Origin of the sequence: Paramesorhizobium leguminum (assembly GCF_003217235.1) — a bacterium.
Lineage (GTDB): Bacteria > Pseudomonadota > Alphaproteobacteria > Rhizobiales > Rhizobiaceae > Paramesorhizobium > Paramesorhizobium leguminum.
The window spans coordinates 1-55,243 of the sequence record NZ_QJTF01000011.1; the positions used below are offsets into that span (position 1 = coordinate 1).

At 60.2% G+C, this 55,243-nt stretch carries 65 protein-coding genes (1 of these 65 cut by a window edge); 20 read left to right on the forward strand and 45 right to left on the reverse strand.

Annotation, left to right across the window (positions count from 1 at the left end; genetic code table 11):
- Positions 1-267 precede the first annotated feature (267 nt).
- The 6 genes from C7477_RS10370 to C7477_RS10395 form a co-directional block, all read right to left on the reverse strand.
- Positions 268-1,269 (reverse strand): ABC transporter ATP-binding protein, encoded by a 1,002-nt coding sequence (locus tag C7477_RS10370; RefSeq protein WP_110751803.1) that lies wholly within the window; start codon positions 1,267-1,269, stop codon positions 268-270.
- Between the two features lie 15 nt (positions 1,270-1,284).
- Positions 1,285-2,352, reverse strand: a complete 1,068-nt coding sequence (locus tag C7477_RS10375) for a Gfo/Idh/MocA family protein (RefSeq protein WP_110751805.1) — start codon at positions 2,350-2,352, stop codon at positions 1,285-1,287.
- Positions 2,349-3,188, reverse strand: a complete 840-nt coding sequence (locus C7477_RS10380) for a carbohydrate ABC transporter permease (protein WP_110751807.1) — start codon at positions 3,186-3,188, stop codon at positions 2,349-2,351. The genes C7477_RS10375 and C7477_RS10380 overlap by 4 nt, the downstream gene beginning before the upstream one ends.
- A gap of 289 nt (positions 3,189-3,477) precedes the next feature.
- Complete coding sequence (locus C7477_RS10385) at positions 3,478-4,407, reverse strand: carbohydrate ABC transporter permease (protein WP_110751809.1); 930 nt, start codon at positions 4,405-4,407, stop codon at positions 3,478-3,480.
- Positions 4,408-4,634: 227 nt separating this feature from the next.
- Entirely contained in the window at positions 4,635-5,891 is a 1,257-nt protein-coding gene (locus C7477_RS10390) for an ABC transporter substrate-binding protein (protein ID WP_425373557.1), read from the reverse strand.
- 85 nt (positions 5,892-5,976) lie between these two features.
- The gene (locus C7477_RS10395) at positions 5,977-6,888 is read right to left on the reverse strand and encodes an N-acetylmuramic acid 6-phosphate etherase (RefSeq protein ID WP_110751813.1); all 912 of its coding nucleotides are present in this window, start codon (positions 6,886-6,888) and stop codon (positions 5,977-5,979) included.
- A 200-nt stretch (positions 6,889-7,088) separates the two neighbouring features.
- On the opposite strand from C7477_RS10395, the gene C7477_RS10400 reads away from it, so the two are divergent.
- From C7477_RS10400 to C7477_RS10420, 5 genes are all read left to right on the forward strand, one after another.
- Complete coding sequence (locus C7477_RS10400; RefSeq protein WP_110751815.1) at positions 7,089-7,970, forward strand: glucosamine kinase nucleotide-binding domain-containing protein; 882 nt, start codon at positions 7,089-7,091, stop codon at positions 7,968-7,970.
- On the forward strand, positions 7,963-8,763 hold the full coding sequence (locus C7477_RS10405; RefSeq protein ID WP_110751817.1) for a GntR family transcriptional regulator: 801 nt from the start codon (positions 7,963-7,965) through the stop codon (positions 8,761-8,763). Before C7477_RS10400 ends, C7477_RS10405 begins: the two co-directional genes overlap by 8 nt.
- Positions 8,760-9,791 carry an SIS domain-containing protein gene (locus C7477_RS10410; protein WP_245411803.1) on the forward strand — a complete coding sequence of 344 codons (1,032 nt, stop codon included), beginning with the start codon at positions 8,760-8,762 and terminating at the stop codon, positions 9,789-9,791. Before C7477_RS10405 ends, C7477_RS10410 begins: the two co-directional genes overlap by 4 nt.
- The gene (nagA, locus tag C7477_RS10415) at positions 9,788-10,957 is read left to right on the forward strand and encodes an N-acetylglucosamine-6-phosphate deacetylase (RefSeq protein WP_110751821.1); all 1,170 of its coding nucleotides are present in this window, start codon (positions 9,788-9,790) and stop codon (positions 10,955-10,957) included. The genes C7477_RS10410 and nagA overlap by 4 nt, the downstream gene beginning before the upstream one ends.
- A gap of 61 nt (positions 10,958-11,018) precedes the next feature.
- Positions 11,019-11,450, forward strand: a complete 432-nt coding sequence (locus tag C7477_RS10420) for an RrF2 family transcriptional regulator (RefSeq protein ID WP_110751823.1) — start codon at positions 11,019-11,021, stop codon at positions 11,448-11,450.
- A gap of 249 nt (positions 11,451-11,699) precedes the next feature.
- On the opposite strand, the gene znuA is transcribed toward C7477_RS10420, so the two are convergent.
- Positions 11,700-12,668: a zinc ABC transporter substrate-binding protein ZnuA gene (gene znuA / locus C7477_RS10430; RefSeq protein ID WP_110751827.1), complete on the reverse strand. Its 969-nt coding sequence runs from the start codon at positions 12,666-12,668 to the stop codon at positions 11,700-11,702.
- Between the two features lie 117 nt (positions 12,669-12,785).
- Between znuA and C7477_RS10435 the strand changes: the two genes are divergently transcribed.
- The 5 genes from C7477_RS10435 (at position 12,786) to C7477_RS10460 (ending at position 16,414) form a co-directional block, all read left to right on the forward strand.
- Entirely contained in the window at positions 12,786-13,724 is a 939-nt protein-coding gene (locus C7477_RS10435; RefSeq protein ID WP_245411804.1) for an ATP-binding cassette domain-containing protein, read from the forward strand.
- Positions 13,724-14,545, forward strand: a complete 822-nt coding sequence (znuB, locus tag C7477_RS10440) for a zinc ABC transporter permease subunit ZnuB (protein WP_110751829.1) — start codon at positions 13,724-13,726, stop codon at positions 14,543-14,545. Before C7477_RS10435 ends, znuB begins: the two co-directional genes overlap by 1 nt.
- Positions 14,542-14,955 (forward strand): Fur family transcriptional regulator, encoded by a 414-nt coding sequence (locus C7477_RS10445; protein ID WP_110751831.1) that lies wholly within the window; start codon positions 14,542-14,544, stop codon positions 14,953-14,955. Before znuB ends, C7477_RS10445 begins: the two co-directional genes overlap by 4 nt.
- A gap of 280 nt (positions 14,956-15,235) precedes the next feature.
- Positions 15,236-15,838: an acyl-homoserine-lactone synthase gene (locus C7477_RS10450; protein WP_110751833.1), complete on the forward strand. Its 603-nt coding sequence runs from the start codon at positions 15,236-15,238 to the stop codon at positions 15,836-15,838.
- 231 nt (positions 15,839-16,069) lie between these two features.
- A complete protein-coding gene (locus C7477_RS10460; protein WP_110752015.1) occupies positions 16,070-16,414 on the forward strand; it encodes a PilZ domain-containing protein in 345 nt (114 codons plus the stop codon).
- 75 nt (positions 16,415-16,489) lie between these two features.
- Here the strand turns inward: C7477_RS10460 and C7477_RS10465 are convergent, their stop codons facing one another.
- The 6 genes from C7477_RS10465 to flhA all read right to left on the reverse strand — a co-directional run bounded on the left by C7477_RS10465 (position 16,490) and on the right by flhA (position 21,545).
- Positions 16,490-16,981: a hypothetical protein gene (locus tag C7477_RS10465; RefSeq protein ID WP_110751835.1), complete on the reverse strand. Its 492-nt coding sequence runs from the start codon at positions 16,979-16,981 to the stop codon at positions 16,490-16,492.
- Positions 16,978-17,391, reverse strand: coding sequence for a flagellar protein FlgN (locus tag C7477_RS10470; RefSeq protein ID WP_342633275.1), 414 nt, complete (start codon positions 17,389-17,391; stop codon positions 16,978-16,980). The genes C7477_RS10465 and C7477_RS10470 overlap by 4 nt, the downstream gene beginning before the upstream one ends.
- 4 nt (positions 17,392-17,395) lie before the next feature.
- A complete protein-coding gene (locus C7477_RS10475) occupies positions 17,396-17,914 on the reverse strand; it encodes a rod-binding protein (RefSeq protein WP_110751838.1) in 519 nt (172 codons plus the stop codon).
- Positions 17,915-17,991: 77 nt separating this feature from the next.
- A complete protein-coding gene (locus C7477_RS10480) occupies positions 17,992-18,450 on the reverse strand; it encodes a hypothetical protein (protein WP_110751840.1) in 459 nt (152 codons plus the stop codon).
- Between the two features lie 12 nt (positions 18,451-18,462).
- Positions 18,463-19,239, reverse strand: a complete 777-nt coding sequence (gene fliR / locus C7477_RS10485) for a flagellar biosynthetic protein FliR (protein ID WP_110751842.1) — start codon at positions 19,237-19,239, stop codon at positions 18,463-18,465.
- A gap of 215 nt (positions 19,240-19,454) precedes the next feature.
- The gene (flhA, locus tag C7477_RS10495; RefSeq protein WP_110752017.1) at positions 19,455-21,545 is read right to left on the reverse strand and encodes a flagellar biosynthesis protein FlhA; all 2,091 of its coding nucleotides are present in this window, start codon (positions 21,543-21,545) and stop codon (positions 19,455-19,457) included.
- A gap of 119 nt (positions 21,546-21,664) precedes the next feature.
- Between flhA and C7477_RS10500 the strand changes: the two genes are divergently transcribed.
- Positions 21,665-22,561: a retropepsin-like aspartic protease gene (locus C7477_RS10500; RefSeq protein WP_181418393.1), complete on the forward strand. Its 897-nt coding sequence runs from the start codon at positions 21,665-21,667 to the stop codon at positions 22,559-22,561.
- A 16-nt stretch (positions 22,562-22,577) separates the two neighbouring features.
- Here C7477_RS10500 and fliQ read toward each other — a convergent pair whose 3' ends face one another.
- From fliQ to fliF, 14 genes are all read right to left on the reverse strand, one after another.
- Entirely contained in the window at positions 22,578-22,844 is a 267-nt protein-coding gene (gene fliQ / locus C7477_RS10505; RefSeq protein WP_110751848.1) for a flagellar biosynthesis protein FliQ, read from the reverse strand.
- A gap of 116 nt (positions 22,845-22,960) precedes the next feature.
- A complete protein-coding gene (flgD, locus tag C7477_RS10510) occupies positions 22,961-23,380 on the reverse strand; it encodes a flagellar hook assembly protein FlgD (protein WP_110751850.1) in 420 nt (139 codons plus the stop codon).
- Positions 23,377-23,829 (reverse strand): flagellar biosynthesis repressor FlbT, encoded by a 453-nt coding sequence (gene flbT, locus C7477_RS10515; RefSeq protein ID WP_110751852.1) that lies wholly within the window; start codon positions 23,827-23,829, stop codon positions 23,377-23,379. Before flbT ends, flgD begins: the two co-directional genes overlap by 4 nt.
- On the reverse strand, positions 23,830-24,174 hold the full coding sequence (gene flaF / locus C7477_RS10520) for a flagellar biosynthesis regulator FlaF (RefSeq protein WP_110751854.1): 345 nt from the start codon (positions 24,172-24,174) through the stop codon (positions 23,830-23,832).
- A 118-nt stretch (positions 24,175-24,292) separates the two neighbouring features.
- A complete protein-coding gene (locus C7477_RS10525) occupies positions 24,293-25,342 on the reverse strand; it encodes a flagellar hook-associated family protein (protein WP_110751856.1) in 1,050 nt (349 codons plus the stop codon).
- 2 nt (positions 25,343-25,344) lie between these two features.
- On the reverse strand, positions 25,345-26,802 hold the full coding sequence (gene flgK / locus C7477_RS10530) for a flagellar hook-associated protein FlgK (protein WP_110751858.1): 1,458 nt from the start codon (positions 26,800-26,802) through the stop codon (positions 25,345-25,347).
- A 74-nt stretch (positions 26,803-26,876) separates the two neighbouring features.
- Positions 26,877-28,184 (reverse strand): flagellar hook protein FlgE, encoded by a 1,308-nt coding sequence (locus C7477_RS10535; RefSeq protein WP_110751860.1) that lies wholly within the window; start codon positions 28,182-28,184, stop codon positions 26,877-26,879.
- A 141-nt stretch (positions 28,185-28,325) separates the two neighbouring features.
- Entirely contained in the window at positions 28,326-29,009 is a 684-nt protein-coding gene (ftcR, locus tag C7477_RS10540) for a flagellar transcriptional regulator FtcR (protein WP_110751862.1), read from the reverse strand.
- Positions 29,010-29,244: 235 nt separating this feature from the next.
- Positions 29,245-29,715 (reverse strand): transglycosylase SLT domain-containing protein, encoded by a 471-nt coding sequence (locus tag C7477_RS10545; RefSeq protein WP_245411805.1) that lies wholly within the window; start codon positions 29,713-29,715, stop codon positions 29,245-29,247.
- 46 nt (positions 29,716-29,761) lie between these two features.
- Positions 29,762-31,144 carry a flagellar hook-length control protein FliK gene (gene fliK / locus C7477_RS10550; RefSeq protein WP_110751866.1) on the reverse strand — a complete coding sequence of 461 codons (1,383 nt, stop codon included), beginning with the start codon at positions 31,142-31,144 and terminating at the stop codon, positions 29,762-29,764.
- Positions 31,141-32,397 (reverse strand): chemotaxis protein MotC, encoded by a 1,257-nt coding sequence (locus C7477_RS10555; protein WP_110751868.1) that lies wholly within the window; start codon positions 32,395-32,397, stop codon positions 31,141-31,143. The genes fliK and C7477_RS10555 overlap by 4 nt, the downstream gene beginning before the upstream one ends.
- 195 nt (positions 32,398-32,592) lie before the next feature.
- Entirely contained in the window at positions 32,593-33,732 is a 1,140-nt protein-coding gene (locus C7477_RS10565; protein ID WP_110751870.1) for a flagellar motor protein MotB, read from the reverse strand.
- Complete coding sequence (locus C7477_RS10570; RefSeq protein WP_110751872.1) at positions 33,729-34,376, reverse strand: hypothetical protein; 648 nt, start codon at positions 34,374-34,376, stop codon at positions 33,729-33,731. Before C7477_RS10570 ends, C7477_RS10565 begins: the two co-directional genes overlap by 4 nt.
- A 2-nt stretch (positions 34,377-34,378) precedes the next feature.
- A complete protein-coding gene (gene fliF / locus C7477_RS10575) occupies positions 34,379-36,079 on the reverse strand; it encodes a flagellar basal-body MS-ring/collar protein FliF (protein ID WP_110752019.1) in 1,701 nt (566 codons plus the stop codon).
- Positions 36,080-36,218: 139 nt separating this feature from the next.
- Between fliF and C7477_RS10580 the strand changes: the two genes are divergently transcribed.
- Both C7477_RS10580 and C7477_RS10585 read left to right on the forward strand, forming a co-directional pair.
- Positions 36,219-36,584, forward strand: coding sequence for a type II toxin-antitoxin system RelE/ParE family toxin (locus tag C7477_RS10580; protein WP_110751874.1), 366 nt, complete (start codon positions 36,219-36,221; stop codon positions 36,582-36,584).
- Complete coding sequence (locus tag C7477_RS10585; protein WP_110751876.1) at positions 36,577-36,894, forward strand: helix-turn-helix domain-containing protein; 318 nt, start codon at positions 36,577-36,579, stop codon at positions 36,892-36,894. Before C7477_RS10580 ends, C7477_RS10585 begins: the two co-directional genes overlap by 8 nt.
- 113 nt (positions 36,895-37,007) lie before the next feature.
- Here C7477_RS10585 and C7477_RS10590 read toward each other — a convergent pair whose 3' ends face one another.
- The 17 genes from C7477_RS10590 to C7477_RS10675 form a co-directional block, all read right to left on the reverse strand.
- Positions 37,008-37,991 carry a flagellin N-terminal helical domain-containing protein gene (locus C7477_RS10590; protein WP_110751878.1) on the reverse strand — a complete coding sequence of 328 codons (984 nt, stop codon included), beginning with the start codon at positions 37,989-37,991 and terminating at the stop codon, positions 37,008-37,010.
- Positions 37,992-38,214: 223 nt separating this feature from the next.
- A complete protein-coding gene (fliP, locus tag C7477_RS10595; protein ID WP_110752021.1) occupies positions 38,215-38,922 on the reverse strand; it encodes a flagellar type III secretion system pore protein FliP in 708 nt (235 codons plus the stop codon).
- 371 nt (positions 38,923-39,293) lie between these two features.
- Positions 39,294-39,782 carry a flagellar basal body-associated FliL family protein gene (locus tag C7477_RS10600; protein ID WP_110751880.1) on the reverse strand — a complete coding sequence of 163 codons (489 nt, stop codon included), beginning with the start codon at positions 39,780-39,782 and terminating at the stop codon, positions 39,294-39,296.
- A gap of 10 nt (positions 39,783-39,792) precedes the next feature.
- A complete protein-coding gene (gene flgH, locus C7477_RS10605; protein WP_110751882.1) occupies positions 39,793-40,503 on the reverse strand; it encodes a flagellar basal body L-ring protein FlgH in 711 nt (236 codons plus the stop codon).
- Positions 40,500-41,030: a MotE family protein gene (locus C7477_RS10610; protein ID WP_342633273.1), complete on the reverse strand. Its 531-nt coding sequence runs from the start codon at positions 41,028-41,030 to the stop codon at positions 40,500-40,502. The genes flgH and C7477_RS10610 overlap by 4 nt, the downstream gene beginning before the upstream one ends.
- Before the next feature lie 191 nt (positions 41,031-41,221).
- Positions 41,222-42,409, reverse strand: a complete 1,188-nt coding sequence (locus C7477_RS10620) for a flagellar basal body P-ring protein FlgI (protein WP_110752023.1) — start codon at positions 42,407-42,409, stop codon at positions 41,222-41,224.
- Positions 42,410-42,438: 29 nt separating this feature from the next.
- Complete coding sequence (gene flgA, locus C7477_RS10625) at positions 42,439-42,903, reverse strand: flagellar basal body P-ring formation chaperone FlgA (protein WP_425373553.1); 465 nt, start codon at positions 42,901-42,903, stop codon at positions 42,439-42,441.
- 187 nt (positions 42,904-43,090) lie between these two features.
- Entirely contained in the window at positions 43,091-43,879 is a 789-nt protein-coding gene (flgG, locus tag C7477_RS10630; protein ID WP_110751884.1) for a flagellar basal-body rod protein FlgG, read from the reverse strand.
- Between the two features lie 235 nt (positions 43,880-44,114).
- On the reverse strand, positions 44,115-44,438 hold the full coding sequence (gene fliE / locus C7477_RS10635) for a flagellar hook-basal body complex protein FliE (protein ID WP_110751886.1): 324 nt from the start codon (positions 44,436-44,438) through the stop codon (positions 44,115-44,117).
- A complete protein-coding gene (flgC, locus tag C7477_RS10640; protein WP_425373554.1) occupies positions 44,438-44,857 on the reverse strand; it encodes a flagellar basal body rod protein FlgC in 420 nt (139 codons plus the stop codon). Before flgC ends, fliE begins: the two co-directional genes overlap by 1 nt.
- Positions 44,858-44,860: 3 nt before the next feature.
- Complete coding sequence (flgB, locus tag C7477_RS10645; RefSeq protein WP_110751890.1) at positions 44,861-45,241, reverse strand: flagellar basal body rod protein FlgB; 381 nt, start codon at positions 45,239-45,241, stop codon at positions 44,861-44,863.
- A 75-nt stretch (positions 45,242-45,316) separates the two neighbouring features.
- Entirely contained in the window at positions 45,317-45,613 is a 297-nt protein-coding gene (locus C7477_RS10650) for a type II toxin-antitoxin system RelE/ParE family toxin (protein ID WP_110751892.1), read from the reverse strand.
- The gene (locus C7477_RS10655) at positions 45,610-45,858 is read right to left on the reverse strand and encodes a CopG family ribbon-helix-helix protein (RefSeq protein WP_110751894.1); all 249 of its coding nucleotides are present in this window, start codon (positions 45,856-45,858) and stop codon (positions 45,610-45,612) included. The genes C7477_RS10650 and C7477_RS10655 overlap by 4 nt, the downstream gene beginning before the upstream one ends.
- Before the next feature lie 68 nt (positions 45,859-45,926).
- A complete protein-coding gene (locus C7477_RS10660) occupies positions 45,927-46,481 on the reverse strand; it encodes a hypothetical protein (protein WP_110751896.1) in 555 nt (184 codons plus the stop codon).
- Between the two features lie 8 nt (positions 46,482-46,489).
- Positions 46,490-47,830, reverse strand: coding sequence for a flagellar protein export ATPase FliI (gene fliI, locus C7477_RS10665; protein ID WP_110751898.1), 1,341 nt, complete (start codon positions 47,828-47,830; stop codon positions 46,490-46,492).
- Positions 47,830-48,555: a flagellar basal-body rod protein FlgF gene (flgF, locus tag C7477_RS10670; protein ID WP_110751900.1), complete on the reverse strand. Its 726-nt coding sequence runs from the start codon at positions 48,553-48,555 to the stop codon at positions 47,830-47,832. Before flgF ends, fliI begins: the two co-directional genes overlap by 1 nt.
- Before the next feature lie 4 nt (positions 48,556-48,559).
- Positions 48,560-49,345, reverse strand: coding sequence for a DUF1217 domain-containing protein (locus tag C7477_RS10675; protein ID WP_110751902.1), 786 nt, complete (start codon positions 49,343-49,345; stop codon positions 48,560-48,562).
- Between the two features lie 157 nt (positions 49,346-49,502).
- Between C7477_RS10675 and motA the strand changes: the two genes are divergently transcribed.
- The 7 genes from motA (at position 49,503) to C7477_RS10715 (ending at position 54,911) form a co-directional block, all read left to right on the forward strand.
- Entirely contained in the window at positions 49,503-50,378 is an 876-nt protein-coding gene (motA, locus tag C7477_RS10680) for a flagellar motor stator protein MotA (RefSeq protein WP_110751904.1), read from the forward strand.
- 1 nt (position 50,379) lies between these two features.
- On the forward strand, positions 50,380-51,324 hold the full coding sequence (locus C7477_RS10685) for a FliM/FliN family flagellar motor switch protein (RefSeq protein ID WP_110751906.1): 945 nt from the start codon (positions 50,380-50,382) through the stop codon (positions 51,322-51,324).
- Complete coding sequence (locus C7477_RS10690) at positions 51,305-51,763, forward strand: BAB2_0123 family type IV secretion system effector (protein WP_110751908.1); 459 nt, start codon at positions 51,305-51,307, stop codon at positions 51,761-51,763. Before C7477_RS10685 ends, C7477_RS10690 begins: the two co-directional genes overlap by 20 nt.
- 30 nt (positions 51,764-51,793) lie before the next feature.
- A complete protein-coding gene (gene fliN, locus C7477_RS10695) occupies positions 51,794-52,126 on the forward strand; it encodes a flagellar motor switch protein FliN (protein WP_110751910.1) in 333 nt (110 codons plus the stop codon).
- A 3-nt stretch (positions 52,127-52,129) separates the two neighbouring features.
- Positions 52,130-53,170 (forward strand): flagellar motor switch protein FliG, encoded by a 1,041-nt coding sequence (locus C7477_RS10700; RefSeq protein WP_110751912.1) that lies wholly within the window; start codon positions 52,130-52,132, stop codon positions 53,168-53,170.
- A gap of 236 nt (positions 53,171-53,406) precedes the next feature.
- A complete protein-coding gene (locus C7477_RS10710; protein ID WP_110751914.1) occupies positions 53,407-54,489 on the forward strand; it encodes an EscU/YscU/HrcU family type III secretion system export apparatus switch protein in 1,083 nt (360 codons plus the stop codon).
- The gene (locus C7477_RS10715) at positions 54,486-54,911 is read left to right on the forward strand and encodes a hypothetical protein (RefSeq protein ID WP_110751916.1); all 426 of its coding nucleotides are present in this window, start codon (positions 54,486-54,488) and stop codon (positions 54,909-54,911) included. The genes C7477_RS10710 and C7477_RS10715 overlap by 4 nt, the downstream gene beginning before the upstream one ends.
- 7 nt (positions 54,912-54,918) lie before the next feature.
- Here the strand turns inward: C7477_RS10715 and C7477_RS10720 are convergent, their stop codons facing one another.
- Positions 54,919-55,243, reverse strand: partial view of a hypothetical protein gene (locus C7477_RS10720; protein ID WP_181418395.1) — the 3' portion only. It continues 221 nt past the right edge of the window; the window shows 325 of its 546 coding nt (coding positions 222-546); its start codon lies off the right edge, out of view — the gene reads right to left on this strand; it ends in the stop codon at positions 54,919-54,921.

The window sequence follows — 55,243 nt, forward strand, 5'->3', positions numbered from 1 at the left end:
GTCACGAGGGCGAACTCTTCGTCCGCCAGCGGCGCCGCCGCCTTCGTTGTGGCGCTTTATAGGCCCCACCCAACGAAACTGTCAACACGCAAAATCACGATTTTCGAATTTTCTTGAGTGACGGAAGGGAAGCTTTGTGACAGCCATATGAAGCATATCCGGGATTGCCTGCCTATAAACGAAAACGGACGGGCGCTGCCGCCCGTCCGTTTCTCTCGCCCTTCCCTCGCAGCCCGCCGCCCCCGCGCCGAGCCGCTCGAATTCCGGTCAGGCGATAACTTGTCCCGCTGCGTCGAAACGATAGGTCCGGGCCGGATCGGGCGTTGCGTAAAGCGCGGCGCCCGGCTCCACCCTGTATTCACCGAAAAGCCTGATAGTGATGAGCCCAGCCTCCTTGCTGTCGAGATAGAGATTGGTATCAGGCCCTAGATGCTCGACATGCATGACGCTGCCGGCCCAGGTGCCGGATGTCGGATCAACCGTGATATGTTCTGGCCTGACGCCGATTGTCTTCACCCCCTCGTGCCCAAGCCGCGCCGCATCGATGAAATTCATCTTCGGCGAACCGATGAAGCCGGCGACAAACAGATTGGCTGGCGAATTATAAAGCTCCATCGGCGCGCCGATCTGCTCGATCCGGCCATTGTTGAGCACGACGATCTTGTCGGCGAGCGTCATCGCCTCCACCTGGTCGTGCGTCACATAGATCATCGTCGCCGACAATTCCCGGTGCAGCCGGGCGATTTCGAGCCGCGTGTTGACGCGGAGCGCCGCATCGAGATTGGAAAGCGGTTCATCGAACAGGAACAGCTTCGGCTCGCGCACCAGCGCCCGGCCGATGGCGACGCGCTGGCGCTGTCCGCCTGAAAGTTCCGCCGGCCGGCGCGCCAGATAATCATCAAGCGAAAGCATGGCCGAGGCTTTTCCGACACGGCCGGCGATTTCCGCCGCCGGTGTTCCCGCCTGCTTGAGGCCGAGCCCCATATTGTCGCGCACCGTCAGATGCGGATAGAGCGCATAGGTCTGGAACACCATGGCAATGCCGCGCTTCGCCGGTGGGATGTGGCCGGCGGCAGCACCGTCGATGAGCACGTCGCCCGATGTCGCATCCTCGAGCCCCGCGATGATCCGCAAAAGTGTCGACTTCCCGCAGCCGGACGGCCCGACGAAGACCACCAGCTCGCCGTCCTTCACATCGAGGTCGATACCCTTGAGCACATCGACCGAACCGAAGGACTTGCGGATATTTTCCAGTTTCAGCGTACCCAAATCGTTATTCCTGTCCTAGAGCCTGACGGCCTTGCCTGTGCGCACGCTTTCATCCGCGGCAAGGCAGATGGCCAGCGATTGCACCGCGTCTTCCATATGGCGGGTGAGATCGATATTCTCGCGGATCGCCTTCAGCATGTAAGCTTGTTCGAGATCGCAAAGCCCCTGATGGCCCGGCTCGCCTTCCATCGAGAGGTGCTGGTCGGGTTCCGCCAGCTTACCGTCCTCATCGAGCTTCGCTGAATGAACGCGGATGACGGATGTTTTCGTATGCGTATCGATATCGGCGGATTTGGCGCCCTCGTTCATGACGATGGAAACTGAGCCATTGGGCGAGATGACATCCTTCACGAAGAAGGCCGTCTCCGACATCATCGGCCCCCAGCCGGCCTCGTACCAGCCGACCGAACCGTCATCGAACAGCACCTGCAGATGGCCGTAATTATACATCGCCTCATCGATTTCAGGTGAAAGCCTGAGGCCCATGCCGCGCACTTCGACCGGCCTGGCGTCGGTGATCTGGCACATGACGTCGAGATAATGCACGCCGCAATCGACAATCGGCGAAGTCGTCTCCATCAGCTTCTTGTGCGTTTCCCAATGGTCACCGCTCGATTGCTGGTTCAAGTTCATGCGGAAGACATAAGGTCCGCCAAGCGCCCTCGCCTCCGCAATGAGCCGCATCCATGACGGATGGTAGCGCAGGATGTAGCCTACCACCAGCTTGCGGCCCCTCGCCTTCGCCATTTCGACGACGCGCCGAGCGTCAGCGACATTGGTCGCCAGCGGCTTTTCGACGAAAACGTCCGCGCCGGTTTCCATTGCCTTGATCGCGTAATCGGCATGACTATCGGAATAGGTGGCGATGCAGGCAAGATCTGGTTTCAGCGCTTCCAATGCCTCATCGAAGGAATGGAAAAACGGATAGTTTGTGAGCTGCTCAGGTAACTCTACCGACGAGCGGTTGACGAGGCCGACAATCTCGAAGCCCGGATTCTCGTGATAGGCGAGCGCATGGCTCAAGCCCATATGGCCAAGTCCGGCAACCATGACCCGCACGGGCTGCGAATTCTCCGCATTCATTTGACCGCTCCTGCCGTGATCCCGCGGATGAGCTGGCGGGAGAAGAAGAAATAGAGGACGAGCACGGGCAGGATCGCCAGCGACAGCGCCGCGAGAACGGCATTCCAGTTGGTGACGTACTGGCCGATGAACATCTGCGCACCGAGGGTCACGGTCTTCGTCGCCTCGGATGGAGCGAGGATCAGCGGAAACCACAGATCGTTCCAGATCGGGATCATGGTAAAGACGGCGACCGTCGCCATCGCCGGCCTGACCAGAGGCAGCACGAGGCGGAAGAAGATGCGGTATTCGCTAAGACCATCGATGCGCCCGGCATTCTTCAGATCGTCGGAAACCTGCTTCATGAATTCCGACAGGATGAAGACCGCCAGCGGCAAGCCCTGCGCGGTATAGACCAGGATCAGCGCCGTCAGCGTATCGACCAGTCCGCTCGCAACCATCAGTTCGAGGATGGAAACCGTACCGAGCCGGATCGGGATCATGATCCCCAGCGCCAGATATAGCCCCATCAGCGTATTGCCGCGGAAGCGGTATTCGGAAAGCGCGAAGGCAGCCATGGCGCCGAAGACCAGCACCAGCGCGATGGACACCACCGTCACGATCAGGCTGTTCTGGAAATAGATAAAGAAATTACCCTGTTCGATAACCGTCTTGTAGCCGATCAGGCTGAACGTCTCCTGCGTCGGTATTTGCAGGGGTGCCCGGAAGATCGCATTGCGCGACTTGAACGAGTTGATGACGATGACGACGACCGGGAATAGCGCGATCACCGTATAGGCAATGAGGATCGCATGGGCGGCGATGCTGCGGGAGAGTGATGATGTGGCGCGGCTCATTGGGCGTCCTCTGGCCAAGTAATATGTCCATCTGTCCGGCTAGACGCAGCCCTCTCTCCCCTCGTCATCCTCGGGCTTGACCCGAGGATCCACGGCAAGGGAGCACTGATATGCCCGCCGCATTGACGCATTCCAGTAGGCATAAGCTGCCCGATATCTCGGATGACGTTTTTACTATCCCGCAGCGGATGATAATTCCGTTTTTGCCCCTTTGCCGTGGATCCTCGGGTCAAGCCCAAGGATGACGACTGGAGGCGGGAGCTGAAAATCGAACTCATGCCGCTCTCCCTCAGAACTGATAGCGGCGCAGGCGCCGCTGGATGCCGAAAAGATAGAGGCAGACGCCGGCGAGGATGATGAAGAACATCACCGAGGCAACCGTCGCGCCCATATTGCGGTCGCCGACCTGAAGCTGGAACCCGAAGAAGGTCCTGAACATGAAGGTGCCCAGAATATCTGTCGAGTAGTTCGGCCCCGCGAGCGCGCCTTGCGTCGTGTAAATCAAATCGAACGCGTTGAAATTGCCGACGAAGGTGAGAATCGAAATGATGCCGATGGAAGGCAGGATCAGCGGCAGCTTGATTTTCCAGAACTGCGCAACGCCGGTAATGCCATCGCACTCCGCCGCCTCGATGATCTCATCAGGGATGGACAGGAGCGCGGCATAGATCAGCATCATCGGGATGCCGATAAATTGCCAGACGGAGATGAGGCTAAGCGTCGTCAGCGCATATTGCTCCTGGCCGAGCCACGGCGCGAAAAGGCTTTTCAACCCGACCGCGTCGAGCATGTTTGGAGCGATGCCCCAGAGCGGGCTCAGGATCAGCTTCCAGGCGAAACCGACGATCACGAAGGACAGGATCGTCGGGATGAAGATCGCCGTCCGATAGAAGGTGCTGAACCGTAATTTCGGATGGCTCAGAAGCGCCGCCAGCACAACCCCGATCGGATTCTGCACCACCATGTGGACGATGAAGAACCAGACATTATTCCTGAGCGCATTCCAGAAGTTCACCGACCAGTTCGGATCGCCGAAAAGTGTGCGGAAGTTATCAAGACCGACGAAAGTCGACAGATTGTTTTCCACGCGGAAGAGCGACAATTGCATCGTGCCGAAGAGCGGCAGGATCATCACCGCCGTATAGATCAGGACCGCCGGCATGAGGAAAACAGCGATATGCCATCGCACGGGCCTGCTCTTTGCGGGGGTATTGGTCATGCGGTCTGTCAGCCTTCTGACTGTATTTCGTTTTAACGCTGGCGAGGACAGCCTCGCAGAATAGGCTCGCGCCCTTCCCTCCCCCTTGCGGGGAGGGTGGCCCGAAGGGTCGGGTGGGGGTGGTGACGGCTGTACTCCAACAGGCAATCGCAGCGCGCTGCCTTAACCACCCCCATCCGCCCGCTAACGCGGGCACCTTCCCCGCAAGGGGGAAGGAGGGCAGCTTATCACTTCGCCGGCTTGTACCAGCTATCCAGACCCTTCTGAAGCTTCTCGCCAGCCTGCTCCGGCGTATCGGTGCCATTGATCACGTTGGCGGATTCGACCCAGGTCTCGTTTTCGAGATTGGGCGTCCCACGCGACAGGATCTGGTAGGTCGAGCGAATGGTCGACTTGCACTTGTCGCGCCAGGAGACGAATTCCTGGGCTAGCGGATCGGTCATCTTCACCGGCGTTGAATTCAGGCTGAAGAAGCCCGGCAGCGCGTTGGCGTAGATTTCAGCGAATTCAGGCGAGGCCACCCATTCGAGGAATGCCTTGGCTTCTTTCGGATGCGCTGACTTGGCGTTCATGCCGATGCCGAGATCGGTATGGTCCGAGATGTAGCAGGTGTCGCCGGCCTTCTTGACCGGAGGCGGGAACGCGCCCATCTTGAACTGGGCCTGCGTGTTGAAGCCGGAGATTTCCCACGAACCCGCAGGATAGATCGCGGCGCGACCGAGCGTGAACATGTTCTGGCTGTCGGGATAAGACTGCGCCTCGAAGCCATCGCCGAGATAATCCTTCCAGCGAGCAAGCGTCTTGAACGGATCGACCCACTCAGGATCGGTCAGCTTTTCCTTGCCGGCGATCAGTGCCTTCCGGCCTTCCTCGCCCTTCCAATAGTTCGGGCCGATATTCTGGTAGCCCATGGTCGCGGCTTCCCAGAGATCCTTGGTGCCCATCGCCATTGGAATATAGGTGCCGTCCTTCTTGATCGCATCGAGCACGGCGAAGAACTCGTCCTCCGTCTGCGGCACCTTAAGGCCGAGCTTGTCGAACGCTTCCTTGTTATAGATGAAGCCGTGAATGACGGACGCCACCGGCACACAGAAGGTGGTTTTGCCGTCATCCGTCTCCCAGGCCGACTTCGCAACCGGGCTGAACTTGTCGATACCAGGCAGATCGTTGAGCGAGGCGAGCTGCCCCTTCTGGAAAAGCGCCAGCGACTTGTCGAACGGGCGGCAGGTTATGATGTCGCCAGCCGAATTGGCGTCGAGCTTGGCGCCTAGCGCGGCGTCATATTCCGTGGGCGCGGAAGGATTGAACTTGAGCTTGATGCCCGGATGCGACTTCTCGAAGGCGGGGATCAGCTTCTCGTTCCAGATCGGCAGATCGTCGTTGCGCCAGCTCTCGATATTCAGCGTCACGTCTTCCGCGTAAGCCGCCCCGGCCGAGCCGAGTACGCTTGACGCGAGCAACACTGCAATCATTGTCTTGCTCATCATGATAACTCTCCCATTTTGACGCCCTCAGGCGTGTTGCTCCTGCATAATCCCACATCTTCTGGATGAAATTATGCAGCCGTCTCTAATGGGAACCAAGGTTCCCTTCCAATTCGACCAGCGCCGGACGCAGTTTCTGTCCGTTACCGTCGAGAAGTTTTTGCGCGGCATCGATATCCGCCGCGCCTGCCGCCAGCAGAACCGCCGGCTTGACCGAACCGCCGGCCTGCTCAAGACAGGCATGCGCTCGTTTCTCGCCGCAATTCGTGATGGCACTTACGATATGCGCTGCCCGCGCCCTAAGCTTGGCATTGTCAGCGTGAAGATTGACCATGTAACCGTCATGGACATGCCCCAGCCGGATCGCCGCCAGCGTCGACAACAGGTTCAGCGCTATTTTCTGAGCGGTCCCTGCGCCCATGCGGGTTGATCCCGCTATTATTTCCGGCGGCGTTTCCAGGAGGATGCCGATATCGGCCTCTTCCAGAATAGGCGCTCCCGGATTATTGGCTATCGCGATTGTCTTCAGTCCGCGCTCTTTGGCGGCGCCGAGCGCGCTGACCGCATAGGGCGTCGAGCCGCTCGCCGAAATGGCGACGAGACAATCGCCGAACTCAAGCTTTGCGGCAACGACATCCCGAACGCCGTGCTCCGCAACGTCCTCCGGCGCGCCCGTCAGGTTGGTCAGGCTTTCGACCCCGCCGGCAAAAAGGACAACGATCTGCTCGCGCGGGATGCCGAATGTGCCGGGCAACTCCAGCGCATCGGACAGCGCCATCAGGCCGGAACTGCCGGCGGCGGCATAGGCGAGACGCCCGCCGCGCTCCAGGGCGTCGGCTACGAGATCGGCGGCATCGGCAATATTCCCGGAAGATGGGGCGACAACGGTTGCGGCCTCCTCCTGCGCCTTGGCGAGAAGGGCTGCTATACGATGCGGCGGCTGGAGATCGAGGCCCCTCGCCTCGTCATTCAGCTGTTCGGTCCGGTTTACGGCCATTATCGTGTTCTCCCACTTATCTGATAATGCCAAAAAAATACCACTTGTCCAGAGACCTTAACGGTTTCTTGTCATCAAAGTTTCGCTTGATAAAAATTTCGTGTCTTTTCAGTGCGTTGTGAATTTAGCCAGCCCAACGGGATTTAGCTCTTGGCTATTGGTACTTTATTGGTATCATGAATTAGCAGGAGGACGAGCGCGTGGAACTTCTTCTCGGAATTGACGGGGGCGGCACGGGATGCCGCGCGGCGCTTGCCGATAGCGCAGGCCGGATTATTGGCCGTGGCAAGAGCGGCGCGGCCAATATCATGACGGATATAGAAGGCGCGCGGATCAATATATTGGCTGCCACACGGCAGGCCTTGCAGGAAGCCGGCCTCGGTCCAGAGGCTGAAACCTCGGTTTCCGCCGTTCTCGGTCTTGCCGGCGCCAATGTGAACAACAATGGCGCGCGCCTTGAGAAGCTCCTGCCTTTCGCCCGCGCTCATGTGAAATCCGATGCCACCATCGCGCTCCATGGCGCCATCGGCGATGGCGACGGAACGGTCGTCATCCTCGGCACCGGCTCGGTCTTTATCACCCGCCAAAAAGGCCAAATCCGCACGATCGGCGGCTGGGGTTTCAAGGTGAGCGATCTTGGCGGCGGCGCGCGCCTTGGCCGCGACCTGCTCGAAGAGGTGCTGCTCGCCCATGACGGCGTGCATCCTGCCTCGCCCCTGACGGAAAAGACAATGGCGCTCTTCGAAAACGATCCCGATCGGATCGTCACTTTCGCGCGTGACGCCAAGCCGAACGATTTCGGCGCTTATGCACCGCTGGTTTTCGAATATGCCGACAAGGGCGACCCACTTGGGAGCCTGCTCATCGAGCGGTCGGTCAAAACCATCGAGGAAGCGCTCGATGCGATCATGCCGCCGGAACAGGATCGTCTCTGCCTGATCGGCGGGCTTGGTTCGCTTTATGCGCCAAGGCTTTCCCCGAAATACCGCGCCCGCATTCATCCGCCCCTGGGCGATGCGTTGAGCGGCGCGGTCCAACTTGCCGCCAAGCTCTTTGCGCACGAGGAAGCGGCTCATGGCTGATACCATTGCGGCCATCTTTGCCGACATGACAGCGCAATCGCTGGGCGGTGGGCCGCTCTATGTCAAGCTCAAGCGGATCATCGAACGCGCAGTGGAGCGTGGGCTCATCAAGTCAGGCGACGCCCTGCCGCCGGAACGCGAAATCGCCAGCATGGCTGATGTGTCCCGCGTCACCGTCCGCAAGGCCGTCCAGGAGCTGGTGAAGGAAGGGCTGCTCATCCAGCGCCACGGTTCGGGCACTTTCGTCGCCTCGCGGGTGAAGCCGGTAGAGCAATATCTGACGCAGCTCACCTCGTTCACCGAGGATATGGCGCGGCGCGGCATGATCGTGCGTTCGGCATGGCTCGACCGTGGTCTCTATGCCCCCTCGCCCGAGGAGATGGTGACACTCGGTCTGACCTCAGGCGAAATGGTCGCCCGCATCAGCCGCCTGCGCGTCGCGAACGAGACGCCTATGGCCATCGAACGGGCGGCTCTCGCGCCAAGCGTTCTTCCCCGTCCCGAAGATGTAACCACATCGCTCTATGCGGTGCTGACGGCCAACGGCAACCGCCCGGTGCGCGCCATTCAGCGCATTTCAGCCGCCATTTTGAAGGAAAATGATGCGCGCCTTCTTGACGTGCAGCCGGGTTCGGCCAGCCTCAACATCGAGCGCATTTCCTATCTCGAATCCGGCAAGGTGATCGAGTTCACCCGCTCGATCTACCGCGCCGACGCCTATGAATTCATCGCCGAACTGCGCCTGAGCGACCCATCGGGCCAGACGGCGGAAGCAGCGGGAGCCGTTCTTTGACCACTGAAACCAGCCTCATGCGCGCGGAAATCGCCTCCATTCCGGATGTGGTGGCGCGTCTTCTCGACGGATCGAACGATATTCTGCGCAAGGCGGGCAGCCAGTTGCGCGAAAAGGATCCGGCTTTCCTCGTATCGATTGCGCGCGGCTCGTCCGACCATGTGGCGACCTATCTCAAATACGCGACCGAACTGACCGCGGGCATCCCCGTCGCCTCGCTCGGCCCCTCCATCGCCTCGATCTACGGCGCCCGGCTCAAACTGGCGAACGCCGCCGCAATCGCCATTTCCCAATCCGGGAAAAGCCCCGACATCGTGACAATGGCGAAGGTGGCACGGACAAGCGGCGCCCTGACCTATGCCATCAGCAACACCTCAGATTCGCCCTTGGCGCAGACCTGCGATGTTGCCATCGATATCCTCGCCGGCCCAGAAAAAAGCGTCGCCGCGACGAAAACATTCGTGGCTTCCGCCGTGGCTGGCCTCGCCCTGATCGCACATTGGACCGGCGACACCGCGCTTCTCGATGCCCTCAGGCAATTGCCGCGTGCTTTGAACGATGCGCTCACCTGTGATTGGTCGCCCCTTGGCGAAGCTCTGGAAGGCCATGACTCGCTCTTTGTGCTCGGACGCGGCCCATCTTCGGCAATCGCCAATGAGGCGGCGCTCAAGTTCAAGGAAACCAGTTCCATGCACGCCGAAGCCTATAGCGCGGCGGAAGTCTTGCATGGCCCCGTCGCCATCGTCGGCAAGAATTTTCCCGTACTGGCGCTGACCGCCCGCGACGCGGCGGAACAGTCGATCATCGAGACCTGCGACCGCATCGCCGGTCAAGGCGCTGCCGTCTTCGTCACCTCGACGAGCAAGACCGCCGCGACACCCCTTCCTTTCGTCGCGACATCGCATCCCCTGACCGACCCGCTGGCGCTTCTCGTTTCCTTCTATATCTTCGTTGAAGGACTCTCCCGCCATCGCGGCTTCAATCCCGATACCCCTCCCCACCTTCGCAAAGTGACCGAAACCATATGAGCCAACGATTTGCCCTGACCGCGCCGCGCATTTTCGATGGCGAGAACTGGCTGCACTATGCGGCGCTCATTCTGGACGGCGAGCGGATCGAAGCCGTCGTTGCGCGAGAGGCCGTCCCCTCCGGCATTAGGACAATTGCCCTAGATGAAGGAATGATCGTCCCCGGCTTCATCGACCTGCAAGTCAATGGCGGTGGCGGGGTTCTCCTGAACGAACATCCCGATGTGGAGGCCATCCGCACGATCTGCGCCGCCCACGCCAAATTCGGCACCACCGGGCTGCTGCCGACGCTGATTACCGACACGCGCGAAGTAACCGCCGCCGCCATAGCCGCCGGAGAGGAGGCCACGCGCGACAACGTGCCGGGCTTCCTCGGCCTGCATCTCGAAGGGCCGCATCTGTCGGTCGCGCGCAAGGGTACGCATCATCCCGCCCTCATCCGGCCGATGGAAGACACCGATCTTGCCCGGCTGATCGAAGCGCAAAAACACCTTCCCGTGCTGCTCACGACGGTCGCGCCGGAAAACACCACCAACGAACAGATCAGGGCGCTTGCGGAAGCGGGCATCATCGTCAGCCTGGGCCACTCCGATTGCTCCTACGCCGTGGCGCGTGAAGCCGCGGCATCGGGCGCGTCCATGATGACCCACCTCTTCAATGCCATGAGCCCGCTCGGCCACCGCGAGCCGGGCATGGTCGGCGCGGCGCTCGATTTAGGCAGTCTCCATGTCGGCCTGATCGCCGATGGCCTCCATGTCGATCCCGCATCCATCCGCATCGCGCTCAAGGCAAAGACCGGCCCCGGCCACATCTTCCTCGTCACCGACGCCATGTCGACCATCGGCACGGATCTGACCAGCTTCACGCTCAACGGGCGCACGATCCACCGTGCCAACGGCCGCCTGACGCTCGATGACGGAACACTGGCGGGCGCCGATCTCGACATGATCTCCGCCGTCCGCTTCATGCACCAGACCATCGGTCTCCCGCTCGATGAAGCTCTGCGCATGGCGTCGCTCTACCCAGCCCGCAGCATCGGGCTTGCCGACCGGTTGGGAAGCCTGCGCCCCGGAATGCGTACCAGCCTCCTGCATCTCGATGACAAGCTTGACGTAAAAAGAACGGTCATCGACGGAAAAGTCGTTTTCGGCGATCCTTTGGGGTAGAAGGCCTTGCGGCCAGTCAGGTGAGTTCCTACGGTCGAGAGAAACGCTGTCGGGAAATATCATGCTGACCAAGAAGGGAAAATACGGCCTCAAGGCGATGGTGCACCTCGCCGGGATCGCCGAAGGCGAGCTTGCAGCCGTCCATGAGATCGCCGCCCAGCGCCGCATTCCCCGCAAGTTTCTCGACAATATCCTGACCGACCTGCGCAATGCGGGGCTGGTGACCAGCCGCAAGGGTAAAGGCGGCGGCTTCCGCCTCGCCAAACCCGCCGGCGAAATCCACATCGGCAATATCATCCGCATTCTTGACGGCCCGCTGGCGCCGATCTCCTGCGCCAGCAAGACGGACTATCGCTCCTGCGAGGATTGCAACGAGGCCGATTGCGAAGTCCGCCGGCTGATGCTGGACGTGCGCGAGGCCATCGCCAATGTGCTTGACCACCGCACGCTCGCCGACAGCAAGGCGCTGGATATCGCCCTGCTGCCGGAGTGAGCTTGGAGGTTAGAGTGGTTCATGATTTAATGGAATCGTGAGGCACCCCCCCCTCTGGCTTGCCAGCCATCTCCCCCTCAAGGGGGGAGATTACGCTGTAATTGCCGCTTCCGCCAATCATCAACATTCCCAGAATAAGTGCCGTCATCGATACAGGCCAATCTCCCCCCTTGAGGGGGAGATGGCTGGCAAGCCAGAGGAGGGTGTAGTGCCCCGCCAGCGTTTCCATCTAAAAATGAAATGCTCCGCCTATTTCGACAGGCAGCCCTTCAGAGAATCCGCCAGATTACGGATAAGCTGCGGATAGAGGTCGGGACCATCCTTCAGCGAGGCGCCAAGCGGATCGAGAACGCCGGATTTGGCATCCGTGCCTTCGGTAACCGTCTTGACCAGACGCGGCTCGAACTGCGGCTCCGCGAAGACGCATGTCGCGCCGAGCTGTTTTACCTTGTCGTGGATTTCCGAGACACGCTGAGCGCCCGGCATGCTTTCCGGGCTGACGGTAAGAGACCCCACCGTGTTGAGGCCGAACCTCTTATCGAAATACTGGTAGGCGTCGTGGAAGACGATGAACGGCTTGTCCTTGACCGGCGCGAGTTCCGCCGCGACCTCTTTCGTCAAGGCGTCGAGCTTGGCCGAATAGGCTTGTGCATTGCTCTCGTAGCGCCCCGCGTTGGCGGGGTCGGCTTCCGACAACGTCCTGGCGATATCCTGAACGAAAATCTTCGCATTTTCCGGGTCCAGCCAGATATGCATGTCGTATTCGCCATGCGCGTGATCATGATGCTCATGACCTTCACCTTGCGCGTGATCGTGCCCCTCGCCCGCCTCATCGCCATGTTCATGCGCCTCGAACGGCCCACCCTCACGGAACTTGAGCTTCGTCAGGCCGGGCGCATCTGCCAGCGCCACGATCTTCGCTCCGGCGCCCAGCGTTTCCAGCGGCTTGTTGAGGAAGTTTTCCAATCCCGGACCAACCCAGAAGATGATCTTCGCGTGTTCTATAGCCTCCGCATCCGAAGGCTTGAGGCTGTAAGCATGGGGCGAGCCGGCGCCCTGAACAATAAGTGTGGGCTTTCCCACGCCTTCCATGACCGCCGCGACCAATGAATCGATCGGCTTGATCGAGGCGACCACGCCTTCCCTGCCGGCGGCGAAAGTGGAACTCGCGGACGCAAAAAACGCGGAAGCGAGCAAAAGGGAGCGAAGTATTCTCATGGCCTATCTCCTTGAATATGGGCGCCAGGGAACTGATATGTTATTAAGTTACATCAGTTGCGTAACGCTATAACGTCTGCCATAAGGCATGGCAAGACCTTAACGGAAATTTAAGTCATGCTGAAATCAGCCCCCCTCATCGAGATCAGGAATGCCGGCGTCTTTCGCAGCGGCAAATGGCTTGTCCGCGATATCAGCCTTCAGGTGATGCGTGGCGAGATCGTCACCCTGATCGGCCCCAACGGAGCCGGTAAAAGCACGACCGCCAAGTTGGCGCTCAAGGTGCTGAAACCGGACGCGGGTGAGGTGATCGACGCGCCGGGCTTGAAGGTCGGCTATGTGCCGCAGAAACTGGCGATCGACTGGACAATGCCGCTCTCCGTTGAACGGCTGATCACGCTGACATCTTCGCACACAAAGCAGGAAATAGCGCAGGCGCTCGAAGCCGTCGGCATCCCCCACCTTGCGAAGGCGGAGTTGCGCCATCTTTCGGGCGGCGAGTTTCAGCGCGCTCTGCTGGCGAGAGCCATTGCGCGCAAGCCGGATGTTCTCGTCCTCGACGAACCGGTGCAAGGCGTGGATTTCACCGGGGAAGCGGCGCTTTACGAGCTGATCGAGAAGTTGCGCGATACCACCCATTGCGGCGTTCTGCTGGTCTCGCATGATCTGCATCTGGTGATGGCCGCGACCGACCGTGTCATCTGCCTCAATGGGCATGTATGCTGCAGCGGCACGCCGAAGGATGTCGCGGCGAGCACGGAATATGCAAAACTCTTCGGTCCTCGCGCCGCCCGGCCATTTGCAGTCTATGAGCATCATCACGATCATACCCATCTCCCCGATGGGCGCGTCCGCCATGCCGACGGCAGCACTACCGATCATTGCTATGAACATGATGGGCACCATCACGGCAGCCCCTCATCCGACCCTTCGGGCCACCTTCTCCCCGTAAAAAACGGGGAGAAGGAAGAGGCGGCAACGTCGATGCCCCCCTCTCCCCGTTCTTTACGGGGAGAGGGCAAGGGTGAGGGGCAAATTGCGGAAAGAAAGCACTGATGCTTAATGATTTCTTCATCCGCGCGCTCGTCGCCGGCGTCGGCCTCGCGCTCACCACCGGGCCGCTGGGCTGTTTCATCGTCTGGCGGCGGATGGCCTATTTCGGCGATACCATGGCACACTCCGCCCTCTTAGGCGTTGCGCTCGCCTTCTTCTTTGATATCAACATCATGCTCGGCGTTTTCGCCGTCGCGGTGCTGATCTCCCTGCTCCTCCTGTTTCTGCAACGTCGCGATTCACTCTCCACCGATTCGCTTCTCGGCATCCTGTCCCATTCCACGCTGGCGCTGGGGCTGGTCATGGTTGCCTACATGACGTGGATACGGGTCGATCTCCTGGGCTTCCTGTTCGGCGATATCCTCGCCGTCTCGAAAAGCGACATCGCCTTCATCTATGGCGGCGGCGCTGCCGTCCTTCTGGTCATTGCATGGCTGTGGCGCCCCCTCCTCGCTGCTACCGTCAATGAGGACATCGCCAAGGCGGAAGGCCTTCATCCCGATTATTCACGCATCGTCTTCATGCTGCTGATGGCTCTCGTGATCGCCATCGCGATGAAAATCGTCGGCATCCTCCTCATCACCGCGCTCCTCATTATTCCAGCGGCGACGGCGCGGCGCTTTTCGCGAACGCCGGAACAGATGGCCGCTTCAGCATCCCTCCTGGGCGCGGTTGCTGTCATATCAGGTCTTTTCGGCTCATTGCATTTCGACACGCCGTCCGGCCCCTCCATCGTGGTGGCCGCATTGGGGATTTTCATACTCAGCCTGTTGCCGCTACAAATCCTTGTGCCATTCACCCGCCAGCGGAGCCCACGCCCATGACAAACAGAGAAACGACAACCAGAGAAACGCTCACCCGCAATCAGACCCTGGTCTTCGACGCGCTTGCCAAAGCCGCCGGGCCTCTAAGCGCATACACCATTCTCGACAAACTGCGCGATGATGGCTTCCGCGCCCCGCTGCAGGTCTATCGCGCGCTCGATAAGCTTGTTGATTTCGGCATGGTGCATCGGCTCGAAAGCCTCAACGCCTTCGTCGCCTGCGCCCACCCCCATTGCGGCCAGCATGGCCTGATCGCCTTCGCCATCTGCGAAAAATGCGGCCATGTCTCGGAATTTTCCAACGATGTCATCGAGGATCAGGTGCGGGGTTGGGCTGCCGCCAATGGCTTCAAGCCCTCCAAGACCACGGTTGAAATCCGCGGCAACTGCGCGAAGTGCTTGAACAGCTAGGCCCATCGCCTCCCAATATATTGCGATCAGTCACTCCCAATAAATTGCGAACTACTTATAGTATAAATCCATTCATGAAAACAAATTAACCGAATGCGCGTGAAATTTATTTCAAAATTTTAGCCTGAATAGTTATAACCGGAAAGACATACTTAAGCTTCTCTTCACAAATGCGTTGCAACTATCCGCCCCGGGCGGATGGACTGATTTCCTGCCGGGTTTCACTGAGCAGACTCGTCGATTTCGCCTCAATCAAGCTTATGGCGAACGAGGAGCAATCATGCTGCATTATGTCCACCCCCATCAAAGGCCCCAATACCGTTCGATGCTTGACGATTATTTCCGTCTGCGCAAAACGGTCTTTCACGATAGGCTCGGCTGGAGCGTGAACGTTACGGAAGATATGGAAAAAGACGTCTACGACACGATGGATTGTCTCTATATCCTCTCGACTAACGCCGAAGGGAAACTGCTTGGCGGACTTCGCCAGATGGTAACGACGGGGCCGACGCTGACCTGGGAAGTGTTCTCCGATCTGGTCCCGGACCGCACCAGCATCATGTCGCCGCGTGTATGGGAGACGACCCGTTTCTGCGTTTCACCGGATGCCTCGCATCTGAAATTTGCCAATGGCATGAACCGCGTATCGATCGAACTCTCGCTCGGCGCGCTTGAATATGGCATCCAGCAAGGCGTCACCCGCCACATCGCCGTCTGCGAGCGCACCGTGTTCGAATTGTCCCGCTCGCTCCGGGTGCCTTCAGAAATTCTCGGTTCCCGCATCGAGCCTAACGGTTCGGAAATCCTTTGCGTGGCATGGGAAGTGAATGAGGAATCCGCGGCGAGGCTGAAATGGACGGGATCGATGGTGCAGGTGGCGTAACCAAGCGGCATTGCCGCGATGGAAGAGCGCTTCCTCAGAGTATCTTGTTTTAATGGAATCGCTTGCTCTCACCCCCCTCTGCCCTGCCGGGCATCTCCCCCTCAAGGGGGGAGATTATGCCTTCATCAACAGCGGAACCAATCGCATATCTAGGGAGATAATGGTTGCGGGCCATGTCAGCCAATCTCCTCCCTTGAGGGGGAGATGCCCGGCAGGGCAGAGGGGGGTGTGATGACGCAGTACGACGTGAAACGCTCTAACTCAGAAAAACGCCATTCCGAGCGTCGCCGTACAAGGCTACGCTCGGGCAAGCTTGTGGATATCGAAGGCCGGTTCCTGATCGAATGCCAGTTGTACGATATCACCGGTAGCGGCGCCCGGATCCGCGTTGCCAACTCGCTTAGGGTGCCCGAACGCTTCTGGCTTTTCGACGACCGTTATACCCACGCGCTCCTTGCGCAAATCGTCTGGCGTGACGGCCTGGACCTCGGCGTCAGTTTCCGCGACGATCCGGCCACTCCGCCGCTCAGCGAAACGCGCCTGGCGGAACTGGCGGCCAAATATTATTCGCTCTGAGCATGGTCCCGAAAAGTTGTAGACTTTTCGGATAAGATCATGCGCTAAACGAAAGAATTAGAGCGGCATACCGCTCTAATGTTCGCTTAGTCTCTTCCCTATCGACTTCATGTTCATCTCGCGAATTTCAGACGACGGCATAAAGGTAAACTGCTCGACCAGGAGGTCGCGAACCACCGGTTCGGGGAAATGCCGGTTGATACCGTCGATCGCCGATTTCCGGACCCTCTCGAAATCGACCTTCTCCACCTGCTTCGTGTCGGAATAGCTCCCATAGAACTGCCGGAATATCTCATCCTTGACGAAATATTCCAGCGGAACCGTAATCCGCGCCTTCATCTTGATGTCGACGGTGTAGATAAGCTGCGCGATGATATAGCCCGCGACCGACCCATCGGTCATGATCGGCACGCTGAAAACATCGGTCGTGGCGTAGTCAATCCCGCCAAGATAACTGGCCTTTTCGCCTGCATCCCCCGAAGCGGGCATATGGCTCTTGACCGTGAAGAAAAGTGTGCCCAGCGCGACGGCGCAAATCCACAATCCGATCAGCACGATGCGGATCATAGGGCTTGACCGGCCCTTGCGTTTTGCAGGGTGTAGGTGCCGTCCGCTTCCTGCGTCTCGATTGCCGTACGGATGATATCGGAGAGTTCGCCCACGGCGCGTAAGTGCAATTGCAGCGCCTCGCAATTGCGCTCCAGCTTCTGCCTCAGCCGGTCGAGCAGCGGCTGTAGGGCTTTCATGGCAGAAGCTTCCGCCCGCGCGGATGCCTTGTTCATCGCCCGGGTGAAATCGTAAAGCCCCCTGCTCTTGCGGGCGTTGATTTCGACAAGATCGGGATGTTCGCCTTCAAGCAGCATCCGCGTCTCCGTCTCGACAACGGTTTCCAGACGCTCGATGGCAATCACGACTGGCCGTAGCACCGCGTCCGTTTCCTCGGTAGCCGTAACCGTGAGTACCGGTAGGGCAAGCATGTTCTCAGGATTGGGTGCCATCAGACGGTTCCTTCGTATCCGCGCCAGAATTCGTTTTGTTATTCAATTGTTGCTGTATGAGCTGCCGCTCGGCCTGGTGAAGCAAGACCTGGCTCCCGGCATCGGCTGATTGCTTGCCTTGCGCTTCCAGCATCCGGGCAATACCGATCCCGCCCGCATCCGCCATTTTCGAGGCGATCGCTTCCGCCATCATCGATTTCCAATATTCCCCGGCGATGCCCTTCCCGAAGACCGCATTCGCCTCATCGGGGAACATCGACTGGACGAAGGATTGCAGCATGAACGCTTCGAACTTCGTGTAAGGGGAATTGGGCTCGGCGCCTTTCGGCGTGGGCAGGACATAAGAAGCGGAGTCCACCGCGAACGCCTGCCCCGCCGGTTGCCCCGCCACCATCCGCGAAGCGGCGAGTGTGCGCAGCCGCTCAACGGAAGCCCGGTATTTATCAGGATCGGCCGCATTCGCCACATCGAGCACCAGGTCTGACGGCGGACTTATCGCCATGTCGGTTCGCATCCTTTTTTGTATTTCTTCACACCCTAAACCTTCAAACTTACGGCAGGCTTGTGTCTAGCTCTACGTCATCCTCGGGCTTGTCCCGAGGATCTACGACCTGGCGGATTGACGCAGAGGTCGGCAGATCCTCGGGACAAGCCCGAGGATGACGATGGGCGGGAGGCACCAAATTCCTCAATGACCTCCGCCTGCATTTTGCGTTCCATCGCTTGGCCGAGATCGACCATCCGCCCTTCGAGCAGTTCCGTGCGGCGCGAAGTCTGGAGAAGCGCCTGCCGCTGGTTCGCCAACTCCTGCTCCAGCAGCTCCTTGCGGCGCATGTTGGCGTTGATGCGCGTGAGGATAGCCGCCGGATCCACGAACGCCGCTTGTCCCTCGTAGCGGCGATCCAGCATTGCCAGGAGTTCGCCGTTCTCCGCCTCGATGCCCGCCAATGCGTTTGCAAGGCCCGATATCGCCATCTCCAGCCGCGCCTTCATCAGTGATTGCACTGCAATCATTTTTCCAAGGCTCTTGCGGTCCATGATCCCCACCCCTCAAAAGCTGCGCAAAAACTGGCCGATTTCCGAAAGGAAAAAGGCCAAAAGTTCGGGCAGCAGGAAGTAGGTGAGGGCCAGCCCCCCGGCGAGCACGAACGGCATGGAGATGAAGTAGACGGGGATCGTGGGGGTCAGCTTGTTGATGAGGCCGATGGCGATATTGACCAGAACCGCGAACACGATGAACGGCGCGGCGATGCGCAAGGTGCCCGTGAAGGCGCTGGAGAAAGCGTCTGTTATATCCACCAGCGCCGCACTGGGCTTGAGACCGCTATCGATGGGAATGACGGAATACGAGGCCAACAGCGCGCGCAACACTTCCAGATGCAGATCCGTGACGAAAAACAGGAACAGCGCCGAGAATGTGATGATGCTGCCAATGATCGCCTGCGGCTCCGTCTGCTCGACCGCGCCCCCCGGCGCGCCGGAATAACCGATCGCCGCGGCGATAACGCTCGCCATGAACTGCAATGCCCAGAAATAGATCTGCGCCAGAATGCCGATCAACCCGCCGACCATGCTCTCCGTCACGATCAGCCGCAAGAGCGTCCACGGCTCCGCATTCCCCACCGCCGCCGCCATGCGCGGTTCAAGCAGCGGCACCACCGCCAGCGACAGGGCAAGTGCCAGAAAAAGCCGGACGCTCAAGGGCACGCGCGGGCTCGATATGCCCGGCATGGTCATCAGGCAGGCCCCTACCCTGGCGAAAACCAGGAAGGCGGCGGGGAGCATTTCGTTGAATGGGAGGGAGAGGAGAGGTAAAGCTAAGTTCATGGAAGCGCTTGCGGGCAGACACCCCCCTCTGCCCTGCCGGGCATCTCCCCCTCAAGGGGGGAGATTACGCCTTCATGAACGTTCGGCACCAACCTCAAGCGTCGCAGGATGAGCGAGGAGAGCCCTGTCGGCCGATCTCCCCCCTTGAGGGGGAGATGTCTGGCAAGGCAGAGGGGGGTATCCAGCGCCGGCGTTGCCATCACGACACACCCACCCTACGAAATCGTCCCGAGCGCCTTCACCTCAACCCCACGCGCAATCTCCACATGTGACAGCACGGAAAGCGTGGCGAACAGGCGCTCGATGATCATGCGGATATAGGGCCGCGCTTCCGGCGAGGCGACCAGCACGAAGCGCTCGCCGCCATCCATGTGCTTGCGGATCGCCGTACTCGCCTCCGTGCCGAATTGCTCCAGCAGGCGCGGATCGATATCGAACTCGATCACCTCGCCCTTGGCATCACGCTTGAGGCTCTGGTGGAAAACCATGTCCCAGCGGTTGCCGAGCCGCAGCACATTGAGCACGCCGTTTTCCTGGAGATCACCGCAGATCTGCTGCGCCATGCGCATCCGCACATGCTCGACGATGAGTTCGGAACGCCGGACATGCGGCGCGATCTCGGCAATCGCCTCAAGAATGAGATGCAGATTGCGGATCGAAACCCGCTCCGCCAGCAAAAGCTTGAGCACCGCCTGAAGTCCGGAATAGGAAAGATGCGCCGGGCAGATATCGTCGAGCAGCTTGCGGTATTCCGGCCCAAGCCTTTCGAGCAGGATGCGCATATCCTTGTACGACAGTAGCTGCGCCAGATTGTTGCGGATGATCTCGCTCAGATGCGTAAGCAGCACCGAGAGATTATCGACAGTCATGTAGCCGTCGCGCTTCAATTCCGCCGCGAAGGTTTCCGGCACGGAATAGGCGCGCATCCCGAAGGCAGGCTCGCGCATTTCCTCGCCCGGTACGGCGGGCGGCGAGCGCTCGCCTAGCACCACCAGCGTCTCCCCCACCCGTAACTCATTCGCAGCCACCGCCGTGCCGTGAATCTTGATGCGATAGACCTTGGGCGACAGGCCGATCTCGTCCGTCACCTTGATTTCAGGGATGACGAAACCGTATTCGAGCGCGAATTTCTTGCGCATCTTGTTGACGCGGTGCGCCAGTTCTTCCTGTTGCATGAGAAGCCGCGTCGAAAGCTGCTTGCCGAGGCAGAGTTCGATCTGCGCCGTCTCCAGCGAAGCCTTGACCGAATTACGCTCTTCCGCCTCCGCCTGTCGCTGCTTTTGCGCCACGTCCGCCTCGTCCGCCGCACGGCGCTTGGCGAGACGGCGCGGAATGGCGAAGCCGGTAAACGCCATGCCGGCACCCAACACGAAGAACGGAAACGCCGGAAGCCCCGGCAGCACGCCCAGCACGAAAAGCAGGAACGCCGCGATGAACAGCGCCTTCGGATAGGCGCCAAGCTGGCCGAACACTGCTTGGTCGGTCGAGCCGCGCGTACCGCCCTTCGAGACCAGAAGACCCGCCGCGAGCGACACGATCAGCGCCGGGATCTGCGTCACGATGCCGTCGCCGACCGAAAGCTTGGTGAAGACGTCCGCCGCCTGCCCGATATCCATGTCGTGGCGAGTGACGCCAATGATGATGCCGCCGAAGATATTAACAGCGGTGATGATGAGACCCGCGATGGCATCGCCGCGCACGAATTTCGACGCGCCGTCCATGGAACCGAAAAAGGAACTTTCCTCTTCCAGTTCGCGCCGGCGATGCTGCGCCTGCTTCTCGTCGATCAGCCCGGAGGAAAGGTCGGCATCGATCGCCATCTGCTTGCCGGGAATGGCGTCGAGCGTGAAGCGCGCGCCCACCTCCGCGATGCGCGTCGCGCCCTTGGTGATGACGAGGAAATTGACGATGATGAGAATGGCGAAAACCACGAGACCGATGACGAAATCGCCGCCCATGACGAATTGCGAGAAGCCGTGAATGACATGGCCCGCCGCCGTGTAGCCCTCATTGCCATGAGTCAGGATCACGCGCGTCGTCGCGATATTGAGCGACAGGCGCATCATCGTCGCGATCAGCAGCACGGTCGGAAATGCGGAAAAATCGAGCGGCCGCTGAATCCATAGCGATACCATCAGGATCAGCACGGAAAAAGCGATGGAGAACGCAAGCCCGATATCGAGAACCAGCGCCGGGACGGGCAGGAACAGAACCGTCAGGATAATGACGATTCCGGCGGCGAGCCCGACATCGCTGCCGGTCAAAAACCCCTTGTCGCCGAATGATTTTGCCGCGCTCTGCTGCACGATATTCTCCCATGCTGTTGGGGAGAAAATAGGCTGCGAACCTTGCGCGAGGGATTTGCGCACAAACGCCACAATTTGGAATTCTCTTAGGCAAGAAAACGGCGATGGAAAGATCAGCCATGAGAATTTACGGAGCAGCCCTCCTGGTCGGCATGTGCTTGTGCCTGCCACCCGCCCATGCGGCGAACAGTTCTGACAGGAACGACCTGTCGGGCTATCTCGCCAATCGTGGCGCCGTCATCATTCCCTACGCGCTCGATTCCAGCGGCGAAATGAATGTGGATGCAGTGCTCTGCCCGCGTGAGAAGAAATGCCTGGCCACCCCGCTCGAATTCGATTCAGGCGATCCCGACAACAACATTGGCCCGGAATTGAAAGAAAAGCTGGGATTGAACAGCCAGGAAAAGACACTTGCCCGATTCTATCTGGGCAGGCTCCCGCCTGTTACGGATTTTCCGATCTATTTCAGCAACGACCCATTGCGGGGCAATTATATCGGCGCGCGCTCGATCGAGAGAATGGGCCTATGGTTCAATTTCGGTTCGCGCGAGATTTACGGCGGCATCCCTCGGGACGCAATCAACGCCTATATGAAAGGAACCGCGCTCCGATACCGGACCATCGCCCTGAAATCATATGGAACATATCGATACATCACCGTCTCGATCAACGGAAAGAAACCGGCCAATTTCGCTATTGATACCGGAGCCACCGGAAGTGTCATCGATACAAAATATGCGCATGCATTGGGCCTCGGTTTCGATACCAAACACTGCGTCGCCATGGGTAGCCAGCTTGGGGAAACGCGCACGTGCTTTACCCATGACATCGTGACTATGAAGGCGGAAAAAGAGCCGCTATCGGCCTATCTTCCGCGCGGTTTCGCTGATCTTGATCTGGGCTTCGTCCTCCCGCCGCTTCATATCAAGGGCGTTCTGGGCGTGGACTGGCTGGAACGCAACGCCGCCATCATGTCGCTTACGGAGAACAGGATTTACGTTCCAATCGTGTCGTAGGGATTGCACCGCGAACCTAAAACCCCTTTTCGATGCGCGAATAGGCTAGCAACGTAAACGCGTTGATCTGCGCCCCGACGAACGGCGCGGTGAAGGCGAGGACCACGAAGATCATCACGATCTTCGGCACGAAGGTCAGCGTGACTTCCTGCACCTGCGTCAGCGCCTGGAAGAGCGCGATGCCGATGCCCGCGAGCATGGCCGCGACCACGGCAGGGCCGCTGGCGGCAAGCACCGTCCAGATCGCCGAATTGATGATATCGAGCGCATCGGCTTCGTTCATGTTTCTTAGGGCAATAAGGCAGTAGGGCAGTAAGGCAGTATGTTAAAAAAGATGCTCTTTGACGGAGCGAATAAAACATACTGCCCTACTGCCCTACTGCCCTACTGCCCTACTCCCTAACTTATCGTCACGCCCGCCGTGACCGCCATCTCGCTGCCGTCGGCGAGCTTCGCCACCAGGCCGCCATCCTGCAGGATGCGCACGGATTTGACTTGACCCGTGGTCTTGCCGTCCTCGCTCGTCACCGTGTGACCGATCAGGCTGTCCGCCTGCGAAAGCAGGGAATTGCCGAGAAGCTTTTCCAGCTTGCTGTTCATCTGCACCGCCTGCTCGACATTCGAAAATGTCGCCAGCTGCGATACATATTGCGTGGAATCCATCGGCTGCGTCGGGTCCTGATTCTTCATCTGCGCGACGAGCAGTTTCAGAAATGAATTGTAATCCGCCGACGCCGCCCCGGCCGTCACATCGTTCGAAGTCTTTGCCGTGTTCTGCGTATTTGTCGTCTGGTTGTTGACGCTGGGTGTGGTCGTCATGCCATTGCCTCCGCGGGCTGGGCTTTGAATTCAGGTTCGCGCTTGCCACCATCCATGATCGCCGCCTCTGCGGGGTAAAGCCCGCGCAAGGTCTTGAGCGCCTCGAAGATTCGATCCTGATGGACGAGCTCATCAACGAGCTTCAACCCTTTCAGGATATCCGCATCCTCGAATGTATTGAGCGTCGCCCTCAGCATGGTCTTGAACATCTCGCGCGCCTGCACAGCGAGAGCCGGATCGATCAGCATGGTCTGGGCGGCGAAATAGACCTGCCTCAGCGGCGTCGTCGTCTGCTCGGGCTGCAGAACATGGCTTTCCAGAAGAAACGTGGCGTTGTTCAGCAGTTCGAGCGAAACCTTGCGGTCGGCGCGCAGCACCGCGCCGTTGATATAGATCTTCTCACCTGCCCGAAGCGAAAGACGAATGGTGTTTCTGGACGCCTGCGACATTTAAAGACTGTCCCTGATCGTGCGGGTGATATCGATGACGGAATCGTAATCGTCGGATTGGCCCTGCCTGATCCGCTCCAATTCCTTCAAGATGAAGATGCCGATGGAAATGATGGCGGCCTTCAGCTCCTTCGGCAGCGCGTTTTCCGCTGATCCTAGATCCTCCATCAGAATCGTCCAGAGCCGCATCGTGAAATAGCCGGCATCGATCCCTTCGGGTGAAGAAGCGCCCTTTTCACGGGCTTGGCTCAACATGTCGATGCAACGGTCGAAGAGCAGGCGCTCGCGCTCCTTGGCGCTCGCCGCATCTTCGCTCATCACATCCGCATAACCCATCTGGTACATGTCGTCTCCGAAAACATTACGAGAAGAAAACCTGAATCAATACTTTAAATTACTTCGATCTTTACTCTAAGTATTGATCAAGTATTACTTCAGTTGCTTGAATCAATATTACAGAAAACTACTTCAAGTAATTGAGAAGACTCATTCCCATCAGCCGCGCGGTCATCGCATAAGAAGTCTCGATCTGCGAGGTGAGCGCGCTCACGCGCGTCGCCGCCTCATAGGGGTCGACCGCTTCCAGGTCGAGAACCGAGTTGTTCAAGATGTTGAGCTGGGCCGCAATGCGCGTATTGGCGTTCGCCGTGCGGTCCTGCGCGATCCCGAGCGTGGATTGCGACTGCGAAACCGAGGCGATGGCTTCCGTCGTGCTGGTGAGCGCCTTGTCGATCAATGCCGAAAAAGCACTGTCGTTCAGCCCGATACCGCCAAGTTCCGCCACCATGGTGAAGCTCATCGCCGCCTTGCGGAACCCTTCCGCATTGGCGCTGACGGAGGTTTCGGCAAGCTCCGTCGGCGTGATGCGGCTTTTGATGACGGTGCTGGAGGCCTGCGACCAGTTGCCGGTCCAGTTGGCTTCGCTGAATTCATCGGCAAATGCCGTATTGAGGAACGCCTTCATTTCATCGCCGGAGATGTCCGCGACCTTGGGATCATTCATCGCAAAGCCGAAATGATCTTCGAAGGCCTGCCCGATGGCGGCTTTGGCGGCGCTTCCATCGGCATCGTAATCGCCGACCGGCTTCACATCCGTATTGACGCCGGCAAAGATATATTCGCCGCCATAGCTGCTGTTGAGTAGGCCCGTGGTCGTCTGCAATGCCGCCTTGGCGCTCTGGACGATGGCGTTCCTCCCCTCCGGGGTGGCGTTGGCGCCGGTCAGATTGCCAAGATATTTCTGCGTCTCGCCAACGATGCCGCCAATCGCCGTCTGCGACGTTTTCATGCGTTGCGAGGTCAGCTTGTTCATGTCGGTGAGCGCGGAAAGCCGGTCATGCTCCTTGCGCAGCGAAATGGTCTGGCCGGAACGCGCGCCAAGCGCCAGCCCCACATCGAAAACCATGCCGGTGGAAGCTTCCTGCTGCGCCTTCAGCAATTCGGTCTGCGCCTTGGAGACGACCGAACGCAGGCTGTTGTTAAGGGCGTAGGTCGAGACTGACTGAGCTTTCATGATTACCTCACCGCATTGAGGAGATCGTCGAGCATCGCGCCGACGGTTGACAGTATCCGGCTGGACGCGCTGAACGACTGTTCGATTTCGAGCAGCAGCGCCATTTCTTCATTGATATCGACGCCCGTGGCGTTGGAGAGCGCCTGATCCGCGCGCGATGCGACGGTGGAATTATAGGCCTTGCTCTCCGCCGCGACCTGCCGCTTGCCTTCGAGCCAGCTGGCCGAACCGGTGCTGTAATCGATGATGCTCAGATTCGAGCCGGCCCCCGCGGCGGTATCGAAATTGCGCTTCTCGCCGACCTGTCCGATCAATTGCTGCAGACGGTCCGAGAATGCCGCGCCATTGCTCTTGTTATAGTCATAGGCGCCCCCGCTTCCGTCGCGCAAGCGTTCGGCGCTGCCGCCTTCGGAGCGGATATAGGCTGAGGGAACCCTGATCGTCCCCGCGAGGCCGGGCACAAGCTTCCCATCCGCCGGCACGGCGGGCGAGCCGGGATAGCTGAAAAGCCCTGTGATAGTCGGATTGCCCGCGCCGGTCTGGTCGGTCTCCGCAAACATCGAGACGAGGCCTCGGGCGATTTCGTCGAGCTGGCTTTGATAATCCGGCGCCACCTGGTCGCGCAGTTGCAGAAGCCCGGAGAGGCGTCCCGTCCCAAAGGGCTGCTCGAACGTGCCATGCGAGAGCGGCACGCCATCCACATAGACATTGTTGCCCTTTACCCCGGCGGCAAATGCGGTGGTCGGCTCGAAGCTCACGGCGCGCGCGGTCTTTTCGAAAAGCGTCACGCCGTTCTCGGCGAAGATAACCATGTCGTTGTCGCTGCGCGTCATGGTGGTGATGCCGATTTCGCCCGACAGATCCTTCAGGATCGCATCGCGCTCATCGAGAAAGTCCGACACATCTTCGCCCGACCGGGTGCCGTTGACGATCTTGCTGTTGACGGCCTCGAACTTCGCCAGCATCTCGTTGATGTCGTCGACCGAGGCGGCAATATCGGCATCCGCGTCGGCGCGCAGCTTCTGGACCTGCAAGCTTCCTTCATTGAGCGCATTGGCGAGGGCCACGGCCTTGTTGACGGCCATGTCGCCGGTCGCGCCCTGGCTGGGCTGCGTGGCGTAGGTCTGCAGCGCATCGCGCAAATCACCGATAAGCGCCGCGGGCGAACCGGCATAATTGTTGGCCGAATAGAGCGCGGACAGGCGGTCGAGCCCCGTAGCGAGCGTGCTCGACGATGCATTCTGGCTGTTCGCCTCGATATAGCGCGTCAGCAGCGCCTCATCCGCCGAGCGGCCGACATTCACATAAAGCGAGCCATGGGCCCCCGATACGAGAGAGCCTGTGCGCCTGACATAATTCGGATCGCTCGCGCCCGCGATATTCCGCGAGACGATCGCCGTCTTCTTCGACGCCGCCGCCAGGGAATTCTGGGCCGTAAGCAATGCAGAACTGAGTGACATTCTCTTTCCAATCCCCGCCAGTATTGGAGTATTTTACAGCCGGCGGGACCCGCCCGGCTTGTCGTCAAAATCCGCTATCTCTTGAGGTTCACCAGCACATCCATCAAATCCGCGCCCGTCTGAAAGGCCTTGGAATTGGCGGTGTAGCTGCGCTGCGCCTCGATCATTTCGGTCAGTTCCTCCGCGATATCGGCATTGGACTCCTCAAGCGCGCCGGAGGAAATGCTGCCCATGCCACCCTCTCGCGGAAATCCGAGCTGGATATCGCCGGACTCCGCGCTGGGAGTGTAAACATTCCCGCTCAGGACCTTCATATTGTCCGGGCTCGCCACATTTCCGAGCGGAATACGATAAATCTCGCGCTGGCTGCCGTTCTCATAGAGGGCGACGACAGAGCCATCATCGCCGATATCCACACTCTTGATGGTGCTGGGTCCCCGCCCATCGATATTCGCCTCGTAAATCGTGTATTTGCCAGCCAGCGACTTCGTAGCCGACATATCGAGTTCAAGGGTCTGCCCGCCTGGAATAGCGATCTTCAGGATACCGTCCGCCGGGGTGCTGCCCGTAGTCAGCTTGCCCGTGGTCGAATCGAACGCCATGGTCGAATTACTAAGGGGAACGGCATTGGTGCCGTCGGCGTTCTTATAGGGAAATCCGCCATTGGTCGCTTTGGAGGAGTCGTACACCGCGACCTCCCAGGTAGCTGGTGTGGGCGGAGTGGCTGTGAGATTGGCTTCCGTCTTCTTGCTGAAATAAACATCCAGCTTTATCGGGTTGCCGAGATTGTCGAAGGCCTGGAGCGACGTCTTGTTGGTGAAATTGGCGCTTCCATTGGCACCCGCCGATGGAGCCGCAACGATCGCGGCATCCGTCGGCAGATTGACGGTGAATTTTCCCGTCCGGCTCGGATCGGCGACCAGATCCATCTGCGCGATGTCGATCTTTTCCAGCCCCTGGAAGCCGTTGGCGACGTTGTTCACCTTTCCATCCACGACCGGATAGCCCATCAGATAATAGCCGGCGGTGTTGTAGAGATAACCTTCGGGATCCTTCACGAATGAACCCGAACGCGTGAGATATGGCGTTCCGTTCTTGTCGCTGACGACGAAAAAACCATTGCCGTCAATGGCAAGATCGGTGGGGGAATCCGAATCGCGGATGCCGCCCTGCTGGGAAATCCCATAGCGCACATCGGTCTTGACGCTGCCGGAATTGTACTGCCCGTTCGTGCTGGGCAGCACCAGCGAGGAGAACTGGGCGTTGGCGCGCTTGTAGCCGGCGGTGGAGGAATTGGCGATGTTATCGGCAACCGCGGACAGCCGGTTCACCTGGGCATTCATGCCCGAAACGCCGGTACGCATCATCCCATAAAGGCTCATAGAAAGCTCCTGATCTTGGAATCCCTTGGGGCGAGGCTAGCTCACGGCGCTTGCGTGAAGCTGAATCCTTGGAGAGACACCCAGAATGTTTGGAAAAGCGGTTACACGGGGAGAGAAGCCGGGAACCCCGGCCCGGTCCGGTTACTCGATATCGATGCAGTAGCCAAGGAAGCGCTTGGAATCGATGGGGTCATAGCCAAGCCGCTCCCTGAGCTTCTTGCGCAGCTTGCTGATATGGCTCTCCACCACGTTTTCCTCGACTTCCGCATCGAAAATCCCGTAGATCGCGCTGAATATCTGCGTCTTGTTCAGCCTGCGCCCGCGATTGGCGATGAGGTATTCGAGTATCCGCCGCTCGCGCCGCGGCAGGATGAACTCCACCCCGTTGATCTCAGGATCGCGCCCGTCGGAAAAGACCCGGATCGGCCCGACCTGCGTTCCCGTCTCTGCCTTGGCAGCATCCGCGCCGGCCCGGCGGCGAATGGCGTTGATGCGCGCCATGATCTCGCGGACATGAACCGGCTTGCGCACCACATCATCGACGCCGGACTGGAACAACTCCAGCGTATGCTCCAGCGATTGCGACTCATTGACCGCAATAACCGGCGCCGGCGAGCGTTCGCGTATCTTGATGGGAAGGTGATTCCGATTGGCGCATTCGCCGATCAGAAAGGCCTCGACGGCCAGAATATCGCTCGTGGCGACGCTGTCTACCCAGTCACCGAAATCGGCCGGAGAGAAACCAGTCGTTGAAATGCCTTCTCGCCCAAACCAGGAGGAATACCCACTGGTCACCAGGTTGCGTTCGTCCACAACCACAATCATCGGCCCGCCTCCGAATCAGTATGCTACCCCGTGGAACGAAGAACTAACTGGCGCGATGACTCGCAGGCAACCCCTATTAATTGGGATTCGCTTATTGTGAGTACTACTGGAGATTTTTAAGGAGCACCGACGGGAACAAAGCCGCTCTACCGCAATGCAACATTCCTTGTCATCAAACTTTCATATGATGACACCTAACGCGTAATTTAACAGTTGTTAACAATGTGTTAACAAATCAACCAAAACAGAAGCGCCGCGCCTGGACCGTCCAGTTTCCAAAGCCCGTCGCCACCATATTTTCCATCACCCGGCACACATATTTTTTTTGCGCCGGGTCGTTGTTGGGGCCGGCATGATACCGCGCGACGGCCAACGTCCAGTTGCCTTCACGCGTGCGAAGCTCTTTGAGGAAGCGCGCGGCGTAATCGACATTGGCGCCAGGCTGAATCATTTGTGCCACTGACGGAAATTTATTCCCGTGAAAGTAGTGGTTGATTTGCATACAGCCGAGATCGATCAACTTGGCGCCCTGGCTTCGGACCACCTCGAAGCGCGATAGCGCCGCCGCCGCCGTGGGCAGGAATTCCGCCCTGCCCTCTATGTTCATCGCATAAGGCTGCAGGGAATTCTTGCGCCCTGTTTCAGTCAGCCCCACCGCATAAAGAATGCCTATCGGGACGCCATATTTGGCCGATGCCTTATGCATTTCCCGCTCGCAAACATTTTCCGCCCATGCGGGCAACGCCAAGATACTAGACGACAAGCCCGCGAGACAGACGGCGGTTCGAAGGCATCTCGGCAGGCGCGGATGAAATACCCTGTTGCTCCGGCTCCATCCGCCCATCGCGTCGACCCCGATTGCCACCATTGCTCTCTTCCTGCATCTGCCCATGCATTTGCGCCCCGTTGCGCCCGCCAGCCCCTCCGTCAGATTGCCCCTGCGGGGTAAAACCCTGCTGTCCCGGCTGGCCGCCCGCAAGGTTCGCCGTGGATGAGCTTACCCGCTCGGTCACCGTGACGGCGACGACGGCATTGTCGCTTAATCCCGCCGACTGCAGCGCCTTGCCAAGCATCTCGCGGTCGGCGGCAAGCCGCTCCGCCGTCTCGCGCCGATCGGCTATGAGTTCTACCTGCATCCCCTCCGGCACGAGCCTCAGTCTGGCGGTGACGGTTCCAAGCTCCTCCGGCTGCAGCCGGATGCTGAGCGTCTTCGCCACGCCGTTGCTGCGCTCCGAGATGATTTCCACACCCGCGAGATGAACAGCCGGCCTGGCTGGCACGGCAGCAGCCGGCGCGGGAGCGGCGGGCGCGTTTACACCGCTGCTCACGCTTGGCGTATTCGGCACCATCCGGTCGCCATTGCCGGCATCAACGCTCCGCTCGCCATTACCGGTGTCAACGCTCCGCTTGCCATCGGGAGTGTCAACGCTCCGCGCCGGGGAAGCGGATATATCCGGCTGAGTGGGCGGCTCCAGCTTGTCGTCCCTCCTGCCTTGCCGCAAAGCCGGCTCGGCTTTCGGTGCAGGAACGGACCCCTCATCTTTAACTGGCGATGTCGCCGACGCACTTTCGCGCTGCTTGGCCGCCGGCGCACTGTCACGCTGTTTGGCCACCGGCTCGGAAACAGGAAACGCAGGCGCGGCTGTGGGAAGCGCATTCTTTTCCGCCGCTTTTTTCGGGTCGGCTTTTGTATCCACCGCATCGCCATCGATAGGCGCGGTCGTCGGAACTTCTTTACTTCTATCGACGCGAACGCTTTTCCCCTCGGGCGCGGGCGTGAAAGGACCTGCGTCTTCGCTCAATCCTATCGCTTCTGCTTGTCTGGATCCTGTCGTTTCTGCTTGTCTGGAAAAAAACGGATCAAGCGCAAGCACAGCCTGCACCGTGATTGCCGGCACGGGATCGGCCACATTTTTTTCGCTCGTCTCCTCGCGGGCGTAGGCGTCCATCACGTCTGGTACCGGGCTCCCGCGCTTTTCCACTTTGTCTTTTATCTCCCGGACCAGCGCTTCGAAATCCGCCGGCCCTTTGGGTTCAGCGCTAACCTCCCGCTCTTCACGAAGCCCGGCTTTGCCGCCCGTCCGAGCCGGACGCGCCGGTGGCTGCATCTGCGCCAGAATATCCTTGATCATCATGGCGTCGCCTTTTCCAATCGCCGGCCCAAGAGCCTGTCCACTTCCGCCAGCTTCTTCCGGGTCGCGTCCATGCTCTCCTGCACCGATGTATCGACAGCTGCTTCCGTCTCGCCGCGCGGCTCTATCCAGGATGGCCCCACCTCCTTGGCAGCAGAGATGGGAACCGCTTTTACCGATGGCGCAACGCCATCCGCCGCCGGGTTGTCCGGCGCCCGCACCACTCGCCCCGCCATCGCTTCCGCCGCCTCCAACAAAAGCCTGTCGCGCTCATGGAGGCGGTCCTTTGGAATTTCAGACAATGTGCGGATGGCATCCCCGGCGCCGGTCGAGGCGGCCTTGCTTGCCGCCGAATAGAGCCGCGCCTGCGTATCGTCGAGATCGAGTTCGCGCGCGAGTTCCACAGCTTTTGCCGACGTGAATCGGGCGCGTTCCAACTGCCCGTCGACAAGCGCGCCACGCGCCACGCGCAAGTAGAATGTCCGCTGCGCCGCCGGGCTGGCGAACCGCGCCAGCTCCGCTATTTCCTCATTCGCGATCCTGTCCTTCAATTGTAGCAGCGCATCGACAAGCTGCAAGAAGAAATCCTCGCGATAAGGCGAGCGGGGAAAACGCTCTAGATAGTTGCGCGCCAGCATCCGCAGCTTGGCCGCATCGCCCTGCCCCGCTGCGATTTTTAGGGAACGCCGGATCGCCGCCTCCTCGAACAGCGACCCAGGCATGGAAACCCGGATATGATCCAGCCGCATCAACGCCAGCGCCGGATCGTTGGCGGCAAGCATCGGCGATGTCACCAGATAGATCGAAGCGACCAGCTCAGGCGGCAGGCCGGACGGCAGCGGCTCGGCAAATTGCTTCACCGCTTCCGCCGAATTGGCGTCCGCATAGGCCAGCGTCCCGGCGACGAGACGCGGCGGCATCAGATCCGGCGCGGCGGAGGTGAGAATGTTCCGCACCACTTCCGGATTGCCGCCGTTCAGAAGATAAATGACCGCTGCATAAAGGTTATTCTGCTGGGACCAGACATCCGATGAGCTGGCTTTCATTTGCTCTGCAATGCGTACGAGCACCCGGTTCAGCATTGCCAGCGCTTCCGGCTTGCCCGCCACCACCTGATCCTGCAGCATACGCAGCGAGCGCACGAGCTGGTAGGGTTGGAGCCTGGGTAGCGGAGAGGCTGCATGTGCGCCTGTGCAGAGGAACAAGGCGGCAGTGATGATGATGACGGCATGCAGCGAGCGTTGGAGTTTCTTCATGAGAGGTTGCCACCCCCCTCTGCCCTGCCGGGCATCTCCCCCTCAAGGGGGGAGATTGGCTGACACTGCCCTCGGCCTTTATTCTGCAGCACCGGCGATTGGTGCCGGGCGTATATGACGGTGTAATCTCCCCCCTTGAGGGGGAGATGCCCGGCAGGGCAGAGGGGGGTGAGCGACGTCTCCATCACAACCACCCTACAACCCCGTCTTCAAAAATATATCAATCCGCCGATTCTCAGCCGCATTGACATCGTCAGCCTTCTTCGGCTGCCGGTCCGCGTATCCCTCCACGCGCAACACGCGCTTTTCGTCCAGGCCGCCGCGCACCAGCATGTAATATGCCATCTGCGCGCGCGCCGTTGAGAGCCGCCAATTGTCGTAAGCCGCGCTCTTGAAGGGCCGCGCATCCGTATGGCCGCTGATGATGACGTCGCCCTTCCGCTCAGCAATGATCTTGGCGATCTTTTCCATCACCTCCACCACCCGGCGGTCCGGCTTGGCTGATCCAATAGCGAACATGCCGTAATCCATCTTGTCGGTAAGCTGGATCATCACGCCGCCCTCGGCGGGCACGACGGTGATATCAGGGCTGTTTGGCTCTTTCGCCGCAGGCGTAGCTTGAGCAATCTCCTGAGCGAGCTTTTCCACCTCTGCGTCCTTCGCCGCGCTATTCCTGCTCTCCTTGGGCTGGATTTGCTTTGCCTCAGGCGCCGCTTCCTTTTCCGCTTTCACGTCTTCCGCCTTCGGCGTCTTGGCGGGCGGCGCCGGTTCGGCGATCACGGGGAAAAGCTCGTCATCAGTCCGGTTCGACCAGTAATCAGGATTGAACGGATCGCGATAGGCCTTGCCGCCCTCGGAGCCGGTCAATGGTCCCGCAATGCTCGCGCCGCCCTCGCCCGCCTTCGATTGATTCTGCAGGACGCCGCTCTCATTGGCGATCTCCGCCAAGACCGCATAAGGCTCCTTGAACATCAGCCGCTCTTCGTTCTCCGTGGGCGTCTCGGTCTTCTTGTCGTTGATGACCTTGGTGCCCTGTTCCGTCGCCTTGTCATTCTCGAAGCGGATCTTGCCCTCGTTGCTGTCGATTTCCTCCACGCCCTTGCGGCTTGAGTGCTTGTCTATCAGCTTGACCGGGTTGAAATAGCTCGCCACCGCCGCCTTGGTTTCCTCATTGGCAGCGTTGATGAGCCACATGACAAGGAAGAACGCCATCATCGCGGTCATGAAATCCGCATAGGCGATCTTCCAGACGCCGCCATGATGCTCGTCATGGTCGCCGTTATTGCCCCGGCGCACGATGATGATTTCGCGGTTGCTTTCAGGATCCCTGTTCATCGGATCAGCGCTTTCAGTTCGTCAAGCAGGGGACCAAGCCGCGTTGCGACCACGCGCTCATCCAGCCTCAATTGCAGTTCCACCTGCTCCGCCTCGATGAAGAGGAAATTTTCGCGCACAAAGCCTTCACGCTTTTGGAGCGCGTCGAGAAGATCGCGAGGCCCGCTTATTTCCATTCCCATCGCGGCAGGCAGGCAGGCGGCGGCCCGCCCGGCAAAATCGCTCACCGCCTTGTCCGCGAAATGTTCCGCCATAAGCGGCGCGATCAACTCCGCCATTTGGCCGGAGAACGTTGCTTCCAGCGCACCAAGCCCTTCTAGCAACCCGACCATCAGAAGATCGGCCGTCTCACTTAAGGTCGCAGTCCTGAGCCCGGCCATCTCTTCCTCATGCGCGCGTTGCAGGCGCTGCTTTTCCGCCTCGTAGAGCGCATCCGCCTCCGCCCTTCCCGCTTCGCGCCCCGCCTCGAAAGCCTGTTTCAGCTGCAACTCGATATCGATGGCTTCCTCGAAAACTTGTTCTGGGGAGAGGTCTTCGTCCGCCTCCTCATGCCCCTGCGCGGCAGGCAGGATAATCACCTGCTCATCGGGAATGCGTCGCGGCGAAAAATCGGAAAGATAGCTGGCGATGGAAAGGGCGCTCATCGTCAGGCTGCCTTGCGTTCAGCCGGAACATGCATTTCCTCATGCACCCATTGCTTGAGCACCGCCGCCACGCGCTCCTCGTCCATTTCGATCATCTGCTCCAGCCGGTAACGCGCCGGCGCGCGCATCCGCTGGCGCAAATCGCTCAGGCCTTCCTGCGCCTGGCGCCCATAGTCAGCCGGACCGGCAAGAGCCGCTTCGCCGCCTGGGTCGGTATTCGCCAACTGTCCCGTCCCTGTGAAATCCGGAATGGCGATTTCACCCGCCTCGCGCTTGGCCTCCGCCGCCACCCGGGTCACCGCCATCTCACGCATCAAGGGCCGTGCACCGAACCAGATGATCAGCACCACCGCACCGATAAGCGCCGCGGCATTGATCAGGCTTCCCGTCTGCGCCAGCAGCATTTCCGACACCGGCTTGGATGCGGGCTGCAACGCTTCCCCGCCCGCATCCATGAAATTGAGGGCCGTCACGTTGATCACGTCGCCGCGCTCCGCGTTCAGGCCCGCCGCCGTCGAAACCAGATCGCGAATCTTCGCCACCTGGTTCTCGACGAAATTTTCCGGCGGTGGCGTCGTTCCCGCCGAGGCGAGCAACCGTGCCTGATCGATGACCACGGCGATCGACAGCCGCTTGACCGCATAGCCGTCGCTTACCGTCGAGACGGTCTTGCTGTTCATCTCGTAATTGGTCAGTTCCTCGCGGCGCTCGTTCTTCTGCGTCGAGCTTTCACCGTTCTGGCTCGCGATTTCCTCCTGCGGGATGTTCTGCTCCACACCCGTGGCGTTGTCGCTTTTGGAGTTCTGCGAAGCGCCGTTTTCCCGCACCACGCGCACCGAGCGCTCCACCCGCGATTCGGGATCGAACACCGTTTCGTTGATCTGTTTGCGGTCGGTATCGAGCGCCACCTGCACGCTCGTCTGGAAATGGCCGATCCCCAGATAGGGCGCGAGCGCCTTGCGGATGTTGTCGTCAATCGAGGCTGACACCTGAGATTCCAGCGTCGCCGCCATCACCGCCGCGCCGTTGGCCTGCCCCTCGCTGGAAGCGAGAAGCCGCCCATTGGTGTCCATGACAGTCACGGAAGCTGCATCAAGGGAGGGAACGGCGGCGGATACGAGCTGGCGGATGGACTGCGCCGATTCTCCCGCGAAGCCGCCTTCGGTGCGGATGACCACGGAGGCCGAAGGCTTCTGGTCGCCGCGCCGGAAGCTGCCCTTCTCAGGCAACACGATATGGACGCGGGCGGCCTTGATCCCCCTGATCGCCTGGATAGTGCGGGCGATCTCGCCTTCGAGCGCACGTACGCGGGTGATCTCCTGCATGAAGGAGGTGAGCCCCAGCGAGCCCATATTGTCGAAAAGCTCATAGCCGGCATTGTTGCTGGTCGGCAGGCCCTTTTCCGCCAGATGCATCCGCGCCTGCTCCGCCTTGCCGAAGGGAACGAGAATGGAGGTGCCGTCCGACTTCACGTCGAAGGAAATGCCCGCCTCGCCAAGCGCCATGCCCATGCGGTTCACGTCATCGCGGCTGAGGCCCACATAGAGCGTGTCGTAAGCAGGTTTGCTGAAATAGAAGCTGGAAAACAGGATGGCGCCGAACAGCGCCGCGCCGACGAGGCCAAGCGCGATCAGCCGCCTCGCCCCAAGCTTGGCCAGCGCGCCTGAAAGCTGGTCGAGAAACTGCCGGAAATTCTTCTGCATCACCACCTGCCGCCACATTACGAGGCGACCATAGCGAGCGAAGCTTGCGCGAAGTTAGTTTCGGGGAGGTAGTGTTATTGCATCGCGCGGAGAAACAGATTATATATCCTAAAGTATCTATATCATCCAGGATATGCGCATGACTGAATGGAAGGTTGAGCTTCACGAACGGTTTAAGGACGAAGTTGTCAATCTTCCACGCACCGTGCGCGTGGAACTGGTTGCACATTTAGAGTTGCTTCGCACCCAAGGCTTTCAATTGGGGCGACCGGAAGTCGATACGCTGACAGGCTCCAGATATTCGAACATGAAGGAGTTGCGCATCAAAATATTGAAGGCGCAATGGCGTTTCGCTTTCGCCTTCGATCCGGAAAGGAAAGCCATCATTCTCTGCGGCGGGGCGAAAAGCGGGATAAGCCAGAAACTATTCTACAAGCGGCTCATTGATCTGGCTGACAAACGATACGACGAGCATTTGAGCAGATTGGAGAAGAAAAATGGATGATCTCGACAGACTGATACAGTCGCTTCCCGAACATGAACAAGAGGCGATTGCCAAGCGCACCGCGGAGCTTATCGCCGCGCATAATCTGCGCGAACTGCGTGCGCTCGCGGGCCGGACACAGGAAGATGTTTCCGCCGGGACCGGCTTCAAGCAAGCCAACGTTTCGAGGCTTGAGAAACGCGCAGATATGAAGCTTTCGACGCTCCGTGACTATGTCGAATCGCTGGGCGGCACTTTGAAAATCGTGGCGGAGATTGCTGGAAAGAAGGTCGACCTTTCCAGCATAGCGGAGCGGTCGCGACGGGGCTGAAAAACTGAGGTCCTCCCAACGCAGAAAGGGACCGTGCCCCCCGCACGGTCCCCCGCCCCCGCCTTAGAGTTTGGCCCCCCAGCCTAACTCTTGAATCCGCCCGGCTAAAAGAATTAGCCGCGGAACAGCGAGAGGAGCTGCTGGTTGCCGGAATTGGCGATCGAGAGCGCCTGAACGCCCAGCTGCTGCTGGACCTGCAGGGCCGAAAGACGGGCCGATTCCTTGTTCATGTCGGCATCGACGAGAGCGCCGACGCCCTTGTCGATCGAGTCCGAAAGCTTGGAAACGAAATCCTTCTGCAAATTGATGCGCGACTTGGCAGCGCCAAGATCGCTTGCCGCACTAGTCATCTTCCCAAGGGCGGCTTCGACACCAGCGAGCATTGCGTCGAAACCCGCATCAGTAAGGCCAGCCGCTGAAACGTCGAGTGTGGCGATAGACGCCCTGACCTCAGCGACGGCGGGCGGTCCGGCCACAGCCGCCTGGACCACGAATTCCGTGTCAAGAATGCCTTTCTTGTTCGCCGCGGTTGCGTTTTTATCGAACAGGGCAATAGTGTCTCCGGTCGTGGAGTTATAGAGTTCGACATCGATCTTGCCGACCGAGACCGTACCGTCAGCCTTGCGGTCGAAGGAGGAGACGATGGAAACACTTTTGCCGTTGGCCGCGTCGCCCGAGGCCGCCGTAGTATCGATGTTCAGCCAGTTATCGCCGCTGAAGGAAGCGAGCGACTTGGACCCCAGATCGCTCTGGAGCGCCTTGATCTCATCCTGGATCTTGCCGCGGTCACCGGCGCTCACGCCGCGGGCGGTAATGATCTTTGTCTTGATCTGGTCGACCGTATCCTTGGCCGCGTTCATCGCGGTGTAGGCCGTATCAACCTTGTTGGCGCCAAGGCCGAGCGAATCCTGCACAGCCGAAAGCGCCTTGTTGTCGGACTTCATCGTGGTCGCGATGGACCAGTAAGCCGCGTTGTCCGAGGCGTCGCTAACACGCAGGCCGGTGGAGATGCGGTTCTGGGTGGATTCGAGCGACTTGTTGGTGGACGCAAGCGTCTGCAATGCGGTCATGGCCGCGGAGTTCGTCAGAAGACTCATTGGGTATTGCCCCTGTTCAAGGCATGCCGCCAAAAAAGCTTTAAGGCTTTTCAGACAAGATCATGCATCTATGAAATGATTTTTATGGGACAGGCCGGACTGAAACCGGCATGGCGGGGCGGCATCATGCCTATTTGCCGAACGATCATGGCAAATCCGTCATGCCGTGATCATTACACGGCAATCGTTACCATTGCATTAACAAAATGGAATATTCGATCAATTATGAAAAAGAGCGAACCAGGCTGCCCACCAGAATATTCCAGCCGTCGATCAGCACGAAGAACAGGATCTTGAACGGCAACGACAGAACCGTCGGCGGCAGCATCATCATGCCCATCGACATCGTGAGCGTGGCGACGACCAGATCGATGACGAGGAACGGCAGCACGATCAGGAAGCCGATCTCGAAGCCGCGCCTGAGTTCTGAAATCATGAAGGCCGGAATGAGGATGCGCAAATCCACCACCCCATTCTCTTCCGTCTTGAAGGAAGAATCGGCCAGATCCTCGAACAGCCGCAAATCCTTGTCGCGCACATGGCGCAGCATGAACTCCCGGAACGGTGATGCTATTTCGCGCAGCGCCACATCCTGCGCAATCTCGTTGCGCATCAAGGGCTGCACCCCGTTCTGCCACGCCCGGTCGAAGGCGGGCGCCATGACGTAGAACGTCATGAACAGCGCCAGGCTGACCATCACCAGATTGGCCGGCGCGGTCTGCAGTCCCAGCCCCGAGCGCAGCATGGAGAACGCAATGGCGAAGCGCGTGAAGCTCGTCACCATGATGAGCAGGCCCGGCGCGATGGAGAGCACCGTGAGCAACCCCAGCATCTGCACGATCTGCCCGCTCGCCGCGCCACTGCCGGGGGGGAGCAGGTTTTGCAGCGAGGGGGCGGCTTGGGTTTGGGCGGCTGCACCGAAAGCGCCCATTAAGAGGAAGCCGGCGAGGAGGCCAAGAGCGGCACCCGTTTTGGCGAAACCGCGCGTCTTCTCACCCCCCTCTGTCCTGCCGGACATCTCCCCCTCCTCCGTCGTCATCCTCGGGCTTGACCCGAGGATCCACGGCAAGGGAGCACTACCCTTCCCGCTCCACCGTCGCGTTTCAGCAAGGGGGCGCCTCGCGATATTTCGGTTGCTGTTCGGATAATCCCGTGGCGGCTGATAGCAGCACTTTTGCCCCTTTGCCGTGGATCCTCGGGTCAAGCCCGAGGATGACGACGGAGTACAGGGGAGATGCCCGTCCTTCGACAAAGGAGGGCAGAGGGGGGTAACGACGCCCCACCAGCGTTCCCATTCCATCATCACTCCACCACCAGCGAGGTGATGAACACCCGCTCCACCTTGCCATCGGAGCGCATTTTGGCCCGCTCTTCCAGGTCCGTCCGCAAATAGGCAAGCCCCGTCGCGCCCTGCATTTGCAGCAAGCTGGCGCTACGCAGGAACGCCATGAAATCGTCGGAAATTTTCATCGCCATATCGGGCGAGATTTCCTCGCCGGTCTTGGCAACGAGCGCCGATTCCAGACGCACCCATGTCTTGGCGGGCATGGCGAGATTGGTGACGATCGGCTTCAGCGCCACCACATTGCCAAGCGGCTGTAGTTCCGGGGTTTTGGGCGTGGCCTTATCGGCGGCAGGCTTCGCGCCAACCGGTTCCATGCCGCCGATCTGGCCGCCCAGAAACCAGCCGCCGCCGCCGGCGATGAGCGTCAATATCGCCACCGCCACGATCGTGCCTATCAGCGACCCGCCAGCCCCTTTGGTTTCGGATGATTTCGAAGCGTCGCTCATGCCTGTCCGCTCAAAATGGTGAAACCTGATCGAGGATCTGCTGACCATAGGGCGGCTGTTGCACTTCGCTGATGCGCCCGCGCCCGCCATAGGAAATCCGCGCCTCGGCGATCTTGTCGTAGGAGATGGTGTTGTAGCCGGAAATGTCCCGCGGCCTCACCACGCCCGCGACATTCAAGACGCGTAGCTCATTGTTGACACGCACTTCCTGCGACCCGCTGATGACGAGATTGCCGTTGGGCAGTATCTCGGTGACGATTGCCGCGATGGAGAGCTTGATTTCCTCCTTGCGCTCCACCACGCCCTTCCCCTCCGAGCGGCTGTCGGAGTTCGTATTGAGCGAACCTGCGAAATCGCCCGCCGAACCGCCGCTCGTCGCAAACTCGGCGCCAAGCCCGTAGAGCGAGGACGAGACGCGCTGCCGGTTGCTCTTGTTGTCGAGATTGGCCTTGTCGTTGATCGAGATGTTGACCGTCAGCACATCGCCCGGACTGGCCGCGCGCGGGTCGCGGAAATAGTTCGTCGAGCGCTTGTTCCACAGCGAATATTGCTGGCTTGCCGGCTTCGAGGGATAGCCCGCCGCACCGCCCATGCCATAAGACGAACCGATATCGGTCCGCACCGGTGTGAGATCAGGCGCGCGATTGACGTATTGAAGAGAATTGGCGCAACCGGAAAGGCTAACCGCCCCCGCCATCATGAAGAATGCTATTTTTTTCATTGAACCTGGCCTGCCGTTTCAGCCTTCGCCTTGCTTTTCCGTTGGCCCGCCGCGCCCACGATGACGCGCGCCAGTTGCGCGGATTTCTCCGCCGGCATTTCGTTGAGGATGACGCTCGATGTGCGCGGGCTGAGCTTGAGGAGAAGAGCGGCAGCCGCCTCGTCGCCGATCATCGTCAATTGCGCGGCGGCGGCATCCGGCTTCATCTTGGAGATGATCTCGACGAGCGAATCCTGCGCCTTGGCGATGAACTCATTGCGCCGTTGCAGCCAGACCTCATACTCTTTCCGCTTCTCCTCCAGCGCCTTGACGCGCTCGTCCACCTCGGCGCGCAAATCGGCAAGTTCCTTGGCCTGGATCGCATAGCGGGCATCCGCGGCGTTGTCCGTGATATTGCTGCAATATTTCTGGATTTCGCCAGCAGGCATTTGCGGGATTCCGCCGGTTTCCTGGGCTTGGGATGCCGCCGGGATGAGCATGAGGCAAGCCGTAACCGCGAGTACGGTTTTGACGAAATCGCCAGACACCCCCCTCTGCCCTGCCGGGCATCTCCCCCTCAAGGGGGGAGATTGGCTGGCATCGGAGACGGCGCTTTTTCTGCAACGTTGGCGATTGGCGAAAGCGGAAATGAGAGTGTAATCTCCCCCCTTGAGGGGGAGATGTCCGGCAGGACAGAGGGGGGTACTGCCCCACCAACGTCTGAGTTTAAGCAACCCCATCACTGCACCACCAATTCCGCATGCAATGCGCCTGAAGTCTTGATCGCCTGCAGGATCGCGATGATGCCCGTCGGCTTCATGCCGATCTGGTTCAACCCCTTGACCAGATTTTCCAGATTGGTGCCGGAGAGCACGCCGATCTTCGATTGCTGCTCGCTGGCCTCGATATTCGTCGTCGGCTCCGCCGCTGTCACGCCATCTGAAAACGGCTCGGGCTGCACGACCACCGGGCTCTCGGTGACGCGCACGGTGAGACTGCCATGGCTGATGGCGACCTTCGATATCCGCACCTTCTCGCCGATGACCACGGTGCCGGTGCGCTCATCCACCACCACGCGGGCGATCTCGTCCGTCGCCACGGGCAGGCCTTCGATCTCTGCGAGAAACCGCGCCGCCGTCACATTCTTCGGCTTGCGCAAGCGGATCGCCTTCGCATCGCGCTCCTTCGCCACCGGCTGACCATAGCGGCGCTTGGCGAAGATGTTGATCGTGTCCGTTACCCGGATAGCCGTGGTGAAATCTGGATCGCGCAGCTCGACCACCATTTCGCCATCCTTGCCGAAATTGCCCTTCACCTCGCGCTCCACCAGCGCGCCATTCGTAATGCGTCCGCTGGTCGGCACGCCTTGCGTCAAAGTCTCCGCCTCGCCCTCCGCCGAAAAACCGGAGACGATCATGTTGCCCTGCGCCACCGCGTAAATCTCGCCATCCGCGCCGGCGAGCGGCGTCATCACCAGCGTCCCGCCCTGCAGCGACGAGGCATCGCCAAGCGAGGAAACCGTCACGTCGATGCGCGACCCAGCGCCAGCGAAGGCAGGCAGATTGGCCGTCACGATGACAGCCGCCGTGTTCTTGGAGCGCGTCGCGCCGCTGGGCGCGCTGATGCCGAGATTATCCAGCATGGCGCGCATCGACTGCTCGGTGAATGGCGAATTGCGCAAAGAGTCGCCCGTGCCCTTCAGCCCCATGACGAGACCGTAACCGACAAGCTGGTTCTCGCGCACGCCCTGGATGGTGGCGATGTCTTTCAGCCGTGCCACGACGCCGCCCTTGCCGAGATCGGAATAGGCCATCTTCGACGGGTTGCCGCCCGCGCCCAGCCAGTCGGCATCGGCTTCGGCTGCGGAGGAGAAATCCTTGTTGTTGCGCGCGGACTGGTCCGCCATCGAAGGCGACACACCCATCATCAGCGCGGCAAGGACGGAAACGGTCCGCTTCACTGCATCCCCACCTGTATGCTACCGTCGGAAAGCACGGTTCCGGAAACGACGAGGCCGCTATCGATATTGCGCGCCTTGATGAAATCCCCAGCCGAACCCGGCTCCAGCGGCGTCCCCATCGCGGTGATGGTGAGCCCGCCCGCGGCATAGACCAGAGGCGCCGGCACGCCGCGCTTGACGAGCGATGGTTCTGTGACCGCATTGATCAGAATCGGCTTCCCCGGCAACAGCGTGCGCCGCGCAACCTTTCCCGCCACCTGATCCGGCGTCCGCGCATATTGCCCGGCGGCCTCCGCCCGGATGGTGAACGGCTTTTCCAGAAGCGCGGTATCGCCAACGGTCTGGCCGGGATAGATGATGGCGGATGGGACGACGAAGGAGATACGGTCGGCATGGGCGGCGGGGATTAGGCTGAGCAGGGTGATGGTGGCGATGGCGAGCGTGGCGATACCTGGAAACACCCCCCTCTGCCTTGCCAGGCATCTCCCCCTCAAGGGGGGAGATTGGCTGGCATCGCCCTCACCCCCACTCTGCAGACGTTCGCGATTGGCAGCCTCGCTGACGACAGCGTAATCTCCCCCCTTGAGGGGGAGATGCCCGGCAGGGCAGAGGGGGGTATCGCCGCGGAAGCGCTCAAACATCATCAATTTACCGCAGATTCTTCGAAACAACCGCAGCCATTTCATCCGCCGCCTGGATCACCTTGGAATTCATCTCATAAGCGCGCTGCGCCGTGATCAGCTCGGTGATCTCCTTGACCGGATCGACATTGGAAGCTTCGAGATATTTCTGCGTCAGCGTGGCAAAACCCGGATCGCCGGGAACGCCGACGATCGGCGCGCCGGAGGCTTCCGTCTGGCGGTAGAGATTATCGCCGAGCGGCTCCAGCCCCGCCTCATTGGTGAAATTGGCGAGCGTCAGCTGCCCAAGATCGACCTGCTGCACCTGGTCCTGCAGTTTGGCGAAAACCTGTCCCGTCTCGGTGATCGTCACCTCCACCGCATTGGCCGGAATGGTGATCGCCGGCTCCACCGGATTGCCGTCGATGGTGACAAGCTGCCCGTCCGCATTCTTGTTGAACGCGCCTGCCCGCGTATAGAACGTCTCGCCCGTCGGGCTCTGGATCTGAAACCAGCCATTGCCGGTCAGCGCCACGTCCAGCGGATTGCCGGTCTGGTTCAAGCTGCCCTGGATGTGCAGATTGCGCACCGCCGCCGTCTGCACCCCCAAGCCCACCAGCGCGCCCTCCGGCACGATGTTCTGATTGGCCTGGTTGGGCACCCCCGCCGTCCGCTCCGCCTGATAGATCAGATCGGAAAACTCCGCCCGCGCCCGCTTGAAGCCGGTCGTGTTGATATTGGCGATATTGTTGGCGATGACTTCCAGATTGAGCTGCTGGGCATTCATGCCCGTGGCCGCGATGGTGAGCGCTTTCATGTTATGTCCTTATCCGCCCTTGAGCTTTTCACGTTGAAATGGAAACTCGGCTATGGCGATCCCCTTCACCGTCGCCCTTCGAGGCTTCGTTCCGCTTCGCTCCACTGCGCACCTCAGGATGAGGGTGAAGGGGCGTTGGCGCTCCAGTAGCCCTCATGGTGAGGTGCGACCCGAAGCTTGCGGAGGGGAGCCTCGAACCACGAGGGCGCTTGGCACCATTCCATCAAACAAGTTCCTAAATCTGCATCCGGCTAATTTCGAGATAGGCCTGGACGATCTTGTCGCGGATGGCGATGGCCGTTTGCAGCGACTGCTCGGCCTCCATCACGGAACTGACCACCTCGCGGGTCGGCACATCGCCCGTCATGCTGGAAAGCGACGTTGCCTCTGCCGCTTTCAGCTTGTCGCCCACCGCCCCCGTCAATTGCGACAGCACGTCGCCGAACGAGGCTTCGCCGGCTGCCGGAGTGGCTGGAGCGATGGCGGCGCCGGACCCCACCGTCTCGGACAGCTTCGATAGCGCATTGCGGGTGGAAACGCTCATCAGTGAATCGATCATCACGAATTCCTCAAAAGGTCGATGGTCATGGCGATCATCTCGCGGGCCTGCTTGATCACCTGGAGATTGGCTTCATAGGAGCGGTTCGCTTCCCGCATGTCGGCCATCTCGACCACCATGTTGACATTGGGATATTTGACATAGCCGCGCGCATCCGCCGCCGGATGGCTCGGGTCGAATTGCTCGACGAAGGGCGCGGAGTCTGTCCCCACCTCGGCGACGCGCACTTCCTGCGTTCCCGTGGTGTGCTCCAGCTCGGTGCGAAACGAGACGGTCTTACGCTGGTATGGATCGGCGTCCGGCGTCCTGCCGGTCGATTGCGCATTGGCCATGTTCTCCGCGACGATGCGCAGCCGCGTCGATTGCGCGTCAAGCCCCGACGCCGCCACCTTCAATGCACTGATGATCGGATCGGCCATGATCTACCCCTTCACCGCCGCCAGCATCATGCGGTGAAACGCCTTGACGATGCTGGTGTTGAGCGAGAAATCGCGGTTCACCTCGCCAGCCTTGATCATCTCCTGTTCAAGGCTGACGGTGTTGCCGGAGTGCGTCGTCTCGGTGATGTCTTCCTGCCGCATCTGCACGGCACTGATGCCGCTCGCATTGACTTCCAGATGCCGCGGATCCGTCGCCGCCATGCTGAGCTGCGTCTTTTCCAGCACATCGCTGAATGGGTCGACATCGCGCGCTTTGAAATCAGGCGTATTGGCATTCGCGACATTGCTCGCAATCGCCGCCTCCTTCACGGAAAGCCACTGCGCCTGCCGCGACGCCAGATCGAAAAGATGGATCGGCCCCATGATTCCCGCTTGCCCCGTTAACTGTCGGTTAACCTAGGCGTCGAATCTTGTGTGAGGCTTGCGTGAAAACCTGTCTCAATCCAGCTGCTGTGGCCATCGTTTGGCGGCATGGAAAATAGCAGCTATTTCAATGGTTTCCGGCTTCACTCGATAGGCGACAACGTAGGGAATATCCGCGAAAACATATTCGCGTGTGCCCTTGATCCGGCCAATTCGCCCCATGGCCGGAAGACTTCTAAGGTTGTCTACTGCCGTTATTATGCGAGCCACGACGCGATCGGCCGCGTCAGGATTATCTTGTGCGATATAAGCGCCGATCTGGTCGAGGTGGCGAAGCGCCGGTAATGACCAGCGCAGTTTTAGACGGCTCATTGCTTGCCGGCGGGCTTGATATATTTTGCGATCACGGCTGCAACTTCTTCGTCACTGGCGAATTCTCCACGATCCGCAGCATCAAGACCCGCCTGGATTTCAGCCAGTTGCCATTCTTCCCTCGCTACATATTCTTCTATTGCCTGGGCGGCGAGATAGGCACGGGAACGATCTGAAAGCTCAGCAATTTTGTCGAGCTTTTCGGCTACGTCATCTTGCACTCGCACGGTAAACGCCGCGGTCATCGCTCAAACTCCTTGGTTCACTATGATTATTCATGAACCACTTTGGTTCGTCAAGAATATGGCTACGTCTACTCCGCCAGTTCGATCACATCCCCCTCGGATGTCTTCAACTGCCACGTTCCCGCCCCCTCGCTACGGCTGAGCGCGGTGAGCGTGCTACCATCGGGAAGAAGCGATCCCTTCTCCACGAACCAGTAGCCCGCGCTGTCCTCGACCATCGCCATGCCGCCCACCACCTCGCGCAACAGGAACACGGGCTTCTCGGGATAGGGTTGCTGTTCAGGCGAAGTCTCGTCCGACCCCGCCGCGCGCGGCTGTCCCTTGCCGTTCGACATGGTGGCGCCGGTCGGGTTTGGATCGAGTTCCGGGTTTGCGGCGGCGGTTTCTGAAGGCGCGAACGGGTTCATCCGGCGGGCGACCTCCTGCTTCGACCTGTCCAGGGGATCACGGATAGTCTTTGACGCGGCGTTTTGCTGCGGCGGCTCCGCACGCTCCCAATAGACGACGAAGGGCAGCATGGCGCATCCGGCGGCAAGCGCCACGCCGGCAGCCTTCAGATAACCGTCGATCTTTTTTGCCGGCGCGGAAACCTCAGTTGGAGCGTTCTGTTCTTCGCGGCTCATGCGTTCTCCTAACCCCGCAGCGCGGCAGCAAGATCATTGTAGGGATCGGTCGAAACGGGCATGTCGGGCGTCTGCTTCATCGCCTCGTAGATCTTCGGGACCAGCGCCACCGCCTGGTCGAGAAAACCGTCATTCCCGGCCTGATAGGCCCCGATGGCCCGCAGGTCCCGCGTTTCCTCGAAACGGGCGATAAGGCCCCGCAATTGAACGACGAGCTTCTTCTGTTCCGGCGTCCAGCCATATTGCGCCAGTCGCGAAACCGAACCCGGAATATCCACCGCCGGAAACCGCCCCTGCGCCGCGATCCCGCGCTCCAGCACGATATGCCCGTCGAGCGTGCCGCGAATGGCGTCCGAGACCGGATCGTTGTGGTCGTCCCCATCGACCAGCACCGAATAGATGCCGGTAATCGTGCCGCCACCTTCCAGCCCCGGCCCTGCCCGCTCCAGAAGGCGCGGAAGCTGGCTGAAGACGCTTGGCGGATAGCCGCGCGAGACCGGCGGCTCCTCCGCCGCGATGGCGACTTCACGCGCGGCATGGGCAAAGCGCGTCACCGAATCGACGATCAGCAGGACATTTTCGCCCCGGTCGCGGAAATATTCGGCGATGGCCGTCGCCGTATTGGGCGCGAGCCGGCGCATCATCGGGCTCTCGTCGCTGGTGGCGACCACCGTGACCGTCCGCTCCAGCTTGCCGGCCATGGTGTCTTCCAGCATGTCGCGCACTTCGCGCCCGCGCTCGCCCGTCAGCGCCAGCACCACCGTGTCGAAATCGGCGGCCTTCGTCATCATCGCGAGCAGCGTCGACTTGCCGACGCCCGATCCGGCGAAGATGCCGAGGCGCTGGCCGAAGCACATGGGCGTGAAGATATCGATGACATTGACGCCCGTGCGCAAGCCCCGGTCCACCCTCGCCCGGTTCATTGCGGGGGGAGGTGCCCGGTCGGCGGGCAGAGGGTCCCCCCCCGGCATGAGGGGCCCCCTACCGTCCAATGGCACCCCCAAGGCATCGATCACCCTGCCCTTCCACTCCGGTGAAGGGGCGATCCGCCATGCGCCATCCGGAAACACCGGTGCGCCCAGCGACGGCACCACCCGGTCGTCGAACGGCTTGATGAGCACATGGCTCTCCGCAACCCGGATCACCTCGCCGCGATAAAGCCCCGCCCCGCAACGCATCAGGACGCCATCGCCAAGCGTCGCCGTGCGTGACAAGCCGCGCACCGCGACCGCCGAGCGCGAGACATCGCTGACCGTGCCGCCGATCCCGGCAAGCGGCGAAGGAGAAACACTCTCGCGGCGGACAAAGGCCGCCAGTTTCTGCAATGGCAACGAACCGCCCGGCGTCATCACGCTTTCGAGCCGAGCGTCTTGACGGCTTCGGTTAGCGTGTTTTCCTGCTTTCGCAACAGCGCGTCCACCTGCTCGAAGGCGCGGCTGACGCTGATGAGCCGCGTCATTTCGGTGACGCCATCGACATTGGAGCCCTCGATCGCCCCCTGCACCACGCCGACGCTGGCATTATCCACGACCGGCTGGGCCGGAATATCCGGGATCACGGCTGAATTGCCCGCATGGGTGAGCTGCGCGTCCGGCGAAATCGAGAAAAGGCCGATGCCCCCCACCTGCGCGCCATTCTGATAGATCGCGCCATCGGCGGAAATCTTCGGCGCGCCGCCCTGCGGGTTGATGATGATGGGCTGGCCGCCCGCGTCGAGTATCGCGTGCCCGGTGACCGAGCGCAACTCACCCTCCGGCGTCATCGCCATCCGCCCGTCGCGGGTATAGACCTGCCCCTGCGGCGTGGCGAGCGACAGCCAGGCATCGCCCTTGACGGCAACATCGAGCGGATTGTCCGTCTGGATGATCGGCCCGCCTTCCGTCCGGATATAGCTTTTCCCAGCGGAAGCGAACTGCACATCGTCGCTCGCCTTCATGGAGACGAGCGTATCGAACTTCGTCCCCTCGCCGCGAAAACCCGGCGTCGACATGTTGGCGATATTGTTGGCGATGGCGTCCATTCGCCGCTCCAGCGTGATCTGCGCAGAAAGCCCGACATAGATGGAGTTTTGCATGGAATTACCTCCCGCCCGGCTTGAAGGATTGCAGCGTCGTCAAAATGCTGGCGGAAATCCCGACCGAGGAGGTACCGCCCAGAAGCAGCGAGGCGATGGAGGATGTGCTGCCCTGCGAAGGATTGCTCACCTCGTACATCGCCGTGAAGCGGGTCAGGAATTTTTCCAGCTCCTTGGGATCGGAAAGCGACTTGATGTCGAGGCGCTCCTCCAGCATCGCCGCCTGCTTGTCAATATCGGCGTTGGAAACCAGTGCGGGAATGCCGAGCGCCGTCTGCGCCACGGTCAGAAGCGCCTTGTCGCCGAGGATTTCATAGGCATTGGTGAGCTTGGGCGCCTTGCGCGCGAAATAGAGCGCCAGCCGCACGCCCTCGTTCTGGTCGCCCGCCTCTTCTTCCAGCGTCTGGCGGACATATTTGTCCACGACACCCTGCTGCGCTTCCTTGGAAGCCGTGGTCTTGTCGCCGAGCCCGGCAAAATCGAATGTGGTGGCGAATTCCTTGTAGCGCTTGTCGACCAGCGTGTTGGCCATGCTTTCGCTATCCTTCACACCCTCGGTCAGGATCTTGCGAACGAAGGCCTTGGCATAGGCCATGTCCTCCAGCCCATGCGCCTTCATGGCGTATTTATAGAGCCGGTCATCAGCCATGAAATCGTCGATCGATTTCACCTTGCCGATATTTTCCTTGTAATAAGCGGTCTCCCGCTCGACCAGCGGCTCCTTCGACACGCGCGTGAGCGACCGCGTCATGTTGGATGCGACCATGCGATAGCTTGTCAATGTGTCCATGCCGCTGCCCCCTCGGATTACCAAAGCAATGTTGACGGCATTTATTGCCGCAGAAGCTTGCCCGAAGCTGACAAGCCCGAGAATGGAGGAAGACAAGCTTCGCGCAAGCCGCCCGCTCTATTGCTCGTCTCGAATATATTTTCAGGAGAAGAGCGCTTTGGGCATTATCATCGGCCTCGTCGTCACCCTTGGCTGCATGCTTGGCGGCTTCATCGCCATGGGCGGCCATGTCAGCGTGCTGATCCAGCCGTGGGAATTCGTCATCATCCTGGGTGCGGCCCTCGGCACATTCCTCGTCGCCAATCCGTTTTCGGCGGTCAAGGATACCGGCCGCGCCTGCATGGAGGCGTTCACCAATGCCGTGCCGAAGCAGCGCGACTATCTGGACATCCTGGGCGTCCTCTACAGCCTGATGCGCGAATTGCGCGCAAAATCGCGCAATGAGGTGGAAGTCCATGTCGACAATCCGCAGGAATCGCCGATTTTCCAGGCCTTTCCCAGCGTTTTGAAGAACCAGGACCTGACCAACTTCATCTGCGACTACTGCCGTCTGATCATCATCGGCAACGCCCGCTCGCACGAGATCGAGGCGCTGATGGATGAGGAAATCCATACCATCGTGCGTGACAAGCTGAAGCCCTACAACGCCATGGTCGCCGTTTCGGAAGGCCTGCCGGCGCTGGGCATCGTCGCCGCTGTGCTGGGTGTCATCAAGGCCATGGGCGCGCTCGACCAGTCGCCGGAAGTGCTCGGACATCTCATCGGTGCGGCCCTTGTCGGAACCTTCGCCGGCATCTTCTTTTCCTATGCCGTCGTCGGCCCTATCGCCACCAAGATCAAGACCACCCGCGAGAAGAAGAACCGGCTCTACATCATCGTCAAGCAGACGCTGCTTGCCTATATGAACGGCGCGCTGCCGCAGATCGCGCTGGAATATGGACGCAAGACGATCTCTTCCTACGACCGCCCCTCCATAGATGTGGTCGAGCAGGAAACGCTGACGAGTATCCCGGCGCAACAACAGGCGGCGTGAGATGACCGACGACGGCTCCACCCAAGCTGCGAAACCCGACATCCTGGCGGAAAGCATCCTGCGCGCCGCCGGCATGTCGGTGGACGACCTCAAATCGCTGGGCCATGTCTTCAAGGACGCCGCGGCGACATTCTCGGGGCGCCTGAAGGAATTGACCCCCGTTGCCGTCGAGACCGAGGTTTCCGGAATGGAAAGCGTCGAGCGGGCGCAGGTCGAGATGCTGCTGGCCCGCGACGCCGTGATAGCGCCTGTTCATGTCGACCCCTGGGGCAGCACCATCCATATGGTCGCCGACCGGGCCTTTGTTTTTTCCGGGGTTGAAGCCTTGTTCGGTGCCGGCGCGAATTTCGATTCCTTCGATACGCCAAGGGCGTTCACCAGCGTGGAACGCAAGGTCGCGCGCGAACTCTTCGCTCATCTGGGCGCGGCGCTGGATCATGTATTCGCCGGCGCGGAGCAACAGATCTTCCGTGTCGGCGAGCCGGTGCAGACGAGCGCATTCGATCTTGAAGAATTCGGCCAATCCCGGCTTTTCGCCTGTGCCTTCACTATTCGAGCAGCGGGCAAGACGGGAACTGTACGGCTCCTGATGCCGCGCGCCTGTCATCGCCCAATGCAGGAGGCGATCGCGGACCTGTTGCGCAAGCCATCGGCCCATTCGGACCCCGCATGGGCGCGAAAGCTGCGGATCGAGGTGAGCCGCGCGAAAGTTGGCATAGAGGCATTCATCCAGCAAGGCACCATGACGCTGGATGAAATTTCCCGCCTCCAGCCAGGCCAGGTGTTGAAACTGCCGAAAGACGCCATTGAGCAGGTCCGCCTGCGTAGCGGCGGACAGGCACTCTTCAAATGTACGCTCGGCAAGGCGGGCGCTAATTTCACCGTGCGGATCGGGGATCCGGTCAATCAGGAAGAGGATCTTATCGATGAACTTGCTGCTGGTTAACGCTATTTCGGCGGCGCTTTCGCTCGTCTCGATTGCCGTTGTCATCGTGGCGCTGCGCAAGGCGGCGCAAATGATCCGCCTTGGCCGGATGATGGCTGCCGAAATCGCGACCGCCTCCGCGGGTCTGGAGAACGCGTTTGCGGCGCTCAGAAGCGAGCACGACGACCTCCGTGATGAGGGGCGGAAGCTGAATGCGCGCCTTGAGGAAACCGCGAAGGCCCAGCGCGAAATCACCCGCTCGCTCGAGCTCATGGAGCGCATCCGCGCCGATTTGCGCGGTGATATCCGTGCGCTGTATGCGCTGCGCGCGTCCGCCCCATCTCGCCCCGCAACTGCGGCAGCCGCCGCCGCGCCTGAGCCCCTCGCCGCGCCGGCGCAGGCAAGGCAGCTGCCGGTCTTCGTGCATCGTCGCGTCAGCACCGCAACCGCGCATTCATAAAAGGGCGCGCATTCATAAAAGGGAACGACGATGGACAAGGAATTCGACAACGCGATCGACGAGCTGGATAACGCGCCGCGCCCCAGCCGCCCCGCGAACGCAAGCTCCGGCGCGAACAAACCGAACCTGGATCTCATCATGGGAATTCCAGTCGATGTGCAGGTGGTGCTGGGCGGCACGACCATGCCGGTCGCCAATCTGATGAAGCTCGGACGCGGCGCTGTCGTCACGCTCGACAAGCAGATCGGCGATCCGGTCGATATCGTCGTCAACGGCCGGGTCATCGCCCGCGGCGAGGTGATCGTGCTGGAAGACGATTCCTCCCGTTTCGGCGTCAGCCTGACCGAAGTCATCGGCAAGTAAGCGATGTACGAAAAAGAAGCGGAAGAGACGGAAGCGGAAGACGCGCGGACCATCGCGCCATTGTCCGGCCCGCAAAAGGCGGCGGCTCTCCTGGTTGCCATAGGGCGGCCCGCGGCGGCGCGTCTTCTCAAGCATTTCCAGCAGGACGATCTGCGCCTGCTTGCGACACAGGCCCGCAAGCTGGACCCGATATCGCCAACTGATTTCGAGGAACTGGTCAAGGAATTCGAAGACGCATTCGCCGATGGCGCGTCGCTTTCGGAAGCAGGCCTGCGTTTTGAAGGCTTGCTGCGCGAGGCCCTCCCACAGGACGAAGTGGAGGCGCTCTTCGACGAGCGGCCCAGAGCAGCGCTGGTGCAGGAATCGGTATGGGATCAGCTTACCCGCCTGCCGGTGGAAACGTTGCAGGCCTACCTCGTCGAACAGCACCCGCAAATCATCGCTTACACGATTTCGAAACTGCCGTCGGACATCGCCGCCCGCCTCTTCATCGGCCTTCCCTCTCAGCTTCGCAGCGCCGTCGTGCAGCGCACCCTGCATATCCGCGCCGTCACGCCGGCTGTGTCTGAAATGCTGGAAGATGTCCTGCGGCGCGAAGTAACCGGCAGGACGGACAAGGGCGCCAGCCAAGCCAATCACGGCCAGATCGCCAATATCCTGAACCAGCTCGATAAATTCGAAATCGACGAGATGCTGCATAGCCTTTCGGATTTGAATGACGACGATCTTTCACGGATCAAGGCCAAGCTGTTCACCTTCGAGGATATCGGACGGCTGTCGCAGCGCGCGCGCCTGCTTCTGTTCGATGAGGTGCCGACGGATCAGGTCACCACCGCGCTGCGTGGGGCTGATGCCAGATTGCAGGAATTGGTCCTGTCTTCCCTCTCCACGCGCGGACGCCGAATGGTCGAGACCGAACTCGCCGCCGGACAAGCCAATATCACGGCGCAGAACATCGCCGACGCCCGCCGCGCGATTGCCCGCACGGCCATTTCACTGGCGGAACGTGGGCTGATTGAGCTTGAGGCGGAAGGGGTGGTTTGAGTGCGACTGGATATGACAATGCTTGTCCGAGTCACCCCCCTCTGTCCTGCCGGACATCTCCCCCTCAAGGGGGGAGATTACGCCTTCATCAACGCTCGGCACCAATCGCAAATGGCGCAGGATGGGGGCCGTAAGCAATGTCAGCCAATCTCCCTCCTTGAGGGGGAGATGCCCGGCAGGGCAGAGGGGGGTATTGCGCCAACGATTCTTCAGTTCCAGCGCGACATGCCATAACCATGTCCGACGCCCCCGATAAAGAAAGCAAAACGGAAGAGGCCTCCGAGCAGAAGGTTCGCGATGCCGTGGAAAAGGGTAATCTGCCCTTCGCCAAGGAAGTGCCGATTCTCGCCTCGGTCGTCGCCTTTCTTATCATCGCCGTCTTCATTAGCGCGCCCGGCGCGGCCAAGCTCACTTTCTTTCTGGCGGAACTCATCGACCGGCCCGAGGATTGGCTGCTTAACTCGAGCGAGGATGCAGGCCAGCTGTTTCAGCTGCTTGCGATCGCGGTCGGCACCGCCCTTCTGCCAATTCTGGTGATCGTGCCGCTCGCAGGCATCGCGGCCTCCGCTTTCCAGAACGCGCCGCGTTTTGTGGGCGAGCGCATCCGCCCGCAATTCTCGCGCATTTCGCCTGCCAAGGGCTGGACGCGCATCTTCGGCAAGGCGGGCCAAGTCGAGTTCCTTAAATCCCTGTTCAAGCTCTCCGCCGCAAGCCTCGTCGTCTTTTTCGTCTTCTTCAACAGCAAGGCGCTGTTCACCGATGCCATTGCCACCGACCCCCGCGCCCTGCCCGAATTCATCCGGTTGAACGTCGTCCATCTCCTCGCCGCCAATGCCGTCGCCATCACCGTCCTCGCCGGGTTCGATATCGCCTGGTCACGCATCCACTGGCGCGGCGAATTGCGCATGACCAAGCAGGAGGTCAAGGACGAGCACAAGCAGTCCGAAGGCAACCCGCTGGTGAAATCGCGCCAGCGTTCGCTGGGCCGTGACAGGGCGCGCCGACGCATGATCGCCGCGGTTCCCACCGCAACCCTCATCGTCGCCAATCCGACACATTTTGCGGTTGCCTTGCGTTACCGGCCGGCGGAGGATTCCGCGCCGGTCGTCGTCGCCAAGGGGCAGGACCTGATCGCATTGAAAATCCGCGAAATCGCCGAGGCCAACGGCATCCCCGTCTTCGAGGATGTCCAGCTAGCCCGATCGTTGCATAAGCAGATGCGGGTAGATCAGATCATAGCCCCGGAATTCTACAAAGCGGTCGCGGAACTCATCCAGTTCATCAATTCCCGCCAAAAACCATATGCGGTGAGCGCATGAGAAGCACGCAATTTTCGCAGACGCGTGAAGCGATCATCGCTGGGCACATGCGTGAAGTCATCCATGACCTTAAGCTTGTCGATGTCGCTGATTACATCGCGTTTATCCGCTGCGATCTTTTCGCCAATATCGCCGATATCGTCAATTCGGCGACGGAACTGCACTTCTCTCCGCAAATCCTGCAGTTCGGCCATGGCGGAGAATATGAACTGGACTGGAACCGCCCGCCCCGCATCACCCTCGACATGGAATTCCGCAACGAGGGCGTCTACGCCTATTTCCGGGTCCTGATCAGCGCGGAAGGCGCCGAAATCAACCTGAACCACATCGCCTTCGACCAGGCGGATGAAAGCCCGGCGTTGAATACCGCGCGGCTGGCCAAGGCGTTTGAGAGTGCAAGGATTCCGGTGAAAAGCGGCTAGAGAATCGTTATTTGAAAAATGCCAGAACAGTTTGCCAGTTATTGGCAATGGTGATTATCCCCACCGCAATACCCAACATGCTGGCAATCCGGGCTGTGGTAGGAAGGCTATCGACGCGCCCACGCAGATGTCCAAAAGCCTCCGCGCTAGGCAGAGTGGCTATACGCCCTTTGATCTCGGCAACATCCGAAGCACTTGGCAGGGTGGCCACACGGCCCTTGATTTCGGCAACATCCGAACTCAGCAAGCTGAAGGCTTGCTCACTTGCGGTCATGCGGCCCTTTATTTCGGTAACATCCAAATTCAGCGCGCTGACCTTCGCATCGATTGTG

Coding starts and splice junctions, on each gene's coding strand:
- fliE (WP_110751886.1), bottom strand. CDS start 44,438: ATGATCGATTCACTGATGAGCGTTTCCACCCGCAATGCGCTATCGAAG.
- flgD (WP_110751850.1), bottom strand. CDS start 23,380: ATGACGACCACACCCAGCGTCAACAACCAGACGACAAATACGCAGAAC.
- flbT (WP_110751852.1), bottom strand. CDS start 23,829: ATGTCGCAGGCGTCCAGAAACACCATTCGTCTTTCGCTTCGGGCAGGT.
- nagA (WP_110751821.1), top strand. CDS start 9,788: ATGAGCCAACGATTTGCCCTGACCGCGCCGCGCATTTTCGATGGCGAG.
- C7477_RS10585 (WP_110751876.1), top strand. CDS start 36,577: ATGGATGATCTCGACAGACTGATACAGTCGCTTCCCGAACATGAACAA.
- C7477_RS10565 (WP_110751870.1), bottom strand. CDS start 33,732: ATGAACAGGGATCCTGAAAGCAACCGCGAAATCATCATCGTGCGCCGG.
- C7477_RS10700 (WP_110751912.1), top strand. CDS start 52,130: ATGTACGAAAAAGAAGCGGAAGAGACGGAAGCGGAAGACGCGCGGACC.
- C7477_RS10380 (WP_110751807.1), bottom strand. CDS start 3,188: ATGAGCCGCGCCACATCATCACTCTCCCGCAGCATCGCCGCCCATGCG.
- C7477_RS10580 (WP_110751874.1), top strand. CDS start 36,219: ATGACTGAATGGAAGGTTGAGCTTCACGAACGGTTTAAGGACGAAGTT.
- C7477_RS10385 (WP_110751809.1), bottom strand. CDS start 4,407: ATGACCAATACCCCCGCAAAGAGCAGGCCCGTGCGATGGCATATCGCT.
- C7477_RS10465 (WP_110751835.1), bottom strand. CDS start 16,981: ATGATCCGCATCGTGCTGATCGGATTGTGGATTTGCGCCGTCGCGCTG.
- fliR (WP_110751842.1), bottom strand. CDS start 19,239: ATGAACTTAGCTTTACCTCTCCTCTCCCTCCCATTCAACGAAATGCTC.
- C7477_RS10390 (WP_425373557.1), bottom strand. CDS start 5,891: ATGAGCAAGACAATGATTGCAGTGTTGCTCGCGTCAAGCGTACTCGGC.
- C7477_RS10710 (WP_110751914.1), top strand. CDS start 53,407: ATGTCCGACGCCCCCGATAAAGAAAGCAAAACGGAAGAGGCCTCCGAG.
- fliK (WP_110751866.1), bottom strand. CDS start 31,144: ATGATGATCAAGGATATTCTGGCGCAGATGCAGCCACCGGCGCGTCCG.
- C7477_RS10685 (WP_110751906.1), top strand. CDS start 50,380: ATGACCGACGACGGCTCCACCCAAGCTGCGAAACCCGACATCCTGGCG.
- C7477_RS10375 (WP_110751805.1), bottom strand. CDS start 2,352: ATGAATGCGGAGAATTCGCAGCCCGTGCGGGTCATGGTTGCCGGACTT.
- C7477_RS10590 (WP_110751878.1), bottom strand. CDS start 37,991: ATGAGTCTTCTGACGAACTCCGCGGCCATGACCGCATTGCAGACGCTT.
- flgK (WP_110751858.1), bottom strand. CDS start 26,802: ATGTCACTCAGTTCTGCATTGCTTACGGCCCAGAATTCCCTGGCGGCG.
- C7477_RS10480 (WP_110751840.1), bottom strand. CDS start 18,450: ATGGACCGCAAGAGCCTTGGAAAAATGATTGCAGTGCAATCACTGATG.
- C7477_RS10395 (WP_110751813.1), bottom strand. CDS start 6,888: ATGGCCGTAAACCGGACCGAACAGCTGAATGACGAGGCGAGGGGCCTC.
- C7477_RS10555 (WP_110751868.1), bottom strand. CDS start 32,397: ATGAAGAAACTCCAACGCTCGCTGCATGCCGTCATCATCATCACTGCC.
- C7477_RS10650 (WP_110751892.1), bottom strand. CDS start 45,613: ATGAGCCGTCTAAAACTGCGCTGGTCATTACCGGCGCTTCGCCACCTC.
- C7477_RS10715 (WP_110751916.1), top strand. CDS start 54,486: ATGAGAAGCACGCAATTTTCGCAGACGCGTGAAGCGATCATCGCTGGG.
- fliP (WP_110752021.1), bottom strand. CDS start 38,922: ATGGGCGCTTTCGGTGCAGCCGCCCAAACCCAAGCCGCCCCCTCGCTG.
- C7477_RS10500 (WP_181418393.1), top strand. CDS start 21,665: ATGAGAATTTACGGAGCAGCCCTCCTGGTCGGCATGTGCTTGTGCCTG.
- fliN (WP_110751910.1), top strand. CDS start 51,794: ATGGACAAGGAATTCGACAACGCGATCGACGAGCTGGATAACGCGCCG.
- C7477_RS10660 (WP_110751896.1), bottom strand. CDS start 46,481: ATGAGCCGCGAAGAACAGAACGCTCCAACTGAGGTTTCCGCGCCGGCA.
- C7477_RS10475 (WP_110751838.1), bottom strand. CDS start 17,914: ATGGCGATAAGTCCGCCGTCAGACCTGGTGCTCGATGTGGCGAATGCG.
- C7477_RS10570 (WP_110751872.1), bottom strand. CDS start 34,376: ATGAGCGCCCTTTCCATCGCCAGCTATCTTTCCGATTTTTCGCCGCGA.
- C7477_RS10445 (WP_110751831.1), top strand. CDS start 14,542: ATGACAAACAGAGAAACGACAACCAGAGAAACGCTCACCCGCAATCAG.
- flgH (WP_110751882.1), bottom strand. CDS start 40,503: ATGAAAAAAATAGCATTCTTCATGATGGCGGGGGCGGTTAGCCTTTCC.
- flgC (WP_425373554.1), bottom strand. CDS start 44,857: ATGGCCGATCCGATCATCAGTGCATTGAAGGTGGCGGCGTCGGGGCTT.
- znuA (WP_110751827.1), bottom strand. CDS start 12,668: ATGAGAATACTTCGCTCCCTTTTGCTCGCTTCCGCGTTTTTTGCGTCC.
- C7477_RS10620 (WP_110752023.1), bottom strand. CDS start 42,409: ATGATGGGTGTGTCGCCTTCGATGGCGGACCAGTCCGCGCGCAACAAC.
- flgB (WP_110751890.1), bottom strand. CDS start 45,241: ATGGGGCCGATCCATCTTTTCGATCTGGCGTCGCGGCAGGCGCAGTGG.
- ftcR (WP_110751862.1), bottom strand. CDS start 29,009: ATGATTGTGGTTGTGGACGAACGCAACCTGGTGACCAGTGGGTATTCC.
- fliQ (WP_110751848.1), bottom strand. CDS start 22,844: ATGAACGAAGCCGATGCGCTCGATATCATCAATTCGGCGATCTGGACG.
- C7477_RS10535 (WP_110751860.1), bottom strand. CDS start 28,184: ATGAGCCTTTATGGGATGATGCGTACCGGCGTTTCGGGCATGAATGCC.
- C7477_RS10600 (WP_110751880.1), bottom strand. CDS start 39,782: ATGAGCGACGCTTCGAAATCATCCGAAACCAAAGGGGCTGGCGGGTCG.
- C7477_RS10470 (WP_342633275.1), bottom strand. CDS start 17,391: ATGCTTGCCCTACCGGTACTCACGGTTACGGCTACCGAGGAAACGGAC.
- C7477_RS10525 (WP_110751856.1), bottom strand. CDS start 25,342: ATGAAAGCTCAGTCAGTCTCGACCTACGCCCTTAACAACAGCCTGCGT.
- flaF (WP_110751854.1), bottom strand. CDS start 24,174: ATGTACCAGATGGGTTATGCGGATGTGATGAGCGAAGATGCGGCGAGC.
- fliF (WP_110752019.1), bottom strand. CDS start 36,079: ATGCAGAAGAATTTCCGGCAGTTTCTCGACCAGCTTTCAGGCGCGCTG.
- C7477_RS10655 (WP_110751894.1), bottom strand. CDS start 45,858: ATGACCGCGGCGTTTACCGTGCGAGTGCAAGATGACGTAGCCGAAAAG.
- C7477_RS10435 (WP_245411804.1), top strand. CDS start 12,786: ATGCTGAAATCAGCCCCCCTCATCGAGATCAGGAATGCCGGCGTCTTT.
- C7477_RS10545 (WP_245411805.1), bottom strand. CDS start 29,715: ATGCATAAGGCATCGGCCAAATATGGCGTCCCGATAGGCATTCTTTAT.
- C7477_RS10675 (WP_110751902.1), bottom strand. CDS start 49,345: ATGGACACATTGACAAGCTATCGCATGGTCGCATCCAACATGACGCGG.
- C7477_RS10420 (WP_110751823.1), top strand. CDS start 11,019: ATGCTGACCAAGAAGGGAAAATACGGCCTCAAGGCGATGGTGCACCTC.
- C7477_RS10405 (WP_110751817.1), top strand. CDS start 7,963: ATGGCTGATACCATTGCGGCCATCTTTGCCGACATGACAGCGCAATCG.
- znuB (WP_110751829.1), top strand. CDS start 13,724: ATGCTTAATGATTTCTTCATCCGCGCGCTCGTCGCCGGCGTCGGCCTC.
- flgF (WP_110751900.1), bottom strand. CDS start 48,555: ATGCAAAACTCCATCTATGTCGGGCTTTCTGCGCAGATCACGCTGGAG.
- C7477_RS10460 (WP_110752015.1), top strand. CDS start 16,070: ATGACGCAGTACGACGTGAAACGCTCTAACTCAGAAAAACGCCATTCC.
- fliI (WP_110751898.1), bottom strand. CDS start 47,830: ATGACGCCGGGCGGTTCGTTGCCATTGCAGAAACTGGCGGCCTTTGTC.
- C7477_RS10450 (WP_110751833.1), top strand. CDS start 15,236: ATGCTGCATTATGTCCACCCCCATCAAAGGCCCCAATACCGTTCGATG.
- flgG (WP_110751884.1), bottom strand. CDS start 43,879: ATGAAAGCGCTCACCATCGCGGCCACGGGCATGAATGCCCAGCAGCTC.
- C7477_RS10690 (WP_110751908.1), top strand. CDS start 51,305: ATGAACTTGCTGCTGGTTAACGCTATTTCGGCGGCGCTTTCGCTCGTC.